Here is a 46,851-nt window from a genome sequence, read left to right on the forward strand (position 1 = left end):
ACGTCTAATTACGCGTTTCGCTTCACGACGAGCTTTGATCACTGCTTTCTGTCTTCCCATAGTGGCACCTTTCAGTTTGATTCACCTACCGCAGCAGAAATTGCCTGCGCGATTATGTTTCACATACGGATGAGGTTTTGGCTTCCTTTGCAGCCAATAATAGCCAATGAAAAATGCGAATTATGCAACCGTCCAAATGCCTGGAGTAAAAATGGCCGTTGAGGGAATACAGTATCGCAAGGGGGAGTTATTACGTGACATTAATGCTGAGAACAACAATGCTGAGAACAACAACCAGGGGAACAAGAGTATGGTGAATATAAAAATAACAGGGATGGGTAATGACGATACTACTGAAATTTTAGAGTCGGAGAGGAAGCCCTCGTAACAACGAGTCGCTCGCATGAAACTTTGGTCTTGTCTTAACAGCCCAATCATGGACTCTACCATTAGCGATCCCCGCAGTGATAAACAACAGCCTAAGCTGTGCACCGTGTGAAAAATACCGCCAGATGATTACAGTATAATGACACTCTTAAGTTTCGCGATATCTAAATGTAAAAAAATATATTTTCAGCGTTTGTTCATTTTTTACTCTGATTATTTTTTACTCCACGCTATACTATTAAGCCCCGCAAAGCTCTCCGTATTAAACTTGATTGGTCATTCCACCTTTACTGCTCTAGTTTGTGTTTTAAGTAAAGGTGAGTATTAATAATAACCAAAGAATACAACAAGATAACTTCAGCTGTAATTAGCCTTGCAATCACTATCGACTGATTCTTAACTCTTGTAATCGTGTTTTCTGCTGTCCTTGGCTATCAAAGTTTTCCATATCCAGCCAATCATTAAATGCCTGCTTAATTAATGGCCACTCACGGTCTGTTATGGCATACCAATTGGTATCCCTATTACGCCCTTTTGTCACGATAGCCTGCCGGAATTGCCCTTCATACTGAAAACCGAACCGCGATGCTGCCGCGTTTGATGGCTCATTCAGTGAATCACATTTCCACTCACACCGGCGATAACCTAACTTATCGAAGACATAATGTAATAATAAATAGATGGCTTCAGTACCCGCGGAATTACGTTTTAAGCGCGGTGACCAATTAACTGAACCTATCTCGATAACACCATTATTTTCATCAATTCGTTGTAATCCAACCGTTCCTAATGCAAGACCTGATTGCGCATCAACCACGGTGTAATGGAAGGCATCTTTAACATTGATTAATGTTTGGAGATATTGATGGAAATCATCTTCATTTTCAGGCCGTTCGCAATAAAAATAAGTCCAATCGCTGGCATCTTTAACCAAGTGATATGCTTGATAGAGACATTTTTCATGTTTATCGGCATTTACCGGCGCCAGATAACAAAAATGCCCGGGCAAAATCTCCCGCTGAGGCCGTTGCGCTGATTGCCAATGCTCTAATTCTGCTCCGATAGTTTGTCCAAAGTGGTTTTGTTTCATTGCATGCTCCCGTTGTAAGCAACTGTCAGAGAAATACCAATAATTATCACCCGCGCATTATTGCCCAAGATAAGTCCTGCTAAATCATAGCAATATATAAAGCGGATGTAATATAAGAAAGTAGAAAATGATGATGTTTGCACTTAGAGGAGGAATATAAGGCAGGTACTGAATACCTGATATAAGCACATAACCACTTACTATCAGGTATTCAGAAATAGCTAACTATCACCCACGGCGTAAATTGACTACCGGTGCAACATTGGGGAGCTGTAATCCATCTTTGACTTCCAACAGATGCCCATTTTCATCGTTATACAACGTGAGGCAGGAACCGGCTTTTAATTGGGCAATCATTGAACCTGACATCTCCATACTGTCAGCCAATTCATCGTCATTAAGATGTGGCCGATGCCCACGGCGTTCAACTTGAAAACGCACTTGGTTATATTTAGCCCAAACAATCAGCACCACAGCATTAAATGCCGCAATCGCTGCATACAATGCCAAGGTCGTCAGGCCCGCCAGAATATACACTCTGAATGGAATTGGCCCCATATTCGGTGCTCTGTGGATCATATCCAAAAAGCCTTTCACGAATAAGAAGATAAAACCAAACCAGGCCAAAGCCGTAATAATAATATCGATCCAGCGGGGGATCGTCCGCTGTTCGGTATGAATCAAAGGTGCACTCATGGTTTAACCCTCCCGATCCCACGGTCTGGGCTCACCCAACGCGCACGTTTACGCTTGGTATTGAGCATGACTTTCGGGAACGAAACCACTGTGGTGAACAAACTCAACATCCAGTAAACCATTGGATACCAGATAATCCAGAACAGCGAATTCCCCAATTTAGGTTCATAGCGCCGCTCAATCACCAAGCTAATAGCAAACTGCAACAGACAAGTCAGAGCCAATACCATCCCGGTAAAGGCCGGTGGGAAGACCGTCTGCACATGAATTCCCGGTGGTAATTTGATAACCATGCCCAGCAGGAACAGAATAATACTGAACAGATAAGTAAACGCCCAAGTGATAGACAGTGAATACTCAAGGAACAGCAACCACATCCGACGATTACGCCAGCGCCACAGCTTGAACATATTCTTCAGGAAGACTTCCGCCCCACCCTGTGCCCAACGCAAACGCTGCTTCCATAAACCACCTAAGGTTTCTGGCATCAAAATCCAACACAAGCCCCGCGGCTCAAAGAACACCGACCAGTGCCTGATCTGCAATTTCCAACTGATGTCGATGTCTTCGGTGATCATGTCTGGGCTCCAATAGCCCACATCGGCCAACGCCCGGCGACGGAAAGCCGCGACCACACCTGATACCGTGAAGACTTGACCATAGACTCGTTGAGTCCGTTTAATCAGCCCAATAATAGAGGAGAACTCACCCACCTGAACACGGCCAATCAAGGTTGAACGCGTGCGGATACGAGGGTTACCGGTCACCGCACCAGTACGTGGATTCGCAATGAGCGGTGCGACCAGATAAGGCACCGCATTCTTGTCCAGCAAGGCATCACCATCGATACACACCAGATATTCGCTGCGAGCCGCCGCCGTCCCCATTCGCAGAGCAATAGCTTTGCCTTGGTTATGGGCCAGGTGAATAACACGTAGACGTGGGTCTTCAACCAACATCGCATCTAACACTTGCGCTGTATCATCACTGGAACCGTCGTTAATGGCGATAACTTCAATGTTGGTATAAGTCTGCGCCAGTGCCGCATGAATGGTTTCCCGCGCATTTAACCCTTCGTTAAAACAAGGGATTAAAATAGACACCAGCGGATTGCCTTTCAGCTCCGGAGGTGGCACATCATCGCCCCACGCCCAATGTCTTTCACGGCGTAGCCAGAAATAGACACCGCCAGTTATCCAAATTCCGGACATAAACAGCGGATAGAAGAAGACAAAGTTCAGCAAAACGTCGCCGGTAAAGAGCAGGATCATCCCCGCGGGAATGCTCAGTACCAGACATAGGATGAGTAACGCAATAATTCTATCGATCATATAAAGGATACCAAGCAGAAGATAGCACAGGGCGGACATCTTTTAGCGGTGGTTCGCCAGTGATAAAGTTATCCGGATAGTAACCAAAATTTTGCGCGCCATTTAACTGCAACTGACGCATCCATCCCGCCAGTATCGGACCACTGATGGCATTTTTGTCTTCAGGTTTGGTCCAGTCCTTCGATTGCAGTTCAAATACAGTTTTATCCAGTGCTCCGGGCCGCTCAGCAACCTTATTAACCAGTCGTGAAAGCCACTCATTAGACTCAGATAACGGTACCTTCTCCATTAGCGGCATCGCCATTGGGGCGACCCAATCATAGTTAGCCAAGAAATCATCCAGATTCTGCGCAAACCATGCTTCGCTTTCCGGTTCCAAAATCGGCATAGCAAACATATTACGGGCTGATTTCACTTGCGGGCCGCGAACATCGCGAACCTGACGGGTCAGCTCATTAGTAAAATCAATCAGATACTTACTCTTGTAGCGCGTCCAGCGCTGCATCATCTCTGGGTCTTGGCGAATGGTCGCAATCGAGCCAGGGAAACCGGCTTTTTCGTATGCCCGAATAGCATCCGGGGACGCATCTTCAAAATCAGACATCACCGCATCGTCATGATAGAGCACGCCGTCAATAGGGGCGCTATAGGCCATATCACGGTAAATATCGATGATGCGCTGGCGAACTTCCGGGTTAAATGGTGACAAACGACGGTATTGGTCCGGATCGATGCTGGTCTTGCCCGTTTTCGGATCAATACGTTTAATCCGAGGTAACGATGGATCCATTTCAAACGCCAATACTGGCATCCAGGCATAAACCTTAACATCTGGACGTGAAGACAATTGCCAAGCTACACGGTTAAACAAGTCTTGGCGCATCGGTATCCAGCGGTTCGGGAAATAAACCTGACGAATATTGCCATCCCCTTTCGGATCAGAAAACGCCTGCAAGAACACGGTCGTCACCCGTAAATCGGCAATACGCTGTACCAATTTATCGAGATTCTCTTTTTCCTGTACTGGATCTGGGTCATAGAGATAATCCAAATCCACATGCGCCACCCGCATGATCTCTTTTTCCTGCACGGTGGTGATGGTTAGCGCAAAGTCCTTCAGTGATGGGTTATTACTGATAAGAATTCGCGGAATATTCATCAGATCATTAACGTTACCAATGCCCGGCTCCAAGGTCATCGCCAATTGATAGCCGTGTTGACGTAAAATATTCAGCACTGTGCCGTTAGCGGCACCGTATGGCCAAACCCACACTCGCGGCTGTTTACCCGTCGCTTTAACAATGCGCTCGGTTATCAACGAAACATCTTTTTCCATCCGCTGCTTAAAGGCAGCCTCTGTTTCATAGGTTTTGGTTTTCGCGTCATATATCAGGTTAGCGGCGGCAGGTTCGGTATTACCCTGCGGATTAGCCAACGCCCCATAATGAGAAGCATAGGTGTGCGCACCAATCTCGACTAGGCCAGACTGAGACATTTCTGTAATTTGCTTCCAGGTAGCAAACTTTTCTCGTGGGGTGCTTAAACCGCCAAAGTCAACATTCTTATTGGGCGGTGTATCAAGCCAGGTTCCCACCGGAGCCAAAACTGCGTGCCAGCTATACGCTTTTAGCAATGGATAAACACGGCGATAAAAGCTGCTATAGCCATCATCAAAGGTCAGAAGCACCGCTTTATCAGGCAGTGGTGCCCCACCATTATGGGCTGCCAGAATCTGATCAACAGAAATTACGTTGTAGCGGTTATCACGTAGCCAGGCAAATTGTTCACTCAATGCGCTGGTACGAGCAGCCAGGTAACGTTGATCCGCTTCATCATCTTCAATGTCATGATAAGCAATGACCACAAAGGTATTTTTTTGCCATGGTCTTTCACTTTGTGGCAATGCACGTTCAGCCGGAGGAACGAAAACAGGCTTCTCGGCATAACACACAGAAGCCAGCAGCGTTATCATTCCTACTACAAGTATCCGGATAATAAATAATATCTTCGCCATAACGCTGATCCCTTAGAAACGGTAATTCAAATCGAAAGCGAGCGAGAGGTCATGCTCACGAGCACCATCATAAGGGCGCTTGTCGTAGATAACGGACACACCAGTATCAACGACATCATTCCATTGGACACGTTGTCCATAACTTGCCGTAGTTACCAGACCATTACCGTAGTTTTTCTCCCAGTAGCCACCGACACCAAATTGCACTTGTTGGCTCCAGATTGTTTTATAACGGCGATACATAATGTGATTCAGAGTGACCGCAGGAAGGTAGGTGAAATCCCGTTTTGGGTTGTAGTAAATCACGTCTTCTTTGGTGTTAGTGCTTGCAGCCAGACCAAGAGAGAAATCAGCAGTCAGATAAGGCCCAGTCCAAATACGCTGGCGACCATTGAGCTCATATTCCCAACGTTTGTTACCATCTGAATAATCTGACGGTGTCACATTGAATTCGAGATCACGGCGATCATCGGCTTTCCAGAGCACAAAAGCAGAAGCACTGTTGGCGTAAATATTGTTTTTCAACGCTCGCAATGGCGTGTCTTTGGCCAGTCTTTCAACCTGACCACCAACCCGCCAATGGTCATTAAAATCATACCAAGTCGCTAACCGCGCCCCGGTTTTATTACCAAAACCGTAGTTCTGGTTATTTATCTCGCCTTCGACCCATAGGTCACGAGAAGTCCATTCACCGCCTAAACGCATAACCCGGTTAATACCGGTCCCTTCTTCAAATTGCGCATTGTCATAGCTCCCACCACCAAACACCCGCCAATTATCCGCAATCGGTGGGCTATATAGCAGAGTTTCAATGCCATAGTCCTTGTTGCCACTGACTGGACTGTTTGACGAAATGGTGCGGGTACCGGTCACACGCAGTTCATACATATTATGAACCTTACGCTGGCGGTCTAATTCTTGCGAGGGCACATCTTCTGGCGAGCGGGCAATCACGTCATCAGTGAGCAATTCCATTTGACGCCACTCCTGCAAGTCCATAGCAGTTTCAGCTTGCGCACGTTCCAAAATCAGACTGCGTGGCTCTAATGACTCTACCGCTTTCAGCTCTTGTTCCGCTTTATGCGGCCAATCGCGAGCCAAATAGACACTGGCTAAGGCAATTCTTAAATCCTGATTAGCTGGCGCGGTGCTGGATAAATCTGTCAGTTTTTTCTGTGCCGCAGGCAGATCATTAAGTGCAATCAGAGATTGGATATACAACGTCTGCGCTTCAACCCAATCCACATTAGGCTCTTTACCACTTAAACCGTAAAGCCCTACCTGATACGGTGTTTGCTCACTATAGTTCTTAGCAAATTGATGCGCTCTATCCAGTTGTTCACTTTCATTCAGTGCGTAGTAAAGATCGTCAGCATCAATCACATCATCACTATTACGGAAAGTTTTGCCATCGGCGTAATACAGACTGGTCAGGATTGGCGCTGCTTTTTCTGGCATCCGGCGGTCGATATAAGCAGAAGCGGCCCAGCGACGAGCATAGTCCGGCATTTTGTAGCCTTCCGCTTCCATGGCTTCATAATCTTTAATTAATTCAGCCGTATTACGACGAACCAATAATGCGCCCAGCCGGTCAATTCGTGCTCGCTGATAGTCAGCCTGTGCTTCAGGAATTTTACTCCAGCGCGTTAACAAATCCTGATAGTCAGCAAGCGCTTGATCGGCGATATAAAAACGCTCGGTTTCACTGCGCGTTGGCAGCACCGCCATCCGAACTTGCTCGGCGGCAGCATCTCGCTCCAACTGGCGATATTCTTCAGCCGATACTAGCTTCGGATTTTCACGAGCAAGTCGTAATGCCGGATCGGCAATACGGTTTCTTTGTAGAATCTCGAGGTGATTTTTTAATACTTCCTCAGACTCAGGAGCCAATCGCACCGCTTCACTTGAAGCCTGCAAGGCATCATAATTACGATTAGTTGCGCGGTTCAGGTAAGACAAAGTCATATAGTTTTTGGCAGTAGGATCACGCTCGGTTAACTCTGTCGCTTGCTTCAGCGCCTCACCTCCGCGCCCAGAATCAGCCTGCGTCATGATCATGCCGGTGATAAGGTCGGGGTTAGTAGGGTCTTTCTTTAAACTGCTTTGCCACAAAGCCAGAGCTTGATCCCAACGTTTTTCGTTACGATACGCGCGTGCTGCTGAGGCCAAACCACGCGAGGAGATATTCATTGAAGAGTGATATCTTTCGTAGACGTCAATCACCTCCTGATCACGCCCTGCCCAGCCTGCTATTTGTAGCCAGTCGTCTACCTGACCGCTATTAAGCGGCCCAGCTTTGGATTCTTTTTGTAAATAATCAAGGACCGGCGCGGTATTCCCAGCTCTAGCTTCAATGATTAATGAATCATACTGTGTATCTGCCAAAACAGGATTAACTGAAAGGCCGGAAATTAATAGCGCTAATAAAGTAATTCTGTGCCGGTGCAACGGGCGCAGCAGTGTAGTAAATGCGTTATACATTATATAACCCTTAAGCCAGCAACTTGTTTGATGATCAAGAAAAGCTACTTCGCAAACATCCATTTTCATTGTTGAATTATGATGAAATGAAGTCCTTTGAATGTATTACAGCATGTTACATAGGATAGTTGAAAGAAAATACTATTGTCGAATTATTATAGAATATTGTTATTCCAGCGATTAATAGAGGTGAAAATGTGATATGGGCGTTATTCTGGATGCAACTAAGATTATTCTTAGTGGAAAATTCTTCAAAAAAGCGAAAAATAAAGACTAAATATTTTTACTAAGGCAATGCTGCGATACAGTATCCTGTGAAAAGACCGCACGATTTGGTTTTTGGGTTGTTTTATGGAATTCTCTGCTACTTAGAATTTTGAATATCTAAAAGATTCTTTATATTTGGAGTCTGTAAAAAAACACCATTACTGGCTGAGTTAATTATCACTTCCGTTATAATAAAAAAATAAAACCGTACAAAATTAGACACTGCCGACAAAATTGATCCAAGCCAGAGGTTAAAACATTTTTCACCCTTAACCTTATATTTTATATGTGTATTTTATATCTCTTTTTTCAGTCATCTTTCTTATTTATTGGTGAAGTAAATAGACCCCATTAAAAAATCACAGAGTCTATTTTCTTAAATGAGCTTAGCTCGCATAAGATGAGAAGTCGCACACAACTTAATTGAAATGCAGCAGATCGCGGTCTAGTTTACTCAAAAACTCAAAACCGTTATCGGTAATGAGTATCATATCTTCCAACATAATCGAGCCAATCCCGATACCATAATAAGGTGTCTCTAGGCTGAGTACCATTCCGGGACAAAAGGTTTCCGTTGCCAATGTGCTGACGAACGGAGCCTCTTCCAGCCCCAGAAATACACCATCGCCATGCCCAAGATGGCCGCGATTATAATGAGGCAAACCAGACTTTTTAATGACGTCCATAGTGGCATCAAAGACATCTTTCAATTTCACGCCAGGAGCGACCATCGATAGCATATGCTCATGCCCGGTCCTGATAGTGTCGTATATCTGCTGTGTTAGCGTGTCTGGCTCACCCAGCACAAATGTCCGAGCAAGATCAGCGCCATAACCTGCAACATCCACCCCGCAATCAAACTTAATTAAATCGCCAAACTTTGCCGGCGTTTCATCAGCAAACATTTTAGGTGAGAAATTATCACCGATAGAAATAAGATTAAAACGAGCAAAATTCGTCGCCGGATGACTCATCACTGCAGCTTTAAATGCGGCGGTCAATTCTGCGGCGGTGCAACCTACACGGATATGCTTAATCGCGCTGGCAATACCATATTCAGTGATTTCAGCACTCTTACGTAAGTGTTTAATTTCCCAGGAGCTTTTAATCATTCTTATTTCATTAAACAGTGGCGTAGAATCAACGAGCTTTAGCCCCGGAGCCACTTGGTCTAAAACGCGTTTTCCCCCATTGGACATGACATGTAATTCAATCGCAATTTTCTTATCCAATACGCCTGCATTATCTAGAGCCAATTTGACTAAATTAAAAACCGCCTCGACCGGTGGGCCAATAGGGCGCTCACTCTTTTTCTGATGATTAAGTGGATTACGCGGATCATCAACATCAACCCAGACAGGGAAAGTTTTCAGCTCCATATTAGGCATATCGAAATGTGCGCTGGCAGCCTCAAATTCATTCATGATGATTTGCGAAGGAATACTCGCATCGCGAAACATAATCGCGACAGCTGCACCGGTATGGCGGAATGTGTACATAAAAAAGCTAGCGAACCCGGTGAGATAATAGAAATTATCACAGACAGTGACCACCAGAGCATCCAGCCCTTCCCGCTCCATAACCGCGCGAGCTTTATGACCCACTGCATCTAAATGGGCAATTTTTTCTTTATCCACTGAGTCTTTATTCACCAACATGTTATTCACCAATATGCCCTGCAAGGCTTACTTTTCTGTAAGCTGAATCATATACCGGTTATAGGCGAGATTCTAACGGGCAATCAAGGCAACTGCCGACACCGGGCAATTTGTTTCGTTGGCAACAAGTACGGCGTTCCATACCACCATTGCGTGGAATAACAGTGCGATAGAGAGGATTGTCCCGCCCGTCAGGCAGGCTTGAGGTGAGAAATAGGTTTTCGATAATATCCTCATAGCCATCAATAGCCCCCAACTTAGTACCGAACTCGCGCAAGTACCAAAACATCAAATAGCCAATGTTATTCCATATTAACCGGATGTTTGCTTTGGGTTGGCGCTCTATTCTTCGCATAACAGGAATAATATGATGATCGAGCAATAAATAGAGCCGTTCCAGTAAAGAGGACGGTGATTTATCTAACCAATGATGTTGATAGTAGATAGCTTCAGGCCGCCCTGTGGTATGAAACTTGATTCGGACTCTTTCCGGGCGAGTATCTATTGCTGTAGGCAATGCCAGCAGCAGCAAAATCATAGGTGGAATTAGCATACCGAAATACCACTGCCCCCACAGCGAGTGCAGAGCTTTATGATTCGGATTAAGTTCTGTGTCGCTGTAGTAGTGGCTTTCATACGTTTGCATCAATATTGGCAAACTATTCGACCACTGCTCTAGCGATATGCTTTCTTTGGGAACATCAGTAGCATCGACATAAAATGATTCAGAAAAGTGGACGAATGTGCGAGCAAACAAACTGGCGACTTCATCAGAAATCGCCGTTGTTAAAGGGTAAATTGCTTCAGCTGCATTCGACACAATCCATACTCCACGAATCTATATGGATTATATTATTACACTCAGTGATAATGATTATCAATGAGGTTAGTTAATAATTCTCAACAGTATTAAAGGGTAGAGTTATGATTCCAATAATAGGCAATCGCCATATCAACATATGGCTATATATTAATCAATCGCATAATTGACTGACATAACTCCCTTTTTCTCAGAAATAGACAGCACGGTAACTTTACCTAACACTTGCAATGAGCTGACATGAGTGCCGCCGCAAGCATAAGCCGGCAACTCGCCAAAACCGACCGCACGAAAATCTCCCTGTACTGAAATTTTTCTTGGCAAATCCTGGCGAGTAAATTCATCTAAAGCTAACTGAATAGCATTAATATCAATGGGCTGCAGAGCTTCGGCTCGCTTAAACGACACCCGCCCTTCTCCCGGCCAATGATGCGCTTTCACCGGTAGCCAGCCATAGGTTTCGCCAATATTGCCAATCAGATGCCCTGCTGAATGCATCCGCGTATTTAGGAAACGGCGCTCACTGTCGACACGGGCCTGATGACATCCCAATGCTATAGGCGTTTCCAGATAATGGATTAATTGCTCTTGCTGCTGAACCACACGAATGACCCGACTATCCCCTATGTAGCCGGTATCTGATGGCTGCCCACCACCTTGTGGATGAAAAATAGTTGCTGACAATATGACGGCAAACTGCCCACCATCAGGTGTACAGCTCAAAACATCAACCTGCGTAGCCAGCATATCGTTCTCAAAAAATAGACGGGTTGTCATACTCATTATCCTTTTATCATTTCCATTATGATTATATTGATGTCAATCTAGTGTGATAATCCGTCACATCTTCAAAGGACTATTGCGCTGTGAGCACAAATCTCCCGCTGTCTCTGCTCAGTGAAATGGCTATTTTTGTGAAAGTGGTCGAAACCGGCAGCTTTTCAGCTGTTGCTCGTCAACTCGGCGTTTCACCTTCAGCCATTAGCCGCAGTGTCAGCCGACTTGAGAAAGCACTGACAACCCGGTTACTGCAACGGACAACTCGGAAATTGCGGCTGAGTGACAGTGGTGAAGAGGTCTTCACGCGCTGTAATGCGATGCTCAACGCCGCCAACTCGGTAATGGAAGTTAGTGGTCAGTATAATCAAGAGCCAGAAGGCCTTATCCGCATCAGCGTGCCGAAGGCCGTGGGACGTTTTGTCATTCATCCTTATATACCTGAGTTTTTACGCCGCTACAGCAAGATAGATGTGCAGTTAATATTAGATGACCGCTACGTTGACTTAATTGATGAACATATAGATTTAGCGATTCGAATTACCAACCAGCCGCCGCCGGGGATGGTTGGACGGCAATTAATGGATATTGAACATTTATTGTGCGCCACACCAGAATATCTCGCTACCTATGGAGCACCGCTACATCCCCACGATTTGGCCCATCACAGCTGTATTTATCTGGGAGAAACACCGGGAGATGCACGCTGGAAATTCCGGCAAGGTAGCAAAGCGGTTACAGTGGCAGTGCAAGGCCGCTATGCAGCGAACCACACCGGGGTTAGGTTGGATGCGGTATTACAACATATTGGTATCGGCAGTTTGCCTTATTTTACCGCCAGAGCAGCGTTGCAGCAGGGGCTAATCGTGCAGGTATTACCAGAGTGGCGATTTATCAGTTCATACAGTGGCGGTTTATGGCTTCTCTATCCACCGACGCGCTATTTACCCGCCAAATTGCGGGTGTTTATCGATTATATTGTCAGTTGTTTACGCAATGAACCCAACTTACCGCCTCGCTAGCTAGAGGGTTATTTTATCGAGCGCTAAAAATCGCGAGGCAGCAAGTTATGGGCAACGCTATAATTATGGTTTTTTCGCCAATAGCGTCGCAAAGCGCAGCTTTATTCGGTTGCCTTGAGCATCGGTCTTATGTAATTGACCAACGTCTTCGTTGTATTTAATGATATCCCAGTCTTTATAATACTGACTCAGTTCACCTGATTTTAATGTGAAGGAGAAAGGCACGGTACAAGGGAAGTCATCGGTCGACATGGCGGAGATGATCAGGTTGTAGCCGCCGGGCAAAGTACACTCCTGCATATTATTGATAATATATGGAATTCTTTCCGGCTGTAGGAACATCAACACCACAGTCGAGAGAATAAAATCATAACGATTATCTAAACTCGCTTCATTGATGTTGTAAGTATTGGCAGTAATATTTTGCAGTTCTTCTTGTGCAATAATCTGCTGTAAATTGCTGATGCTATCGCCATTTTTATCTACGGCGGTGACATCAAAACCTAATAAGTTCAGATACAGTGAATTACGCCCAGAACCACAGCCTAAATCCAGAGCTTTCCCCGGTTTAACGGTTTTCACTGCGGCAATCACTTCAGAATGTGTCGGCGTTAAATTGTATTTCTTATGGTAAAAATCTTCCGGAGTGCAATAAAAACTGAGTTGGCATTGCAGGTCATCTGAACAACCCGCAATACGATGCCAGACTTGCGGCTCAATAAACGGCGGTTGATGCTCACCAGAGAATGAATGCCTTTCCAAGGTATTGCCCGCCTCGTCAAGGATCAGAAAATCCATTTCGCCACTCAGAATGGTCAGTTTGGCCCAAGTTCCTGCTTTAGTATTATGCTTTTCGCGAAACATCGCTGGCACGCCAGCACTGTTCCAGACAGGCAATTGTTTATAACAAAGTAGCTCTGATCTATTTTCCATGCTGATATTCCTCACATAACTTAAAGATGCATTTAATATGCAACATATAATACAGCATTAATGTGACCAAATGAAGTGGCGAAGTCCCACAAACAAGCAAGGCGCTATGGCATTGCGTATTTTACCATCACCACTGCTAGCGGCTAATAATCAACCGACTGGCACTATGCTACTGAGATGTTTTCGGTTTCGCCGTTTTTAAACTTTCAATGTGATCGGCCAACTTTTGAATATCATCGTCAGTCAGATGAGCTTTAGCTTTGTTACCTCGGCCAACAATTTTACCATCGCGTCGAGCAGTCAGCCCGTCAACAATTTCATCGTGAGACAGTGATATCAAGGGCGGTGCTTTATCCAAACCTTTGCGGTCAGCCATACGCCCGTGGCAGCTTGAGCAAGTCTGTTTGTAGATATGTTCGCCGTCAGTTGTGGCCTGAGTGGTTGCGCTGAACATCACCGCACTCATAGCCACCAGCAATACTTTCATTACGCCCCCGCGGCCCATTGTTGGAACAACGTCGCGAGATCTTTTTCATTACGCGCACCTTGATGCAATTGCGTTACCTTGCCATTACGGTCAATCATAAACGAGGTTGGTGTACCAATGACTTGATAGCGCTCCTGCGTGATACCCAATTGATCCCGAATCACGGGATAACTGATATTACGCTGGGCTAATACCGGATTAATATCCACCTGTTCAGGATCAGTATTAATGGCAACCACCACGATATCATTTTGGTATTCCTGACTCAGCTTATCTAAAGCTGCCATCTCAGCCAGACAACCACCACAGCTTGCTGACCAGAAATTGAGATATACCTGCTTGCCTTTCCATTTATCGAGTGCAACCGGTTTACCTTGCAGGTCATAAGCCGCCAATTGAGGGGCAACCTCACCCACGGCGACTTCCTCTTGTTTACAGGCACTGAGTAACAACAGTAAGCCGCACAACCCGGCTACTTTTAATCGATTACGCCACATGATGACGACTCTCTTCATTAAGATATTTACCGTGCTGAAGCCGAATTATCCGGTCAGCAACACAGCCTAAATCTGGATTGTGGGTAACCATAACAATCGTTCTGCCCTGACGGTGAATGTGGTTTAGCAAGTCCAAAACCCGCTGTTCATTCTCTTCATCAAGATTACCCGTAGGTTCATCAGCAAATATGATGGGAGGTTGATTGACCAGAGCCCGAGCAATACAGACTCGTTGCTGCTCACCACCGGAAAGCTGGCTGGGTAAATGGCCCATACGGGGTGTCATCCCAACTTGTTCTAATACCTGCCGAGCGGCATCTTCATCCACCACACTGTGGTAATGCTGCGCCAGCATGATATTTTCTAGTGCGGTTAGATAAGGAATAAGGTGGAATTGTTGAAAAACCAAGCCTATCTTGTCCGCCCTAAACTTTCTGCGGCCTTCTTCATCCAGACCCGCAGCATCAATGCCATCAAGCAGCACTTGCCCCTCACTGACCGTGTCCAGACAGGTCAGGATGTTCATCAATGTGGTTTTACCCGAGCCCGAGGCTCCCATGATGGCGACAAACTCACCACGATTAATGCGTATATTGATGTCATCAAGTGCCGTCACCTGCCCAAAACGCTTATATAAGTGCCGGGTTTCAATCACCGCATCTGCGGCGTATTCAGGTTTCACCCGTGTTAGTGGCGATGTCATTTGCTACTCTCCTTTCAGGACTTTAGCGGGTTCAATATGAATAGCCCGGCGGGTGGGAACAATTGCCGCCACTGCGGCCACTAACAATGACAATATCAATGTCAGCGGTAATACCGGTGCACGCAAAGCAATCGCCGCGCTAAACACGGTCTGCCCCAAAACCTGCGCCAACACATAACCTAACAGGGCACCACAGACAGCAGCAGCCAGCGATATAATTAAGGTTTCAGTCAGCATTTGACGAATAATATCCCCACCACTGGCCCCCAGCGCTTTTTGCAAAGCAAACTCTTTCGAGCGCTCGCCCACTATCGCCATTAGCGTGGTATTGACACATAAAGATGACAAAATGAGGATAACCACCGAGACCAACCCCATCAGCCCTTTGATCTTATCGAGCACCTGCCCCTCAGAAGCGGAAACCTTACGAATCGGCCTGATTTCAAGGTCCGGATATTGCTCACGAAGGTGGCTGGCGAAGGTTTCGACCTGGCCTACATCATTGCTGACACTCAGCAGTGCATTGCTGATACGCTCCGGTTGATGGAGCCATTTCTGCGCCAATTCCAGATTGACGATCAGCATGTTATCCGTGGCGTCTCCTGCCTCCACAATACCTTTGACTTGCAGACGTTGGCGTTCACCTTCATTGACCAAAGTGATGGTGTCGCCCACTTTGACATGTAAGCGCTCGGCCAGTTTGACGCCAATCATTGCGTTGCGGTCGTCAAAACTGACACCAATCCAGTTACCGCTCACTTGCCAGTAAGGTACCAGTTGCTGTAGAGATTCAAACCACACCCCCATCAACACGACCTTTTCCAGCTCCGTGCGCGCCATACCATAAATGTAGGGACTTGAGCCATTGATAAGCCCTTTTGGTGCAGCATCAATAATCGGCTGGAACTGCCCCTGCGCAAATGTGCTGCCGTGTCCTGGGCCGATATAAAAGTTCGCACCAAAAGTACGTAACTCTTGGCTCATTTTGGCATTAATATCAAAGTAAACCGCCGACATCGCCGTGACAATCGCCGCGCCAACCATCAGTGCCGCAAACACCACACTGACCCGCTGCATCCGCAGGCGCAAGGCGCGCAGCACCAACCGCCAAAACATGCCATCCAGACCTTTATGTTGTACTACCCGATGATTAGCGGCCATAGAGCACCTCCACCGGATAAAGACGGGCAATACGCCGAGCAGGGAACCAAGTGCCAATGACGGCAATTAAAACCGATATCACCAATACACAAGGCACGACCATCCAGGCAAAACTTAGCGGTGCACCAAATAGCATCAAGCCGATAGCTTTTGCCAATCCCCACCCGGCCAGACAACCGGCTAAGCCGCCAATAAGACCGCTGATGGCGGCTTCAAGATAGAACAGCATCAAAATTTGCCACTGCCGAGCACCTAAGGCTTTCATTAAACCTATCTCTTTCGCCCGTTCCATAATTGTGCTGGTCATCAGTGACGCGATGCCCATAGCCGCAGCAATCAGTGCCGCCAAGGTGACTACCGCCAACAACAACTGTATTTTCTCAATCACTACCCCTTCAGAAGCTGCCACTTGCCAGATAGGGCGAACCACTGAACCCGATATTGCCTCTTCAAGTTGATGAGCAATTGAAGAGACATAGGCGGTGCAGTACCACAAGTCATATTCTTCGGCATTCAGTGCTTCCAGATTGTCACGCGCTTTGCGTGATAACTCGTTTTCCGGCACCGTCAGGGCCGAAACCCTCACAGCCTGAATTTTGCCCGGCAGCCCTAGCAGCGATTGAACAGCGGCGAGCGGCAGTACCAAACGCCCCTCTTCTTCACCACCACTGCTGAGCACCCCGCTTATCTTCACAGTTAACGGGCCAGAAACGCCGTTGAGATGCAAATCATCGCCTATTTTCCAGCCGGTTTGTTGTGCCAGTTGTTTACCGAGCAATGCTTCAACTTCAGTGGCATCGGCTTTAACTGGCTCTTTTGGCCAATGCCCATTGACTTGCCAATAAGGGCTGATAATTTGTTGCCCGGTGTGGTAATCCTCTTCATCTGGCACGTCAACCGGCTGATTAAAATAGGTTCCCAGTAGCGGGATATCCTGGCCGTTGACTTCAGTCTCGCCACTCAGCAGCGGCGCGAAACCAACGATATTATTGCGCCAGAAGATATCTTTAATATTGGGCAACTCTGCCTGATCCAAAAAGTCCTGCCCGGTTAGCGGGTTACTTTTCTCGCCAAATAATGATGGCAGCGCAACCTGACCCGCGGGCTCAATCAGAATATTGGCACCATAGGATTTGAGCTCACGCGACATTTTATCGCCAATGTCGATTGACACCGCCAACAGTGAAGAAATCAACCCTGCGGCAAGGAACACCGTGAATACCGCCAACGATTTGCGCCGGACATTCCTAAACCAAGACTGTTTTAGCATGCGCCACAGCATAATTATGGATTCTCCTGCGTATCGCTACTGTCTTCAGCATGGGTAACTGGAGTAACAAATTGCTCCGGATGTTCACGGAAACGGTTGTAATTCGCCTCAGATGAGAAGAAGTAAGTTTTGTCGCTATAACTGTATTTGTAGTCGGCTTTTTGGTTGGTCAGGTGGCTTTTATCAACCGGGTCAATCACATCTAACGTAACGACGGTGGTGAAGTAATTAACTCCCGCCTCAAGAGAAGCTTTAGGAATCACTAACTCTTTATCATCGCTTTTCCAGTCTTCCAATGGGATAGGATTGCATCCCCCAGCTTTGCCAATTGATGGAATAAAGATATGCACTGCACAGGCGACACAAATAACCTGATTACCCTCCATCACGTAGCCCTGATCACCGCATAGCAGACAGGCATCAAAAACGACGCTAAGGCGCAACCGGTCCGGGTAGCGGTTGATGATAAAGAAACGAACAGCTTTGCCATCATCAGCAACCCAGACAAAACGGTGTAATTTGCCATCTCGTACTTGTTCAACCGGAATATGAACCAACCCATCAGCGGCAAGTGTGACGGGCAAAGCTTCAGATAATTGAGGAGGTTGAGAGGCAATTTTGTCCCAGTAAAGCTGGGCACCCGCCACTACAACCCACGCCAGCAAGGAGAAGAGCAAAATACGGCGTACATTGCGGTAATCAGCCAAAGCCTTACGGTGAGCAATAGGTTCTGCATTTTCACTGACAACCCGGCTTGCCTGCCGCAATGGCATGAAATAGCACAGTGTCGTAAACGCCAGCAGTAGCGCGCAAATGTAGCTTAGCCAGGCATGCCCATTGGTGACTAATGCAACATAGCTGAGTAGTGATTTAGTTAATGGCAGTACCTGTAACTTCATCAGCAGCAGAATCGCATCGCCACTCAGCGGTAAAATCAATAATAGTGTCAACAGCAGCAGTAATGGCCAGCGACAACGCGGCAATTGCCTAATCATCATCAACAACAGTACTGCGCTGAAGACAACCCAAGCGAACGCCATCACAATGGCGGCCAGATTGAGCAACAGGTCAGTATTAATTACGTGGGTGTTGGTAAAGGCCCCAAGATTTGGGTTATTGCCCCAATTGAATGCGGCCCCCAATACCAACAGAATCTGCCAGAGATAGCCTAATGATTGGCGGAGAATCAATTGACTGCATAGGAATAACAGCAATGCAACAAGCTGAACCACTGCCAGCACGAGCTGCAATTGCTGAGATTTAGGGTAATGGCTACCGGCCCACACTCCTGCAATGGCCATGAGTATTGTTATCCATATGACCCGATTTAGCGCAGGAGCGGGCCGAACAGCCCAACTAAGCCCTAGTAACAGCGCCACAGGTAGAAAGGCTTGTAATACGGAAACAAAAAAATAACTCATTAGCACACCTTGGGCAGAGAAATCATGGCCTTGCGTAATACGTTGTTAATGACAATCTTCTATTGACGACCATAACGTTTTTGCAGGGATTGATAACAACCATGCTTTAGCTTTTCAGCCATGAAAAAAACCGCGATAACGGTATTAGCCATCGCGGTCATCATTATCAATTCAAGCCGGTATATTTAAAGTCGTAGCTCACATCAAAAGGTTTCCACCAGCGACCAACACCCGTCTCACTGTCTGTGTGGCGATGCAGACCCGCTTTAGACGGCTCGCTAATATGATAAGTCACTTTATAGTTACCTACGCCCATCATTTTGATGTTAGCGCCGTAGTGTGGGCCGTCGCTTGCCACCATTGGCATAAACGTGCCTTCTTGTTTAGCGCCAGTGTCGGTATTCACCAAGGTATAAGCGATAGTCAGGTATGGCATCCATTCACCGGCACCAAAACCATTTTTATTACCTTCGGTAGCATGGATATCAGCTTCCAGATGGATGTCTGCCTTTGCTGCTGGCAAGCCCATACCACGAGGTTCCATATCAATCGGTTGTAAGTAGACTGCTGCAATTTCCATATCATTAATTTTGATAGGTTCGCCAGCTGGATACTCTTTAAAGGCAAAGGCAGCAGGTGCTGCAAAAATGCTGGCAATGATACTGCTGGCAATAATCGTTTTCTTCATGGTCATGTAGCACACCCTCTGGTATCAAATGATAAGTACGTTGTCGTTATTCACACCGGCATCATGCCGGACCATCATGCTGGGATAGCACGACCACGCCGTTGCATTACCCAAAGGGCAACCAGCGCAGCAATCAGTAGTATCCCTTGAGGAATCAAGGTTTCCAGATATGGATAGATCCCCAACCAACTAATTTCAGGTACGCCCGGCAACAGTGTTGGCTCAAACAGTTTGCCTTCAATCAACTCAAGAACACTCTTACCGGCAAATACAAATGCCATTAGGTACATAAAGCCACCGGTAAACATGAAGAAAGGTTTCAGTGGCAATTTGACTACGGTAAAGCGCATAACCAGATAGGCCGCCAGCAAAATGACACAGCCGACGCCAAAGCCGGCTAAAATCGACAAGTGACCGCTTGTTGTGTTGGCGTCGCCCATCAGGGCCAGATAGAACAAGACGGTTTCAGCCCCTTCGCGGTACACCGCCAGGAAACTGGTCAGCCACAGCCCTACCATGGAGCCACTGCTGAGTGATTTGGAGAATTTACCTTCAAGATAGGCTTTCCATTGGCGCGCTTCTGTCTTCGATAGCAGCCAATAGCTCATGGAGAACAGCATGACTACTGCAATCATCATGGTGAAGCCTTCCAGTAGTTCACGGCTTTGCCCTGAATTGGCAAACAACCATTGGAAGACAAAAGCTGTCAGCACACTGGCGATTAAAGCCACCACCACAGATTGGCGAATCAGCGGTAATTTATCCTGATGGTTGTTTTTCACCAGATAGGCAACGATAGCAGCCACAATCAGTAGGGCCTCCAGACCTTCGCGGACAATTATAAGCAGGCTGTAAATAAACAGGCTCCAATCCGTTTCATCCCCACCACCGAGCATCTCTACCGCACTGGCCAGATCCTTTTGTAAGGCCTGGGCCTCTGCTTGTAATTGCTCGACTGGCTGGCCTGCTTTCATCAAACTGACTAAGCGGGTGAAATGCCCTTCTAATGTTGATTTAAATGCCGCATCGCGTGAGCCAACCTTGTTCTCCATGCCGCTGGCTTCAAACAAATCAAAATAGGTATCCTGTACCGCCATCATCGCAGGGGTGGTCTGCCCTTGCTGATATTGACTAATGGCTTCATTAATTGACTGGTTTATTTTGTTGGAAACGGCGGCCCAATCAGCATTGATTTGCCCGTCAGAATTGCCAGCGGTAGGAGAAGATTGCCCGGCCGCTGGCTGATCGGCGGTAACTTGCTGCTGTTCACGAGTGGTTGGCAACCCCGGAAGGATATCCTCAATGGTTTGAAGCAACCCAGTGACCCGATAGGCAACCTCTGTTATTTGATCCGGCTGGCTGGTTAAATCAATTAATGCCGTAAATTGCTGGTTAATGGCTGCCGCTTGCTGTGAGGAGCGATTTCCTCGTACAGACATTTCCATTTCAGAGTTTTTAAAGCCCTGATAATGGGCTTGTTGCACACTTTGGCTGGCAGCAGCGAAGTTACCGTCTTGATATTCAGTGATAGCCTGAGCCAGTAAGTCATCGATAATCTTGAAACTTTGCTGCCAATACACGGCAATATCGTTATTTTCGTAAGTGGCATGTTGCTGTTCAGCCGTCAGTTTGTGCCCATCAGTCAGAACCGGCAGCACCCCGGTCAGTTCGCTTTTAAGCCAGTTAATTTTATTATCAACTTCAGCTTGAGGTTTCCCCTCACCGATCATCCGGCGGATTTCACCAAAGGCGGCTTCCATCTGATAGCTTTTTTGTGCCGAAATATTGATTCGAATTGGCCCTTCGAGGTTCTCAAAAACTTCAAAATACGCCATTTGCACCATAGTGCGGGCTTCGTCATTATTCTTCTGTTGATATAACTGGGAAGTTTTATCGAGGCGGGATTGGATATCGTTGACCCACTGCTGGTAATCTGGATTAGCCCAAGCGATAGAGCTTGATAACCACCAACAGCAACAAAGCAGAAAAAACTTGTGCCAAATTCGCATAATGATAAACGCACATGAAGTTGATAATGAGATTTATTAACATTAACACTAAACAAGGGAAATGTGTCTTGATCAGCATCAAAAAATATTTAGTCTTTTGAATTTTTGTTTAAAAATGCGGGGAGTACCGCAACTCTCTACTCAAAAAACACGCGGTATGCATGAATCAGGCGACTAGCACCACAGAGCTTGAGTGAGTGACCGATAACTTTTTTAGGCGGTTCGATATGAATGATATTCAGACAGAATATGAAAATATTCGCGCAGCACTCGGTGATAATCGGTTAATAACCTTATTATATATTGGCAATGAGTCTACGACGGTGGTGACTGATAACCCAGGTATGGCTGCCGCTGAACAGCATCTTACTGTTGGCTTTAATAATATTGCCTCAGGTTATTTTAGGCACAATCCGCCGACAGCTGATGAGATGGAAACCGCCATTATGGTGGTTGAAGATGAAGTTATCCGTATTAGCCCTGCGGTCAACAGAGCATCACAACTGATTACTGCCGACAGCCATATCTGCACTATCGCCCAACTCGCAGGTTTACCGCCGCAAACTGAAATGACCCTGTCACTCGAATCAATGGAGCGCATGTTTGACCGCTTAGCCGCAGTGATGATGGGGAGACCCGCAGCATCAGAAGGGATCCCGGCAGATAATGAATTTGCCGCACGCTTACTGATTTTACGTGAATTTATGCATCACTTGCAGTTTTCATCCATTACTGTGCTAACGCCGACCCAGTAGAATTTAATGCAAAACGGACAGTGCATAACACTGTCCGTCTCTGGTATTACATCAATGGTGATTGCAGCTTATTTACGGCTTTTTTTATCCAAATTATCCGCCGGTAATTCACCTGGCAAGTAATTAGGTAATCGCCCCGCTGGGAAGATAGCCAGCAGTGATAACAACGCCATAATCAGCAAACCAAATTTCAGCGAGCGAAGGCGAGCTTCCTCATTAACACGTACCGCCTCTGCTACTTGTTCTGGGGTTGCCGTGGTTTGCGCTAACACACCTTGCAAGCGGTCATTACTCACGAAGTTAATGCTGTCCATATTAACTTGCGCCTGAATCTCAGGTGTCAGGATTGGGGTTTCAGCCACGCCACGCATTACGTTGGCACTTAACAAACCCACCAGCAAAGCACCGGCAACCGCCGTACCAATGGCGTTTGCCAGGTTGTTCGTGGTACCACGTAATGAACCAACATCACCCGCCAACTCTTTCGGTGATGCACTGACCAGCACGTTGAACAGTAAGGTCACCAGCGCCCCTTGAGCCAAGCCAAATACCACCAGACCAAAGAGTACTGCGAATTCACTCCAGTTATTACGTACCACAAACGCCAGCCATAACAAGGCAATAGTACAAATGATGAAACCATAACGGCCAATTTTACGCGGCGTCAGTTTCTTGTAGAAACGAACAATCAACATCGCCGAGAAAAATACTGACAAGTTAAACGGCATCATGGCAATCGCCGTCGCCATGGGGGTACTGCCCTGCACTATCTGGATATACAGTGGAACAGAGAAGTTCAACATAGCTTCCAGCGCTACCACTGCGAACATAGCAAATACGGCTGCTTTTTCAGTAGGTGAGGTAATGACCTCCAGTGCTAGCAGTGGCGTTTTACCTTGCTCTTGCCGACGGCGAGTCCAGACAACAAACGCTTGGCCTAACACAATACCCAACACAATCATAAAGGGTGCTGGCGAGAAGCCTAACAGGTCGAAAGGTGCTCCATCACGCACCAAGCCAAAGCCCCAGCGGTTGAGGTTATTAAAGCCAAACGACAGCAAAATAATCGCTGATGCCGCCAGAATCACACCAATGATGTCGATGCCAACGTCTGGGCGGCCTTGGTCTGATTTCAAACGGAAACTCAACACAAAGATGATTGCAGACAATGCTATCAATATACCGAATGCCGGACGCCAGCCGATGTAAGTTCCTAGCACACCACCTATCAGGAATGCCGCCACCCCCGCACCCGCACGGGCAGAACCCAGAGCCCCAAGCGCGGTCGCCTGTTGCGTACCACGATAGTTTTCAGCAATCAGTGCCACCAGTGCGGGCACTAATGCCGCCCCTGCCAAACCACTTAATGCCTGCGCACTGATCATCACCGTCACATTCGGACTAAATGTCATCATGACCTGTGCAATACCAAACAGCAGAACAGTACTGCGGAATACCACCAATGGCCCGAAACGTTGGTTAAGTTTGGCACCCAACATCACGAAACCGGCAACGGACAATGAGTACATGACGATCGCGGTTGCAATTGTCGTCGGTGGCACATTAAAACTTTTGACCATCCCGCCCAACGCTACCGGCAGGGAGGCAACGTTAAATGACATCAGAATCTGAGCCAATGCGATGGTTATCATCGGCACCCAAGACTCTTTAACTTCCGCACCTGCGCGGTGAGCTGATTGATTCGCCATAAATATATCTATCCTTTTGAAGGCATTTTTTGAATAACATAGGGTTTAAGCTCAATCCGTTTTTACAGCACACGATAATGTGAGCCATAAACGGCTTGCGAGCTCTACCTGACTCTCACAGCTCAACTTTTTTCGGTGTAAGGCTCAGAAACAAACATGTCCATCCCAAGACTACGTGATAAGAAACGGGCAGCCAGCTGACCTTTGACACTGTTGCCTGCGCTATCAAGTAATGGCGCAAAAGTCCCCAGCCCACCCTTCCCAGGTGACACTGTCACTATCCCACCGCCAATACCGCTTTTTCCGGGCAGGCCGATGTCATAAAGCCATTCACCGGACGTTTCGTACAACCCTGCGGTGACCATGACGGCTAAAGCGTAATGGCATACATCGTTATCCACCACCCGTTCACGAGTCAGTGGGTTAACCCCGCCATCAGCCAAAGTCGCCCCCATTACCGCCAGATCACGGGCGCTAACATTCAACGAACATTGGCGAGTATATAAGTCGGTGGCAATCATCGGGTCACATCCCAGACGACCATAACCTTCCAACACATTGGCAATACCGCGGTTACGGAAGTTGGTTTCGCAGGCGGATTGATAGACTTCCTCATTCAGAGTCAATTCACGGCCCGCAAAACTGCACAAACCGTCATAGATGAATTTCCACTGTTCATCACTGGTCGCTCCGGGCACCAAACTGGTGGTTGCAATTGCACCGGAGTTAACCATCGGATTAGTGCGCCCATCAGCTGCGCGCTCAATGGCAGTGACGGAATTAAATGCCATTCCCGTGCTATTAACCCCCAGTTTTTCGCGAGCAGCTTTTGCCCCAATGGCCTGGCAGACTAAAGCAAAGACAAACGGCTTGGAGACACTCATGATGGTAAATTCATAATCCACATCACCGGCTGAATGCACTGTGCCGTTTGTGCCGACCATACACACCCCAAAGAGATGAGGAGGAATACGTTCTAATGCCGGGTAAACCGTAGAAACTACACCTTCAGTATCACTACCAAAACGTTTATGGGCTTCTTGTACCAAATTAACCACGGTGTCTGGATCTGGCAGATGCCCAGTTGATACGTAGTCGATAATTCCATTCTTGCTATCATCTTTAGGCATATAGTTATCTCCCGTTTACCTTTTGTTTATTTTTCTGTCTCTTTTATCTCTATAACTTATTAAAAGTGCCAGAAATACTTCTACTTTTTAATTTATATGAAATGGTAATAACAATTCGCCGCTTGTTTGATTCTCGGTTTTATCAAATGATCATGAAATTCTTAGAGTAAGATATCCTAGGTTAAGAAAACTGTATATCAGTTGTTTTCAATACATTGATTATCTTTGAGCTGTAGGAGGAACAGTAATTTTGTTGCAGTATCATGACATTAATGGGCTGCGCTAAGCATATTAGATCCGAAATGACTTAATTAGTGGTAGCAGATTAACATGTGATTGAGTATTCATACGGCATAATAGCGATATATTGCTGGCAAACTGTTAGTTAATAATCGTCCTAGGAAAAGATAGTGTAATGATAACTCGCAGGAGTGTGGGCGATTATTATTAACGGCAGTTGTTCCTTATACTAAAATTTATCCCCCCCAAAAAAGGCATCACTAACACATCAGGAAGGATAAATAATAAAGAATTGATTTGGCCATCAGCCTCCATCACTCATCAACCTAATTTTTAGCAAAACGCTCAATGCACCTTCATGCCATAGGGAGCAACCAAAGGTAGTAAATTTGATAACTATATAAATAGTTAAGTAGCTAAAGTAACCCTAAGTCTTAGCATCCTATAGAATAAACAGCGTAAACTATAGAGCGATTTTGGCTGCTCACATATTTTGATTTGCCACTCGTTATACCGCACCCATTTCATCAATCTAGACGTCTGATAGACCCTCAGGCCAGTGTTTCTGGAGCATGACATGAATAACGCAACAACGGCAGGAAAGCAAAAAGTGCCGTTACGGCTTAGCACTTCAATCACATTGATGGTCTCTGGAGTGATTGTGTCTGTGCTATTGGTGGTCCATACACTGTTCTTTGTTCAGCTCAGTCGGATGGCACAAGAGGGTTTGCAAGACAAAGCCGTTGCCGTGGCGCGGGCATTATCTTTTTCGCCCACGATAATTAAAGGATTAAGTGATCCAGTGGCCGGGCAGCAAATACAGGCCTATACCCACGAAGTTCAGCAAGCTAATGACCTGCTATTCATTGTTGTTACTGATATGAAAGGCATCCGTTATTCACATCCTAATCCTGAGATGATCGGCCAGCGTTTTATTGGTAATGATCTGCAACCCGCATTAGAAGGTAAAGAGAATAGCGCCATAAACCGGGGCGTATTAGAACGTGCATTGCGTATTTTCATTCCTATCTATGAGCCCCACGGGAAACAAATTGGCGTGGTGGCGATTGGTATTTCTCTTACGAGTATTGACTCCGTAGTCAGTGAAACTCGCTGGACTATCCCCTGGACCATCTTATTTGGCGCATTAATTGGCTCTCTGGGAACGTGGTTCTTAGTGAAAGCGCTTAAAAGAATTATGCTGGGTTTTGAGCCCTACGAGATATCTAATTTGTTCGAACAACGTAACGCGATGCTGCAATCCATTAAAGAGGGTGTTATTGCCGTTGATGCTGACTCTCGTATTACTGTGGTTAATCATGAAGCGAAACGTTTGTTTAAGCAAAGTGGGCCGATGGAGAATTTATTACTCAGTAATGCCAGTAAATACTGGCCGGTACGTTTGTATTTACAGCAGGTTCTGGAAACCGGCATTGCACGGCGCGATGAAGAGATAAACTTTAATGGCAGTATATTACTGACCAACACCGTCCCTGTGATGGTGAAAGGCGATATTATCGGCGCAATTGCCACTTTCCGAGATAAAACAGAAGTTAGCCAATTGATGCAACGCCTTACCGGCATGGTCCATTATGCCGATGCATTGCGGGCGCAGTCGCACGAGTTTATGAATAAGCTCCATGTTATTCTGGGCTTATTACATATGAAGTATTACCAGCAACTCGAAGACTATATTGTCAAAACATCAAATAATTATCAGGCAGAAATTGGTTCTCTGTTGCGCAAGGTAAAATCTCCGGTAATCGCCGGTTTTCTGTTAGGGAAAATCAATCGGGCTCGTGATTTGGGTATTACATTATCAATCAGTGACGATAGCCTTTTACCTGATACTGATAATGAGCAAGTGACCACCACCTTGATTACCGTGTTGGGTAACCTCATTGAGAATGCCATGGAAGCAATTGGAGATCAGGTTCAGCGGGAAATTAATGTTAGCTTTCATTATCAAAATGGCCGGATACATTGTGTTGTCAGTGATGATGGGCCGGGTATTGCTGCCGAGTTACAAGATCGTATTTTTGATAATGGCTTTTCGACCAAGGGCAATGAACATGGCATTGGTTTGAGTCTGGTTCGGCAAAGTTTAGAGAGTATTGGTGGTAGTATTGAGTTTGATTCGGAAGCGGGCGTATTTACACAGTTCTTTATTAGCCTTCCCTACGATATAACGTCGAATAGCATGACCTCTAGTGACAATTCGTCAAACAACATCAGCGCGGTAAATCATGATTAATGTATTAATAGTGGATGATGATGCAATGGTGGCTGAGCTGAATAAGTGTTATCTGAGCCAGGTTGCAGGTTTCAACTGTTGTGGCTCGGTATCCACTTTGCAGCAAGCCCGAGAGCATCTAATGGCAGCGGAACAACCCATTGACCTGGTTTTGCTGGATGTGTTTATGCGCCAAGACAACGGGTTAGATTTGCTGCCGGTATTACGCGAATTCAGTGAGCATACCGATGTCATTGTTATTTCATCTGCCACTGATGTAAACACCATCAAAAAAGCCCTGCAATATGGCGTGGTTGATTATTTAATTAAGCCATTTCAATTCTCGCGTTTTGAAGAGGCGCTCTCAACTTATCGCGAAAAACAGAATTTGCTGGAACAACGTGAATATTGTGCCCAAGAAGATGTGGACACATTACTGCGGCGCAATAATTCAGCGCCTGTTGAGCGCAAAAAATTACCAAAAGGACTAACAGCACAAACATTGCGTACAGTATGTGAATGGATTCAAGAGATGCAGGATGGGGAGTTCTCAACTGAACAGATGGCGAATGCTATTGGGATTTCACGAGTTTCTTGCCGTAAATATTTGATTTATCTTTCTGATACTGAAGTTCTGAGTACTAAAGTTCTTTATGGTGCTACTGGGCGACCCGTTTATCTCTACAAGCTCTTACCCAGCCAACAGGAAGTATTAAAACAGTATTGCCAGTAACCTTTGGCTTTATTATTTCTGTCTAAAATAACCAACGGCATCCGATAAAAGATGCTGTTGGTTATCACCTAGCCGCTAAGCGTTTATTTACATAATCCCGCCTACATAATCCAGCCTAATAGTAGCGTGGCACCAATCACGGTAGAGGCACCGCCAATGCGAGTGGCTATCTGGGCAAATGGCATCAATGACATCCGGTTAGAGGCTGACAAAATAGCGACATCCCCCGTCCCCCCTAACCCACTGTGGCAACTGGTGACAATGGAGGCTTCTACTGGATACATATTTAAATAAGGTGCGATGATAAAACTGACGGCGGCCATTGATAACACAACTGCTCCACATACCACGATGTACCCGACAGAGAACACCGCCACCACACTTTCCAGCGGCACATACAACATACCCAAGCCAATCATCAGTGGCCACACCAGTGTAGTAGACACAAACTTATACCAACTGTGCGCGCCCTGTTCCATTTTCGACGGAATAACCTGTGCATATTTGCACATCACCGCAATCAAAATCATCAGCACCGGGCCTGGAATATGCACCAGCTTTTCAAACAGCCCTCCGACAATAAAGAAAGCGCAGGTCATCAATAAACCGCCGCCCATTAGCTGGAAATCGGCTTGTTTCGGCCCTTCTTGTGAGGTGAATATGGCATTATCCTGTGCTGAGCGAATTAACATTCCTTCGCCATTCAGATCCTTACGACGCATACCAATACGGGCCAACACGCCAGCGCAAATAATGGCGAAGATATTACCGACTACCGCCGCCGGAGCCAGCTGTGCAACATAAACATCCGGGGATTGCCCCAAAATGGCAGAATAAGCCAATGACAATGGCAGGATGCCTTCACCAATTCCACCACCAATAATGGGAACAATGATAAAGAAGAATGTGTGATAAAGGCTGAAGCCGAATAATTTACCCACTAGCAGCCCTGTCGCTACCGCGGTGATGGTCCCCACGACCAGCGGGATAAACATCCGTGTCATCCCCTGAATAAGTACCACCCGATTCATGCCAAGGATGCTGCCAACAACCAAGCTGGCGATAACAAAGTAGAGTAAATTCGCTTCCTTCATTAGCAAGTGAACGGTATCGAGCGTATTGGTTTGAAATAGGCCAAAGTAGACCAAAACAGAAGGCACCATTAAACACAAAATGGCTGGGCCGCCGATATCTTTCAATACCGGGATATGACGACCGACATGGGATAGAACAAAACCCATGGTCATAATAACCGCCAAACCACCAATCATATTTTTTGGCAAATAACTGGCATAGGCTGAAATAAATACAATGGCCGAAATGGTCATAAATAAAGCCATCGGCATGGTATTTATATTCATCTGATTTATATTTACCATCAATCTCTTGATTGAATATTTATCTGTTATATTAATCTCTTCAGTGGAAGTAAGCGCGGTATCCTGATTTATTTTTTTCATTATAGACCTACTGTTGGGTAGCAACTAAGGAACGGAAGGTAACGAATCTAATGTGATGACCGATTAGCAATATTTAATTTTTTCGATACTCATCTAGAGAATTTCGACTAACCTGGCACTAAAAAAGCCACTATTAACACAGAAAAACAACAGCATTAAAGAAAAGTGTAAATATACGGGATCAAAATACCACTGTATCTAAAACAAAAGAACCACTACGCAGTGTCGAACTTCTGTATTTGAGAACACATAGACAAGTTTATTTTAATTAACTTAATTTGAGGTTTTGTAATTAAATAATTTAAGGTGAGAGAGATTTCTCTGTTATGCTTTTAGATGCTAGTCAGTCAAATTTTTTAGTGCAGATCATATAAATCCGAACGGCTCCAGTTAACATCAATAGCACAGTGAATCATACTGTTATAGCCTGCCCATAAGGGTTTCTCTCATCACGGTCAGTGATAGTCAGCGCACTATGTATGAGATAAAATCCACGATACAATCTATTCGCGACATGCGCATATCACCTGCAATCTAATCACTTAATAAATATTATTGAGGATATTAACTGCACTACGTATAAATAAATAATAAATTTTAAAAAGAACCTATAGAAATAGTAACCGCCATTTCCCCTCAATATGAAGAGTGGACATTTTATGCAGCGTCATAATGTATCGAAATAACATCAGTTGAAAACTAGTATTAATAACAATTGTAAAACAATATTTCGTAACTAAAGTAAGTAATATAATCAAGTGCTACTACAAAACAACAGGTTACCCGCTGCTCTAAACTTAACCAATTGAGGTGCTGAATACGTTATTATAACAACATGCCCTGTGATTATAAATTAATCTTAGCCATTCAATTAGTGACTCTGGTAATACCGCAAAAAAAATAGTTTATAAGTGAATATTTTTTTGCCTCATCACGATAGAAACGATAGCATGCCCTCCCGTAATTCAATACTCATGATATACACCATAACAACTGAAGGCGCTAAGACGCTATTTATGCATTAACCTTTAGCAATCGGTTGCAGTAATACATTCACGATGATTGCACAACAGACAGGAAAATAGGGAATGTCTATGATGTCAGGAAAACACTCTACGGAGACCCATCAGGCCGCAAAAAAGCGCTGGTTAGATTCTCATGATACTGGTTATCACAAAAGTATGGGCCGACGTCATATACAGATGATTGCGATTGGCGGTTCTATCGGTACGGGTTTATTTTTAGGCACAGGTGCGCGCTTGCAAATGGCAGGCCCGGCACTCGCTCTGGTTTATCTGGTATGTGGAGTATTCTCGTTTTTTATTCTCCGAGCTCTTGGCGAGTTGATCCTACACCGCCCCACCAGCGGTAGCTTCGTTTCTTATGCCCGTGAGTTTTTGGGTGAAAAAGCATCCTATGTAGCCGGATGGATGTATTTCCTTAACTGGGCGATGACCGGGATCGTCGATATCACAGCTGTCGCGCTCTATATGCACTACTGGGGGACATTCTCTGATGTTCCCCAATGGCTGTTTGCGCTAGGAGCACTGTCGATTGTTGCGACAATGAATATGATTGGCGTGAAATGGTTCGCAGAAATGGAGTTTTGGTTCGCGCTGATCAAAGTCGCCGCCATTTCAATATTTTTGGTCGTCGGTGTGGTATTTCTCGGAACCGGCCAAAGTGTTGCAGGGCACCCCTCGGGTATGAGCCTGATAACAGACAATGGCGGCTTCTTCCCTCACGGATTATTACCAGCATTGGTATTAGTCCAAGGCGTGATATTCGCCTTCGCCGGTATTGAACTTATCGGTACCGCAGCCGGAGAGTGCAAAGATCCAGAAAAGATGCTCCCCAAGGCTATCAACAGTGTCATCCTACGTATTGGCCTGTTTTATGTCGGCTCGGTGGTCCTATTAGTCTGTTTACTGCCCTGGAATGCCTATCAGGCGGGTCAAAGCCCCTTTGTGACATTCTTCAGTAATTTAGGCGTGCCTTATATTGGAACCATTATGAATATTGTGGTGCTATCTGCTGCACTTTCCAGCCTAAACTCGGGCCTTTATTCTACCGGTCGAATCCTTCGCTCACTATCCATGGGCGGCTCTGCACCAAAATTCATGTCGAAAATGAGCCCGCAGTCAGTGCCATATGCCGGAATACTGGTTACGGTTGGAATTTATGTCTTCGGAGTACTACTTAATTACCTCGTCCCCTCTCAAGTATTTGAAATTGTGTTGAATATCGCCTCGTTGGGGATTATCAGTTCATGGGCCTTTATCATTATCTGTCAAATGAAATTACGTCAGGCAATAAAAAAGGGAACAGCAAAACCAGTCTCTTTCAAGATGCCAGGTGCACCCGTGACATCATGGTTAACGCTATTTTTCTTGGCTGGTGTGTTAATCATGATGGCTTTCGACTATCCAAACGGCACTTGGACGATTGCCACTTTGCCGGTCGTCGCTCTGTTGTTGGTGGCGGGCTGGTTCAGCCTGCGCAAACGCGCCCGTGAAGTTGCAGCAGAACCAATAGAAGCGCCAGCCAAAGAGGCAAATGAAGTCATTGCAGCACCGCCAGTTGAGTTGCGCGAACAAAAGTCGGTGAGTTAATACAGATTCTCAGCTCGTAGGTAAGTAAACAGACTTGCGGGCTGAGTTTCACTTTGTTCATATTGATTTGAGATTAACAGGGCCTATTAGTTTTCTGCACACTTACTAATCAAAAAATCTCGCAAGACTATCGCCTGATTTTGTTCAGCATTACGGCTACCATACAACAAGGTTATAGGTTGCTGTTTCAGCACTGCTAACAAAGGTTGCCATGCTGTGGAGTTGTTGAGTTGAGCCTGATAGCGCACCACAAATTCCGGCCAATCAAGGTGTTGATGAAACCACTGACGCAACGCATTATCCGGGGCAACCTCTTTTAGCCATATCACCCCTTCCAAACGGGCCTTACTGATCCCTCGTGGCCACAAACGGTCAACGAGAAAAGTGTTGGCTTGATAGGGTGCTTGAACATCATAAACCCGTTGTAAGCTTATCTTATTCACACTCACAGCAATCTCCTTGCGCTTTTTGCCACCAATCCAAAGCTAGCAGCGAATGCTCTTACTTTGAAAGACGATAACATACAAAAAAAGGCCACTATCACTGATGCTATCTTTTCGAAATCTTTACTCTTCTACTCATTCCAACAATTTTTCTTTCCTCTACTATTAGTAGCGTCAGTTTTAGTGTGTTTACAGTTGACACATAACTTTGCCAACATCAGGATTTTATTAGATTGCCAATTAAATGCCCGCTTGATGCGGGCTTTTATTGTTTTAATCAACAATCACTCGACCGTGATATTGCTGTATCGGACGATTATTTGCATCATGGTGAATAGCTGATTTAAATTGTGTGATTTGTTCGGCTGAGACAGTTAGCGGATTTTTCATTACCAACCAGCGAACTCCTTCAGAACAAGGTGGTGTGGTTAAAGAACCACTGAATCGATAGTAATGTTTATCTGTCGGTAGCAATGCATTTAGATTTAATGCTTCCTTCAGCGCAACCTGCTGATTTAACTTTTCAGGAATTTGGCCCCAAGCCTTATTCAGTTCTGGATTAGCGGCACCAACATTAAACATTACGGCCACTACCAATAGCTCACCCTGGTCATTCATATGAACTAAATGTGCTTCCAATGGAAATTGTTGCCCGTTGATTTCATTCTCACTGGGAACGTGGAAATGGAATTGCTGCAAAGTAAATAACTCACCATCTATCTCTATAGTATCGCCTTTAGCAACATTGATTTGTAGAGTATGGCCGTTATTAATAATATTCTGAGGCTCAGTAATATACTGCACCACCAGTGGCGCTAAATTGCTATGCAATGCTCCATGAATATCAACTGGAGATTGATTTTGTCCGTCCTGACACATATGAAATTCAGGACTTAACTTCCCCCAGTTTTCCGGCGCTTCCTTACCTTCGTAACCCCAACCATGATGTTCATTTGCCTGCAATGAGAAACTGGCCATAATCAATATTGCCAGCACTAACTTTCCTTTCATATACCCGAACTCCCTTCCGAAAAATAGTCGCCACAAGCAAAATGCCTTGTGTTTGCAATGATATACCCACGCATAAGGCATGGGAATATTTCGCGTAGCATTAATATTTGAAAAACTCGTAGGGAATTATGGTAACGATAGATTTAAACCGAGGGAAGAAAATAGGTACTGAATGGCATACAGCACTCAGTACTCTTGGCGGGTTTAATGGGATTTTCTATTTTTGGTAAAGATCCCAACGATTGCCGTAGATATCTTCGAACACAACCACCATGCCATAGGATTCTTTACGAGGTTCCTCACAGAAAGTGACTCCCTTTGATTTCATCAGCTCATAATCACGCCAGAAATTCTCGGTCTCAAGGAAAAGGAAAACCCGTCCACCACATTGGTTGCCAATAAATGTGGCTTGATGATCATTTGATGCGCGAGCCAACAATAAGCGGCATTCACTGTCCTCACTCGGTGACACTGATACCCAGCGCTTACCGGGTTGTGGTTCATCTTCCCGTAAAAAGAAACCCAACTTTTCAGTATAGTATTCAATCGCTTTATCGTAATCATCAACTACGATGGCAATATATCCCATCCCTCTTTTTTTACTTGCCATATATCCATCCACTGTTAATTAATTCAGGTCATATTCCGCCAAAGATAACCTATTCTTACTTACCCATTATTTCTCAGCCACTCTTCACGGCTTATCTCCCATATTTCGGTCGGGAAATGGCCGCCCACATAATCTCGTTCTTCTCTTCCTATCAAGCGCATCCCATTTTTACGCGAGATAGCGGCGGAGGCTTGATTAGGCGCAGCTTTTGTTACCCGCAAATAGGGGCGATTTAATTGGGTAAACCAAAAATGGGTCACTGCGGTGCTGGCTTCGCTTATTAGCCCCTGTCCCTGCCATTCCGGACTTAACCAAAAACCGCGATGATCTTCAGTATCACAAACTAGATTAATGACACCAATCAATGTATCAGGGGCAACTTTAGGGCGAATTGACCAGAAAAAACCACTGCCACACTGCATCTTAGGCAATGCAATGTCCCGCACAAAAGTTAAACCACCCTCTGCGGGATAAGGCCAGGGAACCGCTGAAGCATCAAGATATTTAACGACGTCCCAAATTGGAAATTTTTGCTGTATCTGCTGTGCATCTCGTAACGTCAAAGGCAATAACAACAGACGATCAGTCAATAGCGATTCCATCAAATAGCCCCCAAACGATGTAGCCAGTTGAACAAGCTGGCACCCGCAGTAGATACACACCTAAACGGAAGGTAACATTGAATGAGATATGTCGACAAGTGAGTCAACTTATAGCAAAGTTTACTCGCTGTAACCTCCGAGCAAAGATTATGATAATTATTTCTTCATAAATACGAACATGTTATATTCAATTTAATTAAATTACGGGTGAAAAAAATGACTACCGTGCTGATTAATACAACCAAACAAATGAAGCAAAAAAATATCATGCTGGTTGCTAGCACATTAAAATCACTGACATCTGCAACCAAAGGAGATATATCGACACAAACCGGGTTAAGTCTGGCAACTTGCGGCACAATTTTGAATGAATTATGTGCAAAGGGAGAAGTTATTGAAGAGTCTCTCGATGAATCGCGCGGTGGTCGGCCTGCAAAACGCTATAAATATAATGCCAGTTATTTTAGTGTATTAAGCATCTATGTTGAAGGAATCGGTAATTCAGGGATTATATCATCAGCTCTGACCTCCGCTGATGGTAAAAAAATCAAAGAGTATAATGAAGTTTATAGTGATTTTACCGTGGATAAATTAATCCTCCACATTCAAAATATTATAGATAAGAACAGTAATATCAAGGCAATAGGACTCGGTTTACCTGGCGTCGTGGTTGATGGTAAAGTGCTCACCTGTGATATCATCAATCTTGAAGGGTTAGCTATAACAGAGTTATTAAGCCACCAATTAGGTATTTTTGTTCAGGTCGGCAATGATATGAATTATGCCGCATTTGGGTTTTACCGGCATAATTGTCGCAATATAAGTGATCCCATTGCTTATATATATATGCCACCAAGGCATTGTGCAGGTTGTGGTATTGTTATTTCAGGAGAAATGCTCCGTGGCGGAAGCCAATTTGCTGGAGAGGTTTCAAAACTTCCTTTCTATGATAATTTAGAAAACGAAGCCAATCATAATACGCAAAAGAACCTCGCCCTAGAAAAGCTGGTTCATATCGCTTCATCTCTGATCGCAATAATCAACCCTACTACCATTGCTATATCGGGGAGTACAATTAGCCAGAGTTGTATTGGCGAACTAACTGTTAAATTACTGGAAAAGTTTGATAGTAAACATATTCCAAATTTTGTTTATCGTGACTCAATCAAGTCTGATTATCATTATGGAATATCCGAATATACACTTGACGCATATAATAATTTTAGAGTTTTTGATATTTAGCTCACACAGCTGCTTATAGATAAGCATTCTATCGCCGCCAAAATAATGCCAATCGACAGTAATCAAGCATCCACCCCTGCATCAACACCTTAGCCCTCTATTACCCAGCATAAACCCATTTTCTAACCAGAATGTTCTTGACATCTCAAGCTTTGGTATTATATTTTACAACTTAATATAAGTCTTTTATAAAGTGGTTTTACATTGATATCAACCCCAATGTCACCACGATTAACCCGAGAAAGGTAACCCGTTAATGTCTAGCTATGCCATTGATTTTCCGCTGGATACCCGTGCTAAACGCACATCCACCCGCGCTGTTTTTTTCATCGCTGGGTTTGCTATGGGATTGTGGGCTTCACTTGTGCCCTACGCACAAAATCGGCTCCAGTTTGATGCTGGTTCATTAGGATTACTTTTGCTCTGTTTAGGCACTGGCTCACTACTCGCCATGCTTTTCTCCGGAAAACTTATTGGCCATTTTGGGTGTAGGAAAATAATGTCATTAGGTATTGTACTTACCTGTATTTTCTTACCCACCTTGGCAATTATTGATCAATTTCCCTTAATGGCAGTCTGTTTGTTCTTTTTTGGTGCTGGAATTGGTTTGGTTGATGTAGCAGTTAATGTTCAAGGTTCTCTGGTTGAGCAATCGTCAGATAAGCCACTCATGTCTGGCTTCCATTGCCTATTCAGCATTGGTTCCATTGCCGGTGCCGGTGGGGGTGCAACCCTGTTTGCTCTAGGGTTAATGCCTCTTACCGTGACGTTCATTGCCATCGTCTTGATAGCAATTATTACGTCGGCAGTTTTCAATGAATTAATTCCCTTTGGTGATCATAAAGAACCTAGTGAGTCTGCAATAGCCAAGCCGCGGCCAAATTTTCGCCTCGTATTAATGGCACTGATGTGCATGATTTGTTTTATGGCTGAAGGGGCTGTATTAGATTGGAGTGGTGTATTTCTAACGAATGATCGTGGGCTAGATATAACACATGCCGGTTGGGGATTTGCCGTTTTTGGTGGAACCATGTCGGTCATGCGCTTTACTGGCGATAAGGTTGTTAGCATCCTGGGACGCAAACGTGTACTGATCTTAAGTAGTTTGTTTGCCATGGTCGGTTATGCCGTTGCGGTCATTATACCTGACTGGAAATTTACATTACTTGGTTTTGCTTTGGTCGGAATAGGAGCTGCGAATATTGTCCCAGTGTTGATCACATTAGCAGGCCAAGAAAAAGTTATGCCAGTGAATATGTCCGTTGCCATGGTAGCAACACTGGGTTATTTCGGTGTTCTGGGTGGCCCAGCCCTGATCGGCTTTATTGCCCATCTAACAGACCTCTACACCGCGTTCTCTATTGTCGCGCTGACATTTATTGTCATTACAGTAGGTGCTTTTAAACTGAAATATTCCTGCGACTAGTGCAATCCTGCAGAGAGGGATAAGCAGGTGGCGGTCTGTTAACGTTATCTGAAAATAAAATTTGTGACTGAGTATGGTAATTTTACCGGCTAGCAGAATTATGCTAGCTTTTTTTTAAATGAAAAAACGTTAAGATATTTTCTGTCAAACCAACGTCTTGGGTATATTAAAGAAGGAAATAAAATGAGTATTAAAATTATTGCTGTTGATATGGATGGAACCTTTCTCGATGATCAGATGAGTTTTGATAGAAAGCGCTTTAGCTCACAATATTCTCAATTAAAAAATAATGGGATAAAGTTTGTTGTCGCTAGCGGAAATCAATATTATCAGCTAATTACCTACTTCCCTGAGATTGCTCACGAAATAGCATTTGTCGCCGAAAATGGTGCCTATGTCAGCAATGAGAACACTGAAATTTTTTGTGGAAAAACATCAGATGAAGATCGAAATAAAGTTATAAACACAATATTACCAATACCCTATATCGACATCATTATTTGTGGCAAAAACGGAGCTTACATGTTGAGTTCTGCCAACAGTGATTTCTTTACTACGATGAGTAAATATTACTATCGTCTTAAAATTATTGATGATTTTAGTCAAGTTGATGAGCCAGCATTCAAATTTGCAATAAGTCTACCCAATGAAAAGTTGGCTGAATTTATGGCGTTTATTGAGAGTGAATTAGCCGAAATTGTCACCCCGGTCTCCAGTGGTCACGGCTCTGTCGATCTGATAATACCCGGTGTACACAAAGCCAATGGTATTCAATTATTGCAAAACATATGGGGTGTAAAAGATGAAGAAGTCGTCACCTTTGGCGATGGAGGTAATGATATTGAGATGCTGCAATATGCCGGTTTTGGCTTCGCTATGGCTAACGCACCTGAAAATATTAAAAAAATAGCAAAGTATCAAACAGACTCAAATAATGACTCTGGTGTACTAAATGTGATCGATAAAATTCTAAAAAAAGAGCCACCTTTCGCATAAAAATAAATCAATGACTGAAACTGCCCTTTCATATTGAGTTAACATAAAAAATGGAAGGGTCTATTAATTAACATAATGGCTCCCTAGTCGGGCACCCGTTGAAAATATAGATACTCCAACTTCGCTCGTTACAAAAAAACAGAGTTCAACTCTACTATCATGAAGCGGCAGCCATTAAGTAAATAGATAAAAGTCAGCCCGCAGCAAAATTCGCTCAAAGAGTTGATGAGGAGCTCAGGCCGACAATAGTTATGCGAATCTAGCGCCCCTTTTTCTTACGCCCAGGCTGAGAAAATCGCTTACGAGAAGCAGAGTTACCATCAGGTTTCTCGGTCTTTTTTGGCCCATTGGTATTTGATTTTTTATCTGCAGTAGGTTTAGCGCGTACTTTTTTAACCGTTTTTTCTTCAGATGACGAGTTCTCAATCAGTTTAAATAAGCCGATGAGTTCATCGTCATTCAAATCACGCCACTCGCCTAGTGGTAGTCCTTTCAGATTGATATTCATGATACGAGTACGTTCAAGCTTGGTGACTTCATAACCAAAATGCTGGCACATGCGACGAATTTGGCGATTAAGCCCTTGAACCAGAGTGATGTTAAATACAAAGGTCGATACTTTCTTCACTTTGCATTTTTTGGTCATTGTTCCGAGCATCGGTACGCCGGCCCCTAAACCGAGAATAAACTCATCAGTCACCGGCTTGTTAACAGTCACTACATACTCTTTCTCGTGATCGTTTCCTGCACGCAAAACCTTGTTAACCAAATCGCCCTGATTAGTCAGGAAAATCAGCCCTTGAGAGTCTTTATCCAGACGCCCGATAGGGAAGACTCGTTTACTGTGGTTAACAAAATCAACGATGTTATTGTGTTCACTATCTTCTGTGGTACTTATGATACCCACTGGCTTATTCAGAGCAATCAACACCAAGTCATCTTCATCACGCGCGTCGATAAGCTGACCGTTAACCTTCACCGCATCCCCAGCATAGACCTGATCGCCAATTACGGCCCGCTTACCGTTAATGAAAACATTTCCCTGTTCAATATAACGATCTGCATCACGACGCGAACAGATGCCGCTCTCACTAATGTATTTGTTAAGGCGAATGGATGAGTTACTCAAATTAATTCTTCCGTAAATATTGGACTATATCACGTTAGGTTGTGAAACCTGAATGGCTGTTTAACAGAGTGTTAGCGAAGTAACACCGAGACTTTTAAGCACCTTTTCTATTTACTATTCCACTACTGAGCGATTCACTAATATCGCCGGTTTTAACTCTCTGACCAAACGAATCATTTTTCTCAACTCTGGGGCAATTTCGCCATGTGGCGTTGAATATGTGACTAGCTTGCCCTGCCCCTGCTTTATTGAAAGCATATCGCTCAATGGCTGCCAGTTCTCTTTATCTCAGAGGAGCTTTTGTGCTTTATTTAATTCACCTAAGGGCTAGATATGTAAAAACCGCCCGTAGACGGTTTGGCGATAATACTGAGCATATTAAACTAGACTCCCAACATAGGGATTCTTCATGCTTATCTAAGGATTAGTGCATCCGCCATTAGCTTGACAATGTGCATACTCAGAAGTGCCTACATCTGGCCCGGTAGCAGGATCATTGCAATAGGGCCACCATTTGCTGGAAGGATTACATTCTTCAGCCATAGCTCCCGCAGATACAGACATAACACCGACTAACAGTAAACCTTTTAATATATCTTTCATCGTAACTTCCTCCATGATTAGCCGCCATACCTAAAGCGACGGACGATTTGACTATTACTTTCAGTGCTCGTAATAGCCGCTCTCATCATTGATTCAGCATGCTTACTAATCAATCAAATAAGTTAGTTTGTTTAACTGTTGTTGATAATAATTCTCATTTTTATTAATTGTGCATGAGATTGCGTTAACTCTTATATGCCAGTACCATTATTGAGTGTACTCATGGAATACCCGCCAGAATGCTTAATAATCAATCAATTCAGTATGTTGAAATATCTCTAAAAGAGAATGGTTCGGTTTAGCGGGATACCTATAAGTGCCCCGAAAAAGCGCTCAATCAATCTATGTGGTAAAATGAAAATTAATAGTACCTTATTTGCGGCTACCATCATTGTTGCGGTTGTGTCGTTTGGCTTTCTGGTGTTTGGCTTTCTGGTGTTTGATTTATTGACTAGGTAGCTAACGATTAGCCTGTAGATAGGCAAGGAAGATAGATGAAAGAGTATGTAATTCCTGTAATTTTAGTATTGGCTACGGTAATCGCTATTTCTGCTGTAGCGGTGATAACCATAGCCTTGCTAGGCAATGGTATAAAAATTGGTGATATGACTTACTATCTCAGTTAGCGTACTAAGTTTAATTTTACGTCCACTGGAGGATGTATGAAAATAAATAGCACTGTAGTTGTTATCGTCCTCATAGTTGCTGCTTTTGTGGCTGGATATGTAGTGTCAGAGATGTTTGCTAGGTAGCCTTTAAGCCAAATCCAATATGCTTGAACGGAAATAACTATAGCTATACCAAGGAAAAGTTATGGCGAGTTATGGTTCGTAATCTCGCCCGGTTTGTTGGTCGCTCACACCCCCTACTTGACCTCATCATTTTCATTGTTCACCTAACCAGTGGCAACTCAGACCAGCGCGTTGTATAACCAGGTGATAGCATTTCTCTTTTCATTTGCCAGCCCCTTTGTATCCCCTGCCCCGCACACCGCCCTCTACCTTTTCTGACTTATTAATATCGTCAAGAACAGCCATCAGTGGCAGTGTTATTCGCCTTTGGTTGGTTGTCATCAAACAAATCGGTTCAACACCCAAGCATATTCATAAAAAAAATTAATGCAATGATTAGTATGAATATTATTTTCAGCTAATTATCTGGATACAGAAATTAAGATATTTAAAAAATAGGAACATTCCTACAAAATCAGCCCTGCAATCTGATTATTTTTTGATTTAGATCACGTTATTGTGAGCTCATGAATTATCGTTGTAAGTAATTAGCTTGACGTTCATATGTATTTTAAAAAGTAAACGAAAATTCATATTAATAAATTCACTCTTTTTATCATATTTTATATCAGGGTTATTACTTAACATGAGTTCTTTTAATTGTAAGTTATCTTGTATTGCCTTAACTATTATATCTACGATTAGTACCACAACTTCTTATGCTGACATCGGTTTTGCGGGTGATGTAATACCTGACAATGCTGGTTGGGATATTCCCGGGGTCCTAATAATCGGTAATACAGCAGCAGGTATTATGGATATTTTCGATGGTGGAACGTTGACCAGCGGAAATGTAGCAGCTGGGCTGTGGAGTTATATCGGTAATAACTCGGGGGCTACCGGTCAGGTGACTATTACTGGCTCTGACTCTAAGTGGATAAATAACGGAGTGCTCTTTGTTGGCTATAACGGGAGTGGCACATTACAAATATTAGATGGTGGCGTTGTAAACAACCCAGTTAACACGACACATATTGGTTTTGGTGTTGGAGCTACTGGTTACCTTGAAGTCAGTGGGGTTGGTTCGCAATTGATCAACGGTGGCGGATTACGGATTGGTGGTGAAGATAATAGCAATGGCAAGATGAGAATCGCTGATGGTGCTGTAGTCACTAACCAAAATGATGCTGATATTGCATACCATCCAGGTTCTACCGGTAGTGTCGAAGTAACAGGCCCAGGCTCAATCTGGAATGCTGGTAACCGTATGTTTATCGGCCATGAAGGCGATGGTAGCCTTAAAATCACCGACGGCGGAGTTGTTACAACGACAACAAAAGCAAGTGTTGCCGCAGGTGTTACGTCAACCGGTTATGTGGAAGTGAGTGGTACAGGTTCTCGCTGGCAAATTGGTACATTGCTAGATATAGGGACTAATGGCCCTGCCACCATGATTGTTTCTGATGGCGGCGTGGTAACCAGTCAAAGTGGAAATATTAATGACTCTATCGGACTGGTGGAAATCACCGGTATTGGTTCTCGTTGGGATAATGCTCAAGCCCTTCAAATTGGTTCAAGTTCCGCATCAGTAGGTTCTGATAGCACTCTAAATATTACTAATGGTGGTATTGTTACAGATAATTCGGGTTATGTTGGTGCCGGAAACAATGCCACTGGCCGAGTAAATATCTCAGGGGCCGGTTCTGCTTGGCAAAACGCTAGCTTATTGATGGTAGGTTCGAATGGGGATGGCTCAGTAGTCGTCTCTGATGGTGGGAGTTTAACTAGTGCTGGCAGCTATGTGGGTGCCGCTTCAGGGTCAAGAGGTGACATTTTAGTCACAGGGGCCAATTCCACGTGGATTAACAACGGTGATATGCGTTTCGGTGAGTATGGTGGTAACACCTCACTTACCATCAATAACAATGGTTTCGTTAAAACAGATAATATAATAATTGCTAACGATGCTACTTCGACCGGTGTGCTGAATATTGGGAGTGCCGCGGGTTATGCTGCAACCTCTGCTGGAAATATTAATACGCCAATTATCACCTTAGGCAACGGCGATAGTTCAATTGTCTTTAACCATACGAATACCAATTATCAATTTAATTCTGCAATTAATGGTAGTGGTAAAGTGGCAGTTTACAGCGGAACTACGGTACTCAATGGTGTCAATAACTACAGCGGCACGACAACTGTTAATGGCGGCACTTTAAAGGCAAGTTCAGCAAACAGCTTCAGTGCAGTTTCTGATTATCTTGTTGATACCGCGGGACTACTGGATTTAGCTGGTTTTGACCAAACACTGAACAGCCTGAGCAACAGCGGCACGGTAAGCCTTAATGGTGCACCAGGTACTGTATTGACAGTATCCGGTAATTACATCGGCAACGATGGCTTGCTCAATTTTAATTCTCTATTAAATAATGACACTTCAGCTACTGATAAATTAGTCGTTAATGGCAATACTTCTGGCACAACTCGTGTGGGCGTGACTAACTTGGGTGGCAGTGGCGCAACAACATTGAATGGTATCGAACTGATTGAGGTTAATGGGCTGTCAAGCGGTGAGTTTGTTAAGCAGGGGCGTATTGTTGCCGGTGCCTATGATTACTCTCTGGCGCGTGGTGTAGGGATAAATGCCAGCAACTGGTATCTGACTAGTACAGCAACATCAGTTCCACTTGTTGAATCTGTTGAACCAATGGTCAACCGGCCAGAAGCTGGCAGTTACACTGCTAACCTGGCAACTGCCAATAACATGTTTATAACGAGTCTCAATGACCGCATGGGTGAAACCCAATATATTGATGCATTGACCGGCGAACATAAAGTGACCAGTCTGTGGTTGCGTAACGAAGGTGGGCATAACCGTTCACGTGATGCATCGGGGCAATTGAATACACAAGCTAATCGTTATGTCCTGCAACTGGGCGGTGATATTGCTCAGTGGAGTAATAACAACACGGACCGTTTCCGTCTAGGTGTTATGGCTGGATATGGCAATAGCAAGAGTACGACTGTTTCACAAGTGTCTGGCTATAGCTCTAAAGGCTCAATCGATGGCTACAGCGCCGGTGTATACGGTACCTGGTACGCGAATAGCGAAGATAAGTCCGGATTATACGTAGATAGTTGGGCGCAATACAGCTGGTTCAACAACACGGTCAATGGTCAGGATTTAGCTTCTGAAGAGTACAAGTCTAAGGGCGTAAGCGCCTCAGTCGAAAGTGGCTATACCTTTAAAATCGGTGAGAATGCGTCGAAAAACGCCAGTTACTTTATCCAGCCGAAAGCGCAGGTGACATGGATGGGTGTTAAAGCCGATGACCATAAAGAAGCCAATGGGACAAATATCTCCGGTGAAGGTGATGGAAACATCCAGACCCGTCTGGGGGTGAAAGCCTTTATGAATGGCTACGCCGATCAGGATAAAGGTAAAGATCGTGTATTCCAACCGTTTGTGGAAGCCAACTGGGTCCACAATACTAATGATTTCGGCACTACGATGGACGGTATGACGGTTAAGCAAGACGGTGCGGCCAATATTGGTGAGCTGAAAGTGGGTGTGGAAGGCCAGATTAATAAGAAAGTGAATGTCTGGGGTAATGTCGGCCAGCAAATTGGTAACAAAGGTTACAGCGATACAGCTGTAATGCTGGGAGTTAAATACAACTTCTAATACTGGTTAAAAAATATAGGTAAACAGACCGGGCAATTAAGCCCGGTTTTGCATTTTAGGCTTCAGTCAAAGTGACCTCAATAATCATCTGTTGCCTAATTTGCGGTGCAGGCCAACTAACCATCCGCCATTTTCATCTGCATAGTATAGTCAGGCTGATGTATGGGTTGCCTTTGAAAATCTCATGATCAGCCAGAAAGAGGATTCTTCATTTATTGGTTTGATTAATAAATTTCTGTTGTCTGGTGATTTCTGCGAACTTGCTAGCGAAACATAAAAGGACTACCGGAAGTATTCATCAAAAATAATTTCTGTGTTCGGAAAAATGACGCCAGACAACATAAAACCTGAGCATATTCGGAAGTATATGGATAAGCGTGGAGTAAAAAGCAGAGTCCAGAAAAATAGAGAAAAGTCTTTTATGTCGAGGGTTTTTCGTTAGGGTTACGAGCGGGAGAAAGTAAAATTAAATCCATGCTAGGGAGTGAAGCAATTCAAAGAAAAAGCCCGAGCTCGCTATATAACGGATGAAAAACATATAGCGCTTTATGACGCGCCCCCCCCCTTTATAGCCCGCAAGAAAAAACGCCTCGATAAACAAGGCCGCATCAAATGCAAGATGTTTACCAAACTGCGCACCGCCCGTTTTATTAAAAGCGAATCCAACGCCGACGGGGTCACTGTCACCTTTAGAGGTACGGTTAATAGTCTAGTGCGGGTGCATCACTACGGCTTGCGCGATAAGGTCACAAAGAACGGGCCAACCGTGAAATATGAACGCCGCCAGTTATTGGGTTTTACTGACGGCGATAGTGAATGGATTGGGGGGCTGGCTTTGGATTTTATTGGTAAGTAATTTTTTATCGTCCATTACTTAATTATTTGTTTCCCCCCATCTATTTGCTCTGTTAAATGTTTTAAAATCATTAAATCTTACCCCCATATCCTTCATTACTTTATGTGCAAATGGTGCTGATAGTTGTCTGATATAAAAAGGCTTATTTACTACAAAGTGATGTATTGCATGAGTGCTACCAAAGTTAAAACAAAATAGGTTGAACGGCCAAAGCCACCAAGGGTTAAGCACCTGAGTTTCCTGAATAGTATTACCACTTTCATTATCACCATAATAATGCATATTTGAACTTATGAAATGTAAGCAGAACGACCAAAGTATATTAGGAGCTATGATTATTACCATCATTACATCAATAGCATTGAATATTTTTAGAGTCATTCCAGACCAAGTTATTGCGATGCCAAGTAATGGCAAGGCAACATTTACCAAGTGAAATATAATAAATGAATATACAATTAGTGAGTGTAAAAGTGAGACTGGGAAGAACGCTTTAATTGCCTTCTTAAGTAATTTTTTTCTTTCCTCCTTCGATCCAGCCTGTAATATCACTACAGCTACTGCAACTATAAAATCACTAATCATCCATAGCCTCAGCAGGCTCCAGCGCTGACCATTAGAAAGTAATCGTTCTTCTAAATCCTCATATGTTCCTGGCATTTGGTGATGCCTTAAGTGAATCTTTCTCCTAACCCAAGGGTTAGCCGTACTAGGGCGAACCATCCATACTGAGGCCATCATTACGTTATGCATGACACGATTATTTTTGAAATATAGATTATGAATTAAATCATGTTCAATTTCATGTACCACAGAAATACAAAGAGTATTGATTATGATACATGCCCACCATGCGATATATCCATTGAGATAACATAATGAACTAACTATAATAATTCCAATCATAGAGTATAAAATACTAAAACCCAATGC

At 44.5% G+C, this 46,851-nt stretch carries 38 protein-coding genes and 1 pseudogene (1 of these 39 running past the window's edge); 11 read left to right on the forward strand and 28 right to left on the reverse strand.

All coding sequences use genetic code 11. From position 1 onward, the window contains the following. From phoH to FTA96_RS04540, 9 genes are all read right to left on the reverse strand, one after another. Positions 1 to 60, reverse strand: the 5' portion of a protein-coding gene (gene phoH, locus FTA96_RS04495) for a phosphate starvation-inducible protein PhoH (protein WP_032910125.1). It extends 729 nt beyond the left edge of the window; 60 of the gene's 789 nt are visible here — the first part of the coding sequence; its start codon is at positions 58 to 60; its stop codon lies off the left edge, out of view. 709 nt (positions 61 to 769) lie between these two features. Then, positions 770 to 1,477, reverse strand: coding sequence for a GNAT family N-acetyltransferase (locus FTA96_RS04505; protein WP_050107353.1), 708 nt, complete (start codon positions 1,475 to 1,477; stop codon positions 770 to 772). A 228-nt stretch (positions 1,478 to 1,705) separates the two neighbouring features. After that, entirely contained in the window at positions 1,706 to 2,173 is a 468-nt protein-coding gene (gene pgaD, locus FTA96_RS04510) for a poly-beta-1,6-N-acetyl-D-glucosamine biosynthesis protein PgaD (protein WP_050107354.1), read from the reverse strand. Next, positions 2,170 to 3,504, reverse strand: a complete 1,335-nt coding sequence (gene pgaC, locus FTA96_RS04515) for a poly-beta-1,6-N-acetyl-D-glucosamine synthase (RefSeq protein WP_050107355.1) — start codon at positions 3,502 to 3,504, stop codon at positions 2,170 to 2,172. Before pgaC ends, pgaD begins: the two co-directional genes overlap by 4 nt. Next, the gene (gene pgaB / locus FTA96_RS04520) at positions 3,494 to 5,518 is read right to left on the reverse strand and encodes a poly-beta-1,6-N-acetyl-D-glucosamine N-deacetylase PgaB (RefSeq protein WP_050107356.1); all 2,025 of its coding nucleotides are present in this window, start codon (positions 5,516 to 5,518) and stop codon (positions 3,494 to 3,496) included. Before pgaB ends, pgaC begins: the two co-directional genes overlap by 11 nt. A 12-nt stretch (positions 5,519 to 5,530) precedes the next feature. Then, positions 5,531 to 7,999: a poly-beta-1,6 N-acetyl-D-glucosamine export porin PgaA gene (gene pgaA, locus FTA96_RS04525; RefSeq protein ID WP_050107357.1), complete on the reverse strand. Its 2,469-nt coding sequence runs from the start codon at positions 7,997 to 7,999 to the stop codon at positions 5,531 to 5,533. Positions 8,000 to 8,685: 686 nt separating this feature from the next. Further along, positions 8,686 to 9,903, reverse strand: a complete 1,218-nt coding sequence (locus tag FTA96_RS04530; RefSeq protein WP_050134128.1) for a M24 family metallopeptidase — start codon at positions 9,901 to 9,903, stop codon at positions 8,686 to 8,688. Between the two features lie 79 nt (positions 9,904 to 9,982). Then, positions 9,983 to 10,744, reverse strand: a complete 762-nt coding sequence (fhuF, locus tag FTA96_RS04535) for a siderophore-iron reductase FhuF (protein WP_145573257.1) — start codon at positions 10,742 to 10,744, stop codon at positions 9,983 to 9,985. A gap of 150 nt (positions 10,745 to 10,894) precedes the next feature. Then, positions 10,895 to 11,521, reverse strand: a complete 627-nt coding sequence (locus tag FTA96_RS04540) for a serine-tRNA(Ala) deacylase AlaX (protein WP_050107359.1) — start codon at positions 11,519 to 11,521, stop codon at positions 10,895 to 10,897. 89 nt (positions 11,522 to 11,610) lie between these two features. Between FTA96_RS04540 and FTA96_RS04545 the strand changes: the two genes are divergently transcribed. Beyond that, on the forward strand, positions 11,611 to 12,543 hold the full coding sequence (locus tag FTA96_RS04545; RefSeq protein ID WP_145573259.1) for a LysR family transcriptional regulator: 933 nt from the start codon (positions 11,611 to 11,613) through the stop codon (positions 12,541 to 12,543). 63 nt (positions 12,544 to 12,606) lie between these two features. Here FTA96_RS04545 and tehB read toward each other — a convergent pair whose 3' ends face one another. From tehB to FTA96_RS04590, 9 genes are all read right to left on the reverse strand, one after another. Next, positions 12,607 to 13,476 (reverse strand): SAM-dependent methyltransferase TehB, encoded by an 870-nt coding sequence (gene tehB, locus FTA96_RS04550; protein ID WP_145532488.1) that lies wholly within the window; start codon positions 13,474 to 13,476, stop codon positions 12,607 to 12,609. A gap of 169 nt (positions 13,477 to 13,645) precedes the next feature. Then, positions 13,646 to 13,963, reverse strand: coding sequence for a c-type cytochrome (locus FTA96_RS04555; protein WP_145532486.1), 318 nt, complete (start codon positions 13,961 to 13,963; stop codon positions 13,646 to 13,648). After that, positions 13,963 to 14,460, reverse strand: a complete 498-nt coding sequence (locus tag FTA96_RS04560) for a TlpA family protein disulfide reductase (protein WP_050151662.1) — start codon at positions 14,458 to 14,460, stop codon at positions 13,963 to 13,965. The genes FTA96_RS04555 and FTA96_RS04560 overlap by 1 nt, the downstream gene beginning before the upstream one ends. Then, the gene (locus tag FTA96_RS04565; RefSeq protein ID WP_050107364.1) at positions 14,450 to 15,163 is read right to left on the reverse strand and encodes an ABC transporter ATP-binding protein; all 714 of its coding nucleotides are present in this window, start codon (positions 15,161 to 15,163) and stop codon (positions 14,450 to 14,452) included. Before FTA96_RS04565 ends, FTA96_RS04560 begins: the two co-directional genes overlap by 11 nt. Positions 15,164 to 15,166: 3 nt before the next feature. Then, positions 15,167 to 16,279, reverse strand: a complete 1,113-nt coding sequence (locus tag FTA96_RS04570) for an ABC transporter permease (RefSeq protein ID WP_186372849.1) — start codon at positions 16,277 to 16,279, stop codon at positions 15,167 to 15,169. 34 nt (positions 16,280 to 16,313) lie between these two features. Beyond that, entirely contained in the window at positions 16,314 to 17,606 is a 1,293-nt protein-coding gene (locus FTA96_RS04575) for an ABC transporter permease (protein ID WP_145573263.1), read from the reverse strand. Positions 17,607 to 17,608: 2 nt separating this feature from the next. Then, positions 17,609 to 19,015 carry a Fe-S-containing protein gene (locus FTA96_RS04580; protein WP_050151659.1) on the reverse strand — a complete coding sequence of 469 codons (1,407 nt, stop codon included), beginning with the start codon at positions 19,013 to 19,015 and terminating at the stop codon, positions 17,609 to 17,611. Between the two features lie 166 nt (positions 19,016 to 19,181). Then, entirely contained in the window at positions 19,182 to 19,709 is a 528-nt protein-coding gene (locus FTA96_RS04585; protein ID WP_004390794.1) for an iron transporter, read from the reverse strand. Positions 19,710 to 19,777: 68 nt separating this feature from the next. Then, positions 19,778 to 21,712 carry an FTR1 family iron permease gene (locus FTA96_RS04590; RefSeq protein WP_145573265.1) on the reverse strand — a complete coding sequence of 645 codons (1,935 nt, stop codon included), beginning with the start codon at positions 21,710 to 21,712 and terminating at the stop codon, positions 19,778 to 19,780. A 227-nt stretch (positions 21,713 to 21,939) separates the two neighbouring features. Here FTA96_RS04590 and FTA96_RS04595 point away from each other — a divergent pair, with 227 nt between their 5' ends. Next, entirely contained in the window at positions 21,940 to 22,467 is a 528-nt protein-coding gene (locus tag FTA96_RS04595; RefSeq protein WP_050107369.1) for a hypothetical protein, read from the forward strand. Between the two features lie 68 nt (positions 22,468 to 22,535). On the opposite strand, the gene FTA96_RS04600 is transcribed toward FTA96_RS04595, so the two are convergent. Continuing rightward, positions 22,536 to 24,176 (reverse strand): MFS transporter, encoded by a 1,641-nt coding sequence (locus FTA96_RS04600; protein WP_050107370.1) that lies wholly within the window; start codon positions 24,174 to 24,176, stop codon positions 22,536 to 22,538. Positions 24,177 to 24,298: 122 nt separating this feature from the next. After that, entirely contained in the window at positions 24,299 to 25,306 is a 1,008-nt protein-coding gene (gene glsA, locus FTA96_RS04605; protein WP_050107371.1) for a glutaminase A, read from the reverse strand. Positions 25,307 to 26,123: 817 nt separating this feature from the next. On the opposite strand from glsA, the gene FTA96_RS04610 reads away from it, so the two are divergent. Next, on the forward strand, positions 26,124 to 27,800 hold the full coding sequence (locus tag FTA96_RS04610) for a sensor histidine kinase (RefSeq protein ID WP_050151279.1): 1,677 nt from the start codon (positions 26,124 to 26,126) through the stop codon (positions 27,798 to 27,800). Continuing rightward, positions 27,793 to 28,512: a two-component system response regulator DcuR gene (gene dcuR / locus FTA96_RS04615; RefSeq protein ID WP_050107373.1), complete on the forward strand. Its 720-nt coding sequence runs from the start codon at positions 27,793 to 27,795 to the stop codon at positions 28,510 to 28,512. The genes FTA96_RS04610 and dcuR overlap by 8 nt, the downstream gene beginning before the upstream one ends. Positions 28,513 to 28,613: 101 nt before the next feature. On the opposite strand, the gene FTA96_RS04620 is transcribed toward dcuR, so the two are convergent. Further along, positions 28,614 to 29,972: a 2-hydroxycarboxylate transporter family protein gene (locus FTA96_RS04620; RefSeq protein WP_050107374.1), complete on the reverse strand. Its 1,359-nt coding sequence runs from the start codon at positions 29,970 to 29,972 to the stop codon at positions 28,614 to 28,616. Positions 29,973 to 31,066: 1,094 nt separating this feature from the next. Here FTA96_RS04620 and ansP point away from each other — a divergent pair. Beyond that, entirely contained in the window at positions 31,067 to 32,584 is a 1,518-nt protein-coding gene (ansP, locus tag FTA96_RS04625; protein WP_050107513.1) for an L-asparagine permease, read from the forward strand. Positions 32,585 to 32,670: 86 nt separating this feature from the next. On the opposite strand, the gene FTA96_RS04630 is transcribed toward ansP, so the two are convergent. The 4 genes from FTA96_RS04630 to FTA96_RS04645 all read right to left on the reverse strand — a co-directional run bounded on the left by FTA96_RS04630 (position 32,671) and on the right by FTA96_RS04645 (position 35,250). Continuing rightward, positions 32,671 to 33,033, reverse strand: a complete 363-nt coding sequence (locus FTA96_RS04630; protein ID WP_050151280.1) for a DUF488 domain-containing protein — start codon at positions 33,031 to 33,033, stop codon at positions 32,671 to 32,673. Between the two features lie 267 nt (positions 33,034 to 33,300). Next, the gene (locus FTA96_RS04635; protein ID WP_145573267.1) at positions 33,301 to 34,038 is read right to left on the reverse strand and encodes a carbonic anhydrase; all 738 of its coding nucleotides are present in this window, start codon (positions 34,036 to 34,038) and stop codon (positions 33,301 to 33,303) included. A 217-nt stretch (positions 34,039 to 34,255) separates the two neighbouring features. After that, positions 34,256 to 34,648: a VOC family protein gene (locus tag FTA96_RS04640; protein WP_050107379.1), complete on the reverse strand. Its 393-nt coding sequence runs from the start codon at positions 34,646 to 34,648 to the stop codon at positions 34,256 to 34,258. 59 nt (positions 34,649 to 34,707) lie between these two features. After that, positions 34,708 to 35,250 carry a GNAT family N-acetyltransferase gene (locus FTA96_RS04645; protein ID WP_050107382.1) on the reverse strand — a complete coding sequence of 181 codons (543 nt, stop codon included), beginning with the start codon at positions 35,248 to 35,250 and terminating at the stop codon, positions 34,708 to 34,710. Between the two features lie 216 nt (positions 35,251 to 35,466). On the opposite strand from FTA96_RS04645, the gene FTA96_RS04650 reads away from it, so the two are divergent. The 3 genes from FTA96_RS04650 to FTA96_RS04660 all read left to right on the forward strand — a co-directional run bounded on the left by FTA96_RS04650 (position 35,467) and on the right by FTA96_RS04660 (position 38,914). Next, on the forward strand, positions 35,467 to 36,492 hold the full coding sequence (locus FTA96_RS04650; protein WP_186372848.1) for an ROK family protein: 1,026 nt from the start codon (positions 35,467 to 35,469) through the stop codon (positions 36,490 to 36,492). A 256-nt stretch (positions 36,493 to 36,748) separates the two neighbouring features. After that, positions 36,749 to 37,918 carry an MFS transporter gene (locus FTA96_RS04655; protein ID WP_050122029.1) on the forward strand — a complete coding sequence of 390 codons (1,170 nt, stop codon included), beginning with the start codon at positions 36,749 to 36,751 and terminating at the stop codon, positions 37,916 to 37,918. A gap of 183 nt (positions 37,919 to 38,101) precedes the next feature. After that, positions 38,102 to 38,914 (forward strand): Cof-type HAD-IIB family hydrolase, encoded by an 813-nt coding sequence (locus FTA96_RS04660; protein ID WP_050122026.1) that lies wholly within the window; start codon positions 38,102 to 38,104, stop codon positions 38,912 to 38,914. A 259-nt stretch (positions 38,915 to 39,173) separates the two neighbouring features. On the opposite strand, the gene rluF is transcribed toward FTA96_RS04660, so the two are convergent. Then, positions 39,174 to 40,043 carry a 23S rRNA pseudouridine(2604) synthase RluF gene (gene rluF, locus FTA96_RS04665; RefSeq protein WP_145573269.1) on the reverse strand — a complete coding sequence of 290 codons (870 nt, stop codon included), beginning with the start codon at positions 40,041 to 40,043 and terminating at the stop codon, positions 39,174 to 39,176. 1,097 nt (positions 40,044 to 41,140) lie between these two features. On the opposite strand from rluF, the gene FTA96_RS23650 reads away from it, so the two are divergent. Beyond that, the gene (locus tag FTA96_RS23650; protein ID WP_256967527.1) at positions 41,141 to 41,272 is read left to right on the forward strand and encodes a hypothetical protein; all 132 of its coding nucleotides are present in this window, start codon (positions 41,141 to 41,143) and stop codon (positions 41,270 to 41,272) included. A 265-nt stretch (positions 41,273 to 41,537) separates the two neighbouring features. Here the strand turns inward: FTA96_RS23650 and FTA96_RS04670 are convergent. Next, positions 41,538 to 41,639 (reverse strand): annotated as a pseudogene (locus FTA96_RS04670) (DUF4113 domain-containing protein); the annotation flags it as partial. Positions 41,640 to 42,023: 384 nt separating this feature from the next. Here FTA96_RS04670 and FTA96_RS04675 point away from each other — a divergent pair. Further along, entirely contained in the window at positions 42,024 to 45,062 is a 3,039-nt protein-coding gene (locus FTA96_RS04675) for an autotransporter outer membrane beta-barrel domain-containing protein (protein ID WP_145573271.1), read from the forward strand. 484 nt (positions 45,063 to 45,546) lie between these two features. After that, on the forward strand, positions 45,547 to 45,918 hold the full coding sequence (locus tag FTA96_RS23720) for a phage virion morphogenesis protein (RefSeq protein ID WP_145573273.1): 372 nt from the start codon (positions 45,547 to 45,549) through the stop codon (positions 45,916 to 45,918). An 18-nt stretch (positions 45,919 to 45,936) separates the two neighbouring features. Here the strand turns inward: FTA96_RS23720 and FTA96_RS04685 are convergent. Next, the coding region (locus FTA96_RS04685) for a fatty acid desaturase (protein ID WP_145573275.1) at positions 45,937 to 46,851 on the reverse strand (915 nt) is incomplete at its 5' end.

The sequence above is a fragment of the Yersinia alsatica genome, from assembly GCF_902170305.1.
Taxonomy (GTDB): Bacteria; Pseudomonadota; Gammaproteobacteria; order Enterobacterales; family Enterobacteriaceae; genus Yersinia; species Yersinia alsatica.

What these genes read in the sequence shown, in the direction of transcription:
- FTA96_RS04505 (WP_050107353.1), bottom strand. Translation starts at nt 1,477, where the DNA reads ATGAAACAAAACCACTTTGGACAAACTATCGGAGCAGAATTAGAGCAT.
- pgaB (WP_050107356.1), bottom strand. Translation starts at nt 5,518, where the DNA reads ATGGCGAAGATATTATTTATTATCCGGATACTTGTAGTAGGAATGATA.
- FTA96_RS04640 (WP_050107379.1), bottom strand. Translation starts at nt 34,648, where the DNA reads ATGGCAAGTAAAAAAAGAGGGATGGGATATATTGCCATCGTAGTTGAT.
- FTA96_RS04650 (WP_186372848.1), top strand. Translation starts at nt 35,467, where the DNA reads ATGACTACCGTGCTGATTAATACAACCAAACAAATGAAGCAAAAAAAT.
- pgaC (WP_050107355.1), bottom strand. Translation starts at nt 3,504, where the DNA reads ATGATCGATAGAATTATTGCGTTACTCATCCTATGTCTGGTACTGAGC.
- FTA96_RS04570 (WP_186372849.1), bottom strand. Translation starts at nt 16,279, where the DNA reads ATGTTTTGGCGGTTGGTGCTGCGCGCCTTGCGCCTGCGGATGCAGCGG.
- FTA96_RS04585 (WP_004390794.1), bottom strand. Translation starts at nt 19,709, where the DNA reads ATGACCATGAAGAAAACGATTATTGCCAGCAGTATCATTGCCAGCATT.
- pgaA (WP_050107357.1), bottom strand. Translation starts at nt 7,999, where the DNA reads ATGTATAACGCATTTACTACACTGCTGCGCCCGTTGCACCGGCACAGA.
- tehB (WP_145532488.1), bottom strand. Translation starts at nt 13,476, where the DNA reads ATGGAAAATAGATCAGAGCTACTTTGTTATAAACAATTGCCTGTCTGG.
- FTA96_RS04675 (WP_145573271.1), top strand. Translation starts at nt 42,024, where the DNA reads ATGAGTTCTTTTAATTGTAAGTTATCTTGTATTGCCTTAACTATTATA.
- FTA96_RS04610 (WP_050151279.1), top strand. Translation starts at nt 26,124, where the DNA reads ATGAATAACGCAACAACGGCAGGAAAGCAAAAAGTGCCGTTACGGCTT.
- FTA96_RS04600 (WP_050107370.1), bottom strand. Translation starts at nt 24,176, where the DNA reads ATGGCGAATCAATCAGCTCACCGCGCAGGTGCGGAAGTTAAAGAGTCT.
- FTA96_RS04660 (WP_050122026.1), top strand. Translation starts at nt 38,102, where the DNA reads ATGAGTATTAAAATTATTGCTGTTGATATGGATGGAACCTTTCTCGAT.
- FTA96_RS04645 (WP_050107382.1), bottom strand. Translation starts at nt 35,250, where the DNA reads ATGGAATCGCTATTGACTGATCGTCTGTTGTTATTGCCTTTGACGTTA.
- FTA96_RS04565 (WP_050107364.1), bottom strand. Translation starts at nt 15,163, where the DNA reads ATGACATCGCCACTAACACGGGTGAAACCTGAATACGCCGCAGATGCG.
- FTA96_RS04540 (WP_050107359.1), bottom strand. Translation starts at nt 11,521, where the DNA reads ATGACAACCCGTCTATTTTTTGAGAACGATATGCTGGCTACGCAGGTT.
- FTA96_RS04555 (WP_145532486.1), bottom strand. Translation starts at nt 13,963, where the DNA reads ATGAAAGTATTGCTGGTGGCTATGAGTGCGGTGATGTTCAGCGCAACC.
- FTA96_RS04560 (WP_050151662.1), bottom strand. Translation starts at nt 14,460, where the DNA reads ATGTGGCGTAATCGATTAAAAGTAGCCGGGTTGTGCGGCTTACTGTTG.
- FTA96_RS04620 (WP_050107374.1), bottom strand. Translation starts at nt 29,972, where the DNA reads ATGAAAAAAATAAATCAGGATACCGCGCTTACTTCCACTGAAGAGATT.
- pgaD (WP_050107354.1), bottom strand. Translation starts at nt 2,173, where the DNA reads ATGAGTGCACCTTTGATTCATACCGAACAGCGGACGATCCCCCGCTGG.
- FTA96_RS04580 (WP_050151659.1), bottom strand. Translation starts at nt 19,015, where the DNA reads ATGAGTTATTTTTTTGTTTCCGTATTACAAGCCTTTCTACCTGTGGCG.
- ansP (WP_050107513.1), top strand. Translation starts at nt 31,067, where the DNA reads ATGATGTCAGGAAAACACTCTACGGAGACCCATCAGGCCGCAAAAAAG.
- FTA96_RS23650 (WP_256967527.1), top strand. Translation starts at nt 41,141, where the DNA reads ATGAAAGAGTATGTAATTCCTGTAATTTTAGTATTGGCTACGGTAATC.
- glsA (WP_050107371.1), bottom strand. Translation starts at nt 25,306, where the DNA reads ATGCCTAAAGATGATAGCAAGAATGGAATTATCGACTACGTATCAACT.
- dcuR (WP_050107373.1), top strand. Translation starts at nt 27,793, where the DNA reads ATGATTAATGTATTAATAGTGGATGATGATGCAATGGTGGCTGAGCTG.
- FTA96_RS04595 (WP_050107369.1), top strand. Translation starts at nt 21,940, where the DNA reads ATGAATGATATTCAGACAGAATATGAAAATATTCGCGCAGCACTCGGT.
- FTA96_RS04575 (WP_145573263.1), bottom strand. Translation starts at nt 17,606, where the DNA reads ATGCTGTGGCGCATGCTAAAACAGTCTTGGTTTAGGAATGTCCGGCGC.
- FTA96_RS04655 (WP_050122029.1), top strand. Translation starts at nt 36,749, where the DNA reads ATGTCTAGCTATGCCATTGATTTTCCGCTGGATACCCGTGCTAAACGC.
- FTA96_RS04590 (WP_145573265.1), bottom strand. Translation starts at nt 21,712, where the DNA reads ATGCGAATTTGGCACAAGTTTTTTCTGCTTTGTTGCTGTTGGTGGTTA.
- FTA96_RS04635 (WP_145573267.1), bottom strand. Translation starts at nt 34,038, where the DNA reads ATGAAAGGAAAGTTAGTGCTGGCAATATTGATTATGGCCAGTTTCTCA.